Below are 56,476 nucleotides of genomic sequence, written 5' to 3'. Positions count from 1 at the left end.
ATGCCAAATCCGACTTCCTTCACGACAACAGGCACACCAACAGATTCAACGATAGCTGCAATCCGCTCAAGCGCCCCCCTGAAATCGCGATCCCCTTCAGGCATGACAATCTCTTGGATGACATTCAGGTGAATCTGGAGCATATTTGCCTCGAGCATGCTGACTGCTTCTTGAGCTTGCTTCATTGTCGCTTCACTGCCTAAATTCGCAAATACAATACCATCTGGATTGACTTCACGAACGACTTCATATGTTCGTCTTTCTTCTTTATCTTTCAGTGCAGCCATTTGTGACCCTACTGCTACCGGGATATTGGTCTCCTTCGCTGCGATCGATAAAGAGCGGTTGATCTCATAGGTAGATTCTCCGCCCCCGCCAGTCATTGCATTGATAAAAATTGGCGAACCGAAAGTCAGTCCGCCAATTGTCGTATGTGTATCAATTTGTGATGTTGCAAGATCTGGTAAACTGGCGTGAACGAAGGAAACATCTTCTAAACCTGTTGCTGCATGCTGGCCAGTGGACAACGCATGCTCAATATGCTGTTTCTTTCTTTCTGCTCGCGTCAATTTTGATCACCAAATTATTTTAGTTTATTGAGTTTATCGCCGATCAGGTCACCAAGCTGGAATCCGCTTGTGTTTTCTTCTTTCGCCTGATATTGACGATAATCCTCTTCGATTTGTTTTTCAGGATTTTCTTCTAAATCACGAATGCTTAGTGAGATGCGCTCTTCGTCTTCATTCACATCAAGCACTTTCACTTTGACAGTCTGCCCTTCTTCAAGGACTTCTTGCGGCGTGCCGATATGTTTATGAGAGATTTGGGAAATATGCACAAGCCCTTCTACACCTGGCAGAATTTCAACAAATGCACCAAAGCTCACAAGACGTTGAACAGTTCCTTCAAGCACATCACCTTGTTTTACCTTTTCACCAATTTGGCTCCAAGGTCCTGGTAATGTTTCTTTAATAGATAGTGAGATACGCTCGTTATCACGATCAACAGCAAGTACTTTGACCTGGACTTCCTGTCCTTCTTCTACTACGTCAGATGGCTTTTCAACATGCGCATGGGATAGTTGAGAAATGTGAACTAATCCATCAATGCCGCCAATGTCAACAAATGCACCAAAATCAGTAAGCCTCTGCACTTTACCATCAATCACACTGCCTACTTCAAGCTTTTGCAGGAAGTCTTGCTTTTTGTCTAACTGCTCTTGCTCAACGACTGCACGGTGCGAGAGAATCACGCGATTTTTTTCGCGGTCAAGTTCTACCACGACAAGTGAGAGTGTTTTCCCTTTGTAATCTGTGAAGTCTTCTACATAGTGTGCTTCTACTAAAGATGCAGGAATAAATCCGCGCACACCAATGTCAACGACAAGACCACCTTTTACAACGTCTTTTACTTCAGCTTCAAATACTTCTTTTGTTTCAAACTTTTTCTCTAGGTCTTCCCAAGCGCGGTCTGCATCAACAGCACGTTTAGATAAAATCAAAGCATCGTCTTCGACCTTTGTTACTTTAAGCTCTAACTCGTCGCCATCTTTCACGACATCTGATGCTTTTTCAACGTGAAGACTTGATAATTCACTGATTGGGATGATACCAGGTTGTTTCACATTGACGATATCTACATTGACATGCTTGTCCTCAACTTTAGAAACAATCCCTTTCACTACATCTCCAACCTCTGGTACCTGAACATCGATTTGATTCATTTCCTCTGTCATTTCGATAACCTCCTTGGTCCAAACCTACACAGCTTAGTTAAAACGACTGGGCGAATATGTGTCTTAAGCATGATGAATGCCAGCCGAATATGTATTATAGAAACATTCAAATCAATATAATTGCTTGAATGATCAATAAAAATAGTATTAGTATAAACTTCTAATAAAAGACCTTGTTTGTCAAGAGATAAACCTCTAACTTATTAAAGTTTTCTAAAATTTCTTACTGTTTCTCTACGCGGTCTGCTGCATCTAAAATTTTCCCTGCCACCTCTTGAATAGAAAGGGAAGTGGTGTCAATTTCAATGGCGTCATCTGCTTTCTTCAAAGGTGAAACTTCGCGCTCAGAATCAAGCTTATCGCGTCTTGCAATCTCTTCGATCAGCTGATCGTAATTGACATCGTAGCCTTTTTTCTGATTCTCTTCAAAGCGGCGCTTTGCTCTTTCTTCTACTGATGCAAGTAAGAAAATTTTCACTTCGGCATCTGGAAGTACGTGAGTGCCTATGTCTCTTCCGTCCATAACGACGCCGCCTCTTTTGCCAAGCTCTTGCTGCCTGCGGACCATTTCTTCCCGAACAGCTCTGTGCTTTGCAACAACCGATACTTGGTTGCTTACGCGGTCTGTGCGAATATCCTCTGTGACATCCGTATTGTTTAGATGGACTTTTTGACCCTCGCCTGTTGTTACAAGTTCAATGACTGTTTTTTTCAGTAATGAATCAAGTGCCTGTTCATCTTCAAGGTCTATACCTTGATTAAGTGCCGCAAGTGTAATCGCGCGGTACATGGCACCTGTATCAATATAAATATATGATTTTTTGGCTGCGACAATTTTTGCCACAGTGCTTTTGCCTGCTGCTGCAGGACCATCAATTGCAATAGATAATTTCTTTTTCATAATACCTCTCCTTGATTGAATCTCCCTTATGAATTGTAACACGATCACCGCTCAAACGGGGGAATTTTCTATCAATCCTTCTGCTTAAACGTCTCAATCCATTCTTCAATGCTCATGTTATTCACACCCTCATACTGCACGACTTTTGACAAAAAAAGTTCTCCTTTCGTCAAATGAAGTGTGATCTGAACAGTTAGCAATAAAACAAGCTGAATGAGCACCACTTTCAATAACCATCTTTCCATTGTCTTCATACAAAAAGCCTCCACGCTAGATTCTTTCCTCTCTAGTATGGAAGCTTTTTACACCCTTTATTCTTATGCTTTTTTCACACGTGTTAAAAGCTGCTGCTGGAAGCAGTATTTCATAATGTGCTGCTGCTGGTCATTTGTGATCTCTGAAAACTCCATGATCGCTCTTGTTTTGCCAGACTGTTCATCTTGATATACTCGATTCATCTCTGCAACCGCTTTAATTTTCACGGGCTCTTTTAAGGGAAGTTCAAACTCTGTGCCCACTTCTCCATAATCTTTCAATGACAAGCCCTCAGGAACAGCAATCGCCACGCCGCCAGCACTTATATTCACAATAAACGTGTCAAAGGGCTCATCATCCGTTTGCATGATGGTGGCTTTGATCATCGTATCCACTCTCAAATATTCTCTTCGCTGAAGCCGGACCATTTCTTCTTTTGGCGGAATGGAAATAACAATCATCGGAATATCTTCTTTTCTTTTTCCAATGACTTCGCTTTTACATTTGTATGGAATTTGATTTTCGTCAAAAAAGAAGACGGTGATTTCTGTTTGCTGGTTTAAGTAGATGGTGCGGCCCGTTTCTTTATCAGCTGGATAATTAATGCAAATATCATCGTTATTATTTTCCAAAACCTTCGATTTTGCCGTTTTCACTTCTTTGTTCTCATTGACATATTCAATTGTGATTGCATCCCCTATTTGTAACATTCCTCATCACTCTTTTCATCTGTGAAATCGTATCCTCTCTTATATTAAACCATGTCTAAAACAAAAGGAAAAGACTTATTAGCCTTTTCCTCGTTTCCTTTTCTATAGGTCTTTATATATAGGTTCTGCGTTTTTTAGTTTATCTACTCGTTCTTCTTTTCCAGTATCTGCATTAATGAACATGCGGTACGTATCGTTTTTTATCGTTCCGAGGAACTCATAGCACAGAACTTCCTCTGACATATCATTTTGTACAATCGCTAAATGAGTATCTTCGATCTTCACATGCTGATTCAATGTTTTCTGCGCTTCTTTTTGAGAGATTTTCGGTGCTTTGATGTCTCGAGTTTTATGATTCGTTAAGTAGTCCTTCGCTGAAAACCCAACAACCTCGCCATCGTCCAATGCGACTTTCATGCGTATACTATCTGGATAAAGCAGAACATTTTTTTGAAGAGGCACATAGGTAAATACACCGATATTATCAAATTGTGCACTTTCATCTAAATGGAACGATTCCGTGTCAAATCCTTGTTTCTTTAAGAAGCTAAGGGCTTTTTCTGATGCTTCATTTAAACTGATTTTTTGTTTTTTCACGTCTCGATTCTGAAGAAGATAGACTGGGTGTCCTCCTTTTTCAGTTAAGTCTAAGTAAAAGTTTGCATGGCTGTCTGGATCAGACATCGATAAGCTATACACGTCACGATTGGTTTTGCTGCCGCTTTTTCTCACTTTAAAATGTTGATTATGGTCAGGTGTGAATTGCTGTGCAATGCGGATCGCTTCTTTTTTTGAAATCTTATCGCCTTTTAAATGATTGTAGCCTTGTGTTTCTTTTTCTGTCGACACATTTGTAGGCCCAAGATCGACATCTGCAAACGCATCTGCATTTCTCTCCACTGTTTTCAGCCCGTCAATGATGGTGTTGTCGTTCTTTCGATCGCCGTCAGCCAGCGCCATTTCCACATCCATCCATTTTAAGTTTTTATTAAGGACGAGGTGCTGCACTTGTCTAAGTTCGTTTTGGATATCTGATGCCTGATTATATAGGGCTGTAATGGTTTTGTGTGTATCTTTATTTAATGGTTCGTCTGATAAAGTTTTGACTGATGATTTGTAGCTAAAGTCTCCGACATTTGCCAGAAATTCTTCCGTTTTATTAAAAGGCATCAATGTGAGCGGGAGCTGGCTGACATTGTTATGCGCTTCTGATGACATTCTCCATACATCTGCAAGTGCTGGTGAGATGGATGATTGGCTGTTCATCGCAAGAGTTGCGCCCAGTTTGTCATGCAGCTGATCCACCTGATACGTTAAATCGTGGAAGGCTCTTTGGTAGTTGTTCTCAGCATGAAGCAGCACGGCGTCTTTTTCTTGATGTTCTTTATAGCCCCAGTAACCTGTTGAGATGACAGCAATTCCTAAAATAGCAATCAATATTCCTCTGATCATTTATTTACACCTCTTTTTATTCGCAGAATATATGTTTCCCGATTCGTTTAATTTGTGGTCTTCCCCAAATCCATGGACTTGTTGCTGTATCAGGATTAAAGTAATAAATGGCGCTCTCAGATGGGTCCCAGCCATTGATTGCATCAAACACAGCTTTTTTTGCCGTTTCATCTGGCGTCATATAAAATTGCCCATCTGCAACAGCGGTAAACGCCAGCGGTTCAAAAATGACCCCTGCGATCGTATTTGGAAAGGTCGGATTGTTCAAACGGTTTAAGATAACGGCAGCGATGGCCACCTGTCCTTCATACGGCTCACCTCTGGCTTCACTGTAAACAGCTTGCGACAAGAGCTGAATGTCATTACTAGAAAAACCACCAGGCATGTTGGCTGCTGTTTGTTTCGGTGTTTGATTTCCCTGCTGGCTGCCTGACTGATTGCCAGACTTCCCAGATGATCCACTTTGACTTTTTTGATTTTCTTTTGTACCTTGGGCTGTCTTTTTTTGCGAGCTTCTTTGCGGAGCCTTTGTTTGCTGATCAAGAGGCTTCCCGCCATAATGAGTAAACTGGTTCCCTTGCTGCAGCTGCTTTTGAACAAACTCTTTGTAGTATTTCGTCTTTTGAACTAATAAGCTTTTTGTTTTCTCACCTACAAGTCCATCGACCTTCTTTACACCAAATTGGCTTTGAAAGTTGCGAACGGCCCAGTATGTCCCCCAGCCATAGACGCCATCGATTTTGCCATTGTAAAAACCATTGTATTGGAGACGTGCTTGCAGCTCGACTACATCTTCTCCTGTTGCCCCGCGCTGGATGACTTGGCTGGTGAAGGCTTCACTTTTACTGTCTGTCAAAAGTGAAGACGCAAGAAGAACGATTGAGAAGATAAGAACGATTTGTTTCATGAAACGAGCTTTATCCATATTTGATCCTCCTGTACTTTTGATGTTTGAATATATGTTTCTTCCGATCCCTATTTTTATACATTCAACACAGGAGAGAATTGGATGGAAAAGACAAAAAAACGCCCTATATATAAAAAGGACGTTTTCCAAATTAAATTTGCACCATTTTTACCGCACGGGCTTTTTTTGCTTTCCTTAAACCAAACCACCATAAAAAAATCATGAACGGCACCATGATATATCCCCAGTTTTTCATCCCTAATAGAATGAAATCATACAGGCCGTGAAACAGCACAGGGAGCGTTAAAGAAAGGAGCAGCCATTTGCGCTGCTCTTTTTTATCAGAGAAGCGCGCTTTTCCGATATAAAATCCCATCACAACACCAAATAATGCGTGACTTGATACAGGTAATAAAGCACGGGTAAACGCATATTCGACCCCGTGACCGACTAAGTAAAGTATATTTTCAAGTGTTGCAAAACCAAGTGAGACACTTGTTCCATACACAATCCCGTCATAGTGTTCGTCAAACTGGGCATGTGCATAAACGCTGACCATTAAAATAAACCATTTTAATGATTCCTCTAAAAAACCCGACGTCACAAATGAAATCAAGATAGGGTTTGTTGCGATTTTTTCCTCTTGAAGGACATATTGAATAAACATGGTTGGAAACACAAGTATGACACCTAGCATAAAAGATCTGATGACCATGTGAACCGGCTCATTGTCGTACTGATCTTTCAGATAAAAATAACTTAAAAGTGCGATGCCGGGAGCTAAACCTGCTGAGATGATTGCGATCATAACCAGACCTCTTTCCCTACATTATCCTTCATTATCGTACCATGATTTACCCTTTTTTTATATGACTCGGGCCCATTTTTCTAAAAATAAATTTCTATATAATCCCAATTTATATAAAAAGAACCGAACCCCTTTGAAGGATCCAGTTCTTTTTTTATCTGTTGATTCTTTTATTGATTTCTTCTGCAATGAGTCCGCCATGAAATCTTCCATTCTCGATGAAAATTTCATTGGCATTATTTCCAGCAGCAATGACTCCTGCAATGAAAATACCTTCAACATTCGTTTCCATCGTCTGTTCATCAAATGCTGGACGGCCTGATTCTTGATCTATCGTGACACCCATTTTTTCTAAGAAAGAATGGTCTGGATGATAGCCAGTCATAGCAAATACATAGTCACTTTTCACTCGATCCGTTTGATCTTGCTGGTTTGTAAAGATTACATCTTCCTCTGTGATTTCTTTCACCTGCGCGCCAAACTCCATTCGAATCGTTCCATTACGAACCAGCGCTTCAAACTCTGGTAAAATCCAAGGTTTGATGCTGGATGAATATTCAGTTCCTCTATAAAGTACAGTGACTCTGCTTCCGCATTTCACAAGTTCTAGCGCAGCATCCACACTGGAGTTCTTCCCGCCGATCACCGTCACATCTTTATCAAAATATGGGTGCCCTTCTTTAAAATAGTGATACACGTGGGGAAGGTCTTCTCCTTTGACGTTCATATAATTTGGATGATCATAATAGCCAGTCGCAATGACGACGTAATCACATGAATAATCGTCTTTTGATGTATTCACCGTAAAACGGCCATCTTGTTTCTTCACGGCGTTTACTTTTTCAAAAGCATGCACACGCAGGTTTTTTCGTCTGACGACCTCTCGGTAATAGGAAAGTGCCTGAATACGAACGGGCTTACGATTTTCAGTAATAAAAGCGACATCACCGATTTCAAGCTTTTCACTTGTACTAAAAAAGGTTTGATGTGTTGGGTAATGATAAATACTGTTCACGACATTCCCCTTTTCAATCACAAGTGCATCAATCCCAATTTGCTTGAATGCGATGGCAGCTGATAGCCCGCATGGGCCGCCTCCTATTATAATCGCTTTTTCTTGTTTCATTTGTTCCACTCCTGTCATTTCACTGCAATAACAATTGCTGGCTGTTGATTCTTTGTTCCATTCCATAAAAAAATCTCCTATTTAAGGATAGGAGATTTTAAGGCGTGATGCAAATCAGCCGCTTAAATCCAGCCTCTGAATCGAGAAGCTTCAGCCATTTTACGTACACCGACCATATATGCAGCAAGACGCATATCGATCCGGCGGTTTTGCGCCATTTCATAAATATTATTAAATGATTTCACCATCATATCTTCTAAACGAGTTTCAACTTCTTCTTCAGTCCAATAGAACCCTTGGTTATTCTGAACCCATTCGAAGTAAGAAACAGTTACACCACCCGCACTCGCAAGTACGTCTGGAACAAGCAGTACACCACGATCTGAAAGAATTTTGGTTCCTTCCAGTGTCGTTGGGCCATTTGCTGCTTCTACGACAATTTTTGCTTTAATGTTTGCCGCGTTATCTTCTGTGATTTGGTTTTCAATGGCTGCAGGTACTAGGATATCACAATCCAGCTCAAGCAGCTCTTGGTTTGTAATTGTATCGTTAAATAATTTAGTGACGGTTCCAAAGCTGTCACGTCGGTCAAGCAAGTAGTCAATATCTAGACCATCTTCATCGTATAATCCGCCGTACGCATCTGAAATCCCTACGATTTTCGCTCCAGCATCATACATGAATTTAGCTAAGTAGCTTCCTGCATTTCCGAATCCCTGTACGACAACACGAGCTCCGTTAATGTCAATTCCTTTTTTCTTCGCCGCTTCTTTGATGCAGATCGTCACACCTTTTGCTGTTGCAGTATCACGTCCGTGTGATCCTCCAAGAACAATTGGTTTTCCTGTAATAAATCCTGGCGAGTTAAACTCATCAATTCTAGAATATTCATCCATCATCCATGCCATAATTTGAGAGTTCGTAAACACGTCTGGTGCCGGAACATCTTTTGTTGGTCCAACAATTTGACTGATGGCGCGAACATAGCCGCGGCTTAGTTTTTCAAGCTCTCTGAATGACATTTCTCTTGGATCACAGATAATACCGCCTTTTCCTCCGCCATAAGGAAGATCCACAATTCCACATTTTAAACTCATCCAAATTGAAAGCGCTTTTACTTCTTTTTCCGTAACGTTCGGGTGGAAACGAATTCCGCCTTTTGTTGGACCGACAGCATCATTGTGCTGTGCGCGGTAACCAGTGAAAATTTTCACAGATCCATCATCCATACGTACTGGAATTTTGACCGTTAATAGACGAATTGGCTCCTTCAGCAATTCATACACTTCCTGCGGATACCCTAATTTGTCTAGCGCTTTATGTATGACGGTTTGAGTTGACTTTAAAACATCTAGCTTATCTTCTGCGTTATGAGCGGCGTTTTGATCGGCTGCCATTAAAATAAACCCCCTAGAAATCTTTCATGATCTACTGCTCCCTTTCAAGCAATAGTATACACCTTCGTACTGGTAAAGCAAAGGTAAAAAGCGTTTTTTATCAAAATAAAATATCAGCGTTTATAAATATAAAAAAGGATATAAAAAAATACTGTTGTTTCATCACAACAGTATTAAATATAATAGAAAAAAGTGATTAAAAATACATTTGAATCGTTTTCACAGCATCTTCTTGCATGATCACTTTTCCATACTCTTTTAGCCGGTGAATGGTGAGTGTCGTAGGTGAACCAAACTCTGCTAAAATTGAAATGACTGTATCAGCAGATAGATCTCCAACATCATCCAGGCTGAGATAATATTGACCTTCATAATGGTAAACTGTACCCCCTAAAAGTCCAATACGACTTAAACTATGGGACAGTTGAATCACATCTTCAAACGAGGCAAATTGATAGAGCACATGCTTGCTCTCGTCGAGCTTGACTTGCATCTCAATGTAATCTTCATCAAACTCATCATCAGCATCTTCCTGCTGACTCTTTGTGACAATGACGACCATCCCCTGCGCCTGAAGAGAAAATACTTCAACAGCAATCGGTCCATTCGCTTCAAAACCGAGCTCCTGATTCGCTTCGTTCATCATGTCTTTAAACAGCTGATGGACTTTGAACGAATCTTTCCAAAGGTCTTCTTTCGTAAGACCTCGGTCTGTCAGGTCATCTAGTGTGAGAAAAATTTTGATTTTATTATAATTCAGACGCTCCAGTCGCATAACGTTCCCTCCTGCCTCTTCTAAACACACATCATACTGTAGTATATGAGATGATGAGTCATAGGTTCTTAATTTTGTATTCAGTTTACACTGTGTCAAGACGGAAGACAAGCATGAAGCTATGCTTACGGTGACTTTTATGGAAAATATTGAGGGTGCCGCAAGTTAACGCGTTTTTAGAGGCATTAAATAGATCAGATGGGTTTCTGGTTCTGCTCCGAGACGCATGGGAATTTTTGTTGTTCCGTAGCCATTACTAATGAGAAAGAACGCACCTTTGACCTGGCCTGTTCTTCCTTTTTCATACGGTCCAAATTTCCCAATTCGGATCTGTCCCCCATGCGTATGACCGCTCAGGACAAGATCGATTCCCTCTTCTTCACTCATCAAATGATGTACATCTGGATTGTGTGATAAGAGAATATTGACATCTTCTTTCACAAACTCTGGCCGTATCGCTTCATAATCTGCTTTTTCAAGCCGAATATCATCAATTCCTCCAATTTTAATTCGCTGGCCTTCGAAATTCCATACAGCCGTTTCATTTTGCAAAGTCGTGACATCGTATGCATGAAGAAGCTCTTTCAACCTTTGCTGATGCAGCTCATGATCATTATTTCCCCAAACAAAATAAACCGACGCAATTTTTGATAAACGTTTCACATTTTCTTCAATCCTTGCGTAGGGCACACCTTTTTCTGCTAAATCTCCGCCAATCATAATCACATCTGGCTCTTCTTGACTGATTTCTGCTAATAAAGTGTCACTTATGAGACGTCTGTGTGTATCAGAAATAAAGAAAATGACAGCAGGCCGGTCTGATTGAAGTGCTTCTATTGTAAAGTAATGCTTTTTGATGTTGTTTTGTTTTGCCGTTTTCACCATTTTTGCCGTTACACACACACCTGTTGTAACAGCCGCAATGGCGGCAGTAAATCCGATGGCATATTTCATCACAAATGGCTCCCTTACATATCTTTCTTTCATAAGACGCTTGAATGAAAAAAGACGTTTCAACTGTTAAACGTCTTTTTTTCTCATTTATTTACTTTCATAATAGAGATTAATGTCATATTGCTTCTGCATATAGTGAAAAACCGCCTCGCGCTCTTTCCACTGATTTGATTGCGGCCATAAGTCTGTACTCTTTTGTATAATTTCACATCGAAGCCGATGATATTCATCTTCGGCCTTTTCTTCTTTTTTCTTATAGTAATAAGAGGCATAAAAAGCAAAGACCTCAGCCATGATCCAAAACAGAAATACTTCATGACCAAGCAGTGTGGCAATCATGGCTTCCGGCTGAAGTGAGCCGCCTCCCGCATTTGCCGTGATCACAAAATAAAACAAAAGAATGGCCAGCGATAGAAGGGCTGTCCATTGCCATCTTTTACACTGCTTGGCAAAGCCCTCATATTTGTACTTTCTTTTAATTAATGTTTCCATCATTTTCTGTGTGGGCTGATCCATATAGCGGCTGATTGCGTGCAATGTCATCACATACACCCTGTCCCTTTTTTCTACATATGTATGTGCGTGCTTCTTCATTCATGTCAGGTGATTACAGGTGATTAGTTTTCTAGTGGAATATTCAACACTTGACCGCTATACACGCTGTTGCCTTTCAAGTGATTATAGGCTCTAATTTTCTCTTCACCCGAACGGTTTTTGTAATACTTCATGGAGATTCGGTACAGGTTTTCCTCTGGGCCAACCGTGTGCTGCACGACACGAACTGGTTTTTCTTCCTGCTTCTTTTTCTCTTCCGCTTCTTTTCGTTTTTTCTCTTCTTGTTGCTTTTGCAGGGCTAGCTGCTGCTGTTCACGTTTTTTGGCAGCTTCGGCTCTCGCGCGTTCTTTTTCTTTCGCTGCTTGTTCACGCTTTTCTTTCTCTTTAGCAGCTTTTTCTTTTTTCTTCTGTTCAGCTTTTTCTTTCGATCGCTGTTTTTCTTCATCTTTCTTTTGCTTCTCATCATCAGACGCATCCGCTTTATCAGCGCTTGAGTCATTTTTCGTTTCGGCAAGTGCTGACGGGACTGGGTCTGTGTCAGCACTTGATGTAGAATCAATATTATATACATCTTGATTATTATTATGGTTAATTTCCTTTGACGTGTAGTAGATCAAAAGGAAGAACACCGTGACGACGATAATAGGAAAGATAATAGCCAATGTTGTAAATAATGGATTGCGCACCTTTTTCGTGCGCTGTTTTTTATATTCATGGAAATCTTCTCGTGTAGGAAAGTGAGAGTCATCTGAAGGCTGTACTTCTTCTTCAAAAATTTCCTCTACATCATCGTCATGGATGTTTGTCAGCTGCTCCTTCTTTCTCTTCATTCTCGACATTTCTTCCATGTTCATCCCTCCCCCTATATTTCAAACGAATTTGACAAGCAAAGACTAAGTCAATGACAAAATGGGTCATGACAGGAACAAATAAATTCCCCGTCCACTCGTATAAAAGTCCTAAAAAAATACTAATGGAAACCACAAGGATAAACAAGAGTATTTTTGATAAGTAGCGAAAGTGAAGGAGTGCAAACACGATACTAGCAATCTCCAATCCAAATTGCTGCTGGACGATCCCTCGGAATAGAATTTCCTCTGAAAAGGCGATGAGCAGTGTTAACCAAACAATATGCGGGATGCTGCGGTTTTTGAACATTTTTTCATTTAATCCGCCATCATCATACATATGAGCAGGAAAAACCTTCATGACAATCGCATCCACAATGATTACAAGCACAGCGCCGCCAATTCCATAAGTCAGTATCCGCGCATCTTGGATCTCCCACAGGGATGTGAAATCTGTCCAATGATCGAACATAAATATACCTAGTAAAAAAGAAATAACCAGCATCAGCAGCTGCGTAAAATACAGCTGTTCTACGACTTGGCGATCGGTTAATTTTTCAATGATTCGGTGATGTTGTTCGATCAATGGTGCGCCTCTTTTGTCAGATGAAACATACGATCCAGCACGGTCTTCCAGTGTTTCATTTCATTCAGCTCCAATGATTGTTCTTTTTTTTCATAATCAGACAGGTCAAGTCCGCAAGAAGAGCAGCAATTGCCAGAGGATTCCGTCTCCGTTTGATCAAGCTGTTCGTAAAAGTATGATAACAGAGATTGTCTAAAGCAGCTATGACCTGTGATCCGCTCCTTAAATTGCCACACTTTTCTCAGTTTTTCTGTTTGTCTGTCCTGCAATTTCTCTTTCAGTTTCATCAGGAGCACACGAGGCTCGTCAGACTGATACATCCTGTAATAATGGATCAACATTCTTGCCCGTGTCTCCTGAAGCCCTGATTCCATCAATTGTTCACGTAATTTTTTTTCATCATTTGTCTGCATTTGTGTTAATCTGGCTAAGAAAAAATCAATTTCTGGATCATCAAAGCCCTCGGCTTGTATTAAATGCTGTTGAATGTCCGCATCCTCTTCTGTATATAAAAGAATGCTCACACTGTTTTTCCCGTCCCGTCCTGCTCTTCCAATTTCCTGCATAAATGCTTCAATTGACTGCGGCGGGCTCATATGAATAACAAATCGTATATCTGCTTTATCAATTCCCATTCCAAAAGCACTTGTACAACAAATGAGATCAAGCTGTCCGCTGATAAATTGCTGCTGAATAAGCATGCGATCTCCTGCATCCATTCCGCCATGGTAATACTCTACACGCTGGTGGGTTTTTTGTTTCATAAAAAGCGCCATATCTTCTGTCATTTGCCGAGTCGGGCAATAAATCAGACCGGGGCCTTGCAGGAATTCCACAAGCTCAATGGCCCGTTTCTCTTTTGCTTCTTTCGTTTCGTGCGCTTCTTTAACTAAAGCAATGTTTGGCCGGTTGACAGAATGAATATGAAAGTCTGGATGCTGCAACCTTAACGTTTGCACGGTATCTTTTAGCGTTTGTTTTGTTGCTGTTGCCGTCAGTGCTAAAGCGACAGGATGACCTAACGCTTCTCTCCATTCCCCCAGCTTTGAATATTCCGGACGGAAATCATGCCCCCATTCCGATATACAATGGGCTTCATCGACGACGAACAGACCAATATGCATCGATTTGAGCTGTTCTAGCAGCACCTCTGACATTAATGCCTCAGGCGCGACAAATAGAAACTTATATGATGGCAAATGCCGAATGATATGCCGTCTCTCCTGAAAAGACAATGTGCTGTTCAGCGCCGCCACTCGTTTTTCTCCGCGCATTTTCATTCGTTCGACTTGGTCCTCCATAAGCGATAACAGCGGCGAAATAATGAGAACCAATCCATCTGTCATATAGCCGGGAATTTGATAGCAGATGGATTTCCCGCCGCCAGTAGGCAGCATGGCAACCGTATCTTTTTGATTCAGTACACTTTGAATAATGTCCTCTTGACCTGTTTTAAATGAGTCGTAACCAAAATATCGCATGAGCGTCTGATGAAGCTTATCCATTTGCTTTCACCATCCTTGTCAGAGCCAATCGTATTTGAAAATAAGTAAATGAATGTTCGAGTTTTTCTTTAATCAGCTTCATTTTATTTGTTTGAAGCTCCCTGGCTACTGTATGAATGGCCTGCTGCGCTTCTACGCTCACATACGGCTCTATTGAGAAGTTCGGTTCATGTATGGAAAGTTCGACAATATGGTCTTCGATCGTTGCTTTTTTTAATGAACGAATGTGAGCAATCTGATCAATATCAAAGCCTTTTTGCACAAGTTCAAGCGTTTTGTGAGTAGAGGTTGTTAATACGCGTTTGAATTCAAGATCACCTACGAGCTTTTGCATGAGCTGCGTCTCACCTTTTTGGGCAGCATGAATAAAATAATGGAGGACATTCCAAAAAAGCAGGTACACATACCACACATCTTCTTTTAGCCACTCTGCCATTTGCTGATACGTACGCCCGATTCTTTCATTTGACGTCAATGAATAAACAAAAATCAGCGCCTCTTGATCACTTATACGGCTAAGGAGCGTTTCTAGTTCATGATGCAGCTCTTCTGAAAGCTTATTCTTCTCATGATGCTGTTTTAAGAAGGATTTCGTCCAGCTTTGTACAGATACATCTCTTTGTATTGGGACATATTGATACGATCCAGCCATATGGTGAGAAAGCACTTGTACAAGTAAAGAGAGCCTCATCCATAGCACCTTTGCTTTATCATGATATTTCGCACCATGAAAATAAACGGGCATCGGTTTTTCTAAAAAATACTGGTTTAGCATACGCTGTCCTGCAACTGTAACAGTGAATGTCTCCCCTGTTTTTTTGATGTAGTGCTCTTCGTCAAGTTTTATAGTAGAGCGATTCAGCTGATCCCTCGTAAACCCCGGGTAACAACCGAAGTACTTTGAAAGCTGAAACAAACTGGCATCCTGTATGGTTTGTGATGATTTTTTTCCTTTAAAAAGATGGTAGACAGCACTTATGGAGCGTTCGCCGTTCAATTTATATACGCTGTCCATTAACATGACATCCAAATAATGAAGAGTCATTCGCCAAAGCACCTGTCTTCCTGACAAAATTCGAATATTTTCTCCCTTTATTTTAACAGATTTCATAGAAGAAGAAATGTTTAAACTCAATTTGTGGGGGAAAGTTATGAACAAACCCTTATGTGATAAGCATTCTCAATCACTTTACAGTTGAAATGTGAAATTAAAATCATTACAATAAGGTTTGAGGAAATTGTTTTTTATCGGTGAAACTAAAAAGGTTAGACCATTTGTTCCATCGAACAATCTGGGAGGTATTTTTTTAACATGGCAAAATATACAATTGTAGACAAAGACACATGTATTGCTTGCGGCGCATGCGGTGCAGCTGCTCCAGACATTTATGATTATGATGATGAAGGCATTGCATTTGTTACGCTTGATGACAACCAAGGAACTGTAGAGGTTCCAGAAGTACTTGAAGAAGATATGCTTGATGCATTTGAAGGATGTCCAACGGATTCAATCAAAGTTGCGGACGAATCTTTCGAGGGCGACCCACTTAAGCATGAATAGTATAAAAGCCCCTTATGCAGGGGCTTTTTTTATATTAACTATTTTGAAGTCGGCGTTTATTTTCAAACCATGGACGCATTTTCACAAAAATGAGGCTAAACACGATGGTAATGATGATGCCTTTAATAAGATTAAAAGGCAATATCCCTGCTGTTATCGTCGCCTTGAGCATATTATCCGAAAGTTGAGGTGCATTTAAAAACCATGTGTAAGCCGGCAGAAACAGGAAGTAATTTAAAATACTCATCATCACAGTCATAAGCACTGTGCCCAAGAACATAGACCATACAATTCCCTTTGCCGATTTGATTTTTTTGAAAATGAAGGCCACTGGTAAAATGAACAATACGCCTGCTGTAAAGTTCGCTACTTGATCAACAGGAACACCAGACATACTACCATGAATGAGATAATGCAGTACATTTTTTAACGCCTCAACAGCAATACCTGCACCCGGCCCATAAATTAAAATCGCAATAATCGCTGGAATATCGCTGAAATCAATTTTCAAATATCCTGGAAGCCCAGGGAACGGGAAGTTTAATAACATTAAAACAAATGAAATACTGCTAAGCATACTGATTACGACTAAACGCTTTACTTTACTTTGATTCAATATTCTCTCTCCTTTTCGATCAAATCTTTCGAAAAGAGGATTGTTCCATTTTAGCCACAAAAAAACCGCCCTTGAAAACAGGAGCGGGGAAATTGGGCTAGACAAATAAACGTGTAAACATCAATGTTTTCAACGTTTATGAACCTCCATCTTCTCCCATCCAGACTATACTGTCGGCTTCGGAATCACACCGAATCCTGCCAAAAAGGCTCGCGGGCTTAGAGACTATGCTCATCACCGCCGGTAGGGAATTACACCCTGCCCCGAAGATTGATCATTATTCAATTCGACATCATTATATATGATATATGAGCATTTGTACAGATAAAAATCCTGAGCAAATTCATCAGTTTTAAGAAATCGTAAAAAACACAAAAATTCTAATGACAAATGCGCAAAAATTGGTTATCTTTTGTTTAAAGGTGTTCATTCTTTATAAAGACACAAAGAAATGTTCGTGTTTTCTTTTTCACTTTACTGCTTTAATTTGATTGACACAGTGAAAAGGAATATGGTAAATTATCAGATATTTATGACGTTTATTTTAGGAGGAAATCTTACGATGTTTCGAGTATTAGTCTCAGATAAGATGAGCAATGATGGTCTTCTACCACTTTTAGAATCAGATTTTGTTGAAATTGTCCAAAAAAATGTAGCAGAAGCTGAAGATGAATTACACACGTTTGATGCCTTACTTGTCAGAAGTGCCACGAAAGTAACGAAAGAGCTTTATGAAAAAATGACTTCATTAAAAATTGTCGGCCGTGCCGGTGTGGGAGTAGACAATATTGACATTGATGAAGCGACCAAGCATGGCGTCATTGTGATCAATGCACCAAACGGTAATACGATCTCGACAGCTGAGCATACGTTCGCTATGATTTCATCACTCATGCGTCATATTCCGCAAGCCAATATTTCTGTCAAATCAAAAGAATGGAACAGAGGTGCATATGTTGGTGCTGAGCTTTACGGAAAATCTCTTGGGATTGTCGGCTTAGGCAGAATCGGAAGTGAAATCGCCCAGCGTGCAAGAGCATTTGGCATGACAGTCAACGTGTTTGACCCATTTCTCACAAAAGAACGTGCAGAAAAAATTGGCGTCAATGCGAAATCACTGGATGAAGTACTCGAAGTATCAGATATTATTACTGTACATACGCCATTAACAAAAGAAACAAGAGGACTTCTCAATAAAGAAACGATTGCAAAAACGAAAAAAGGTGTTCGCCTAGTAAACTGTGCACGCGGCGGCATTATTGACGAAGCTGACCTTCTTGAGGCACTTGAAAGCGGCCATGTCGCAGGAGCTGCACTCGATGTATTCGAGGTAGAACCTCCAACTGATAATCCGCTTGTGGATCATCCACACGTCATTGCAACTCCGCATCTTGGTGCCTCTACAAAAGAAGCACAATTAAATGTAGCAGCGCAAGTATCTGAAGAAGTCCTTCAATTTGCGAAAGGCCTTCCTGTCATGTCATCTATTAATCTACCAGCGATGACAAAAGACGAATTCAAAAAGATTCAGCCTTATCATCAATTTGCAGGAAAACTTGGACGTCTTGTCTCTCAATCCATGAGAGAACCTGTAAAAGAAGTAGGCATTTCTTATGAAGGCTCTATTTCAAAACTCGAAACATCCTTTATCACAAAAAGTCTCCTCTCAGGCTTTTTAAAAGAGCGCGTTGATTCAACTGTGAATGAAGTAAATGCTGGAATGGTCGCAAAGGAACGCGGCATTAGTTTTAGTGAGAAAATTTCCTCCAGCGAATCTGGTTACGAAAACAGTATTTCCATTGAAGTCAAAGGTGATCTTTCAACCTTTACTCTAAAAGCGACTTACATCCCGCATCTAGGGGAACGCGTTGTTTCTATTAATGGATTTAATATTGATTTTTATCCAGATGGACACCTAGTCTATATCCAGCATACAGATGCACCTGGTGTGATTGGAAAGGTTGGACAGATTTTAGGCGACCATGATGTCAACATCGCAACAATGCAGGTAGGACGTAAAGAAAAAGGCGGCGAAGCCATTATGATGCTTTCTTTCGATAAGCATCTAGAGGATGAAATTGTGAAAAAATTAACGGAAGTACAGGATATTCTTTCTGTCCGCCTGATTGACCTTTAAAAAACAGTGATAAACCTCATGCAAAAGCATGAGGTTTATTTTGTTGAAACCATTAAACGGTCTCCTGTTCGAATGAGGTGAGTGGTCAGCTCATTGATCTTTTTCAATTGTTCCACAGTCATTTCATGCGCCTTTGCTATCGACCAAAGGGTATCCCCTTTTTTAATGACATATGTATTTTTTTCATGTCCATTTACATGAAGAGCTGGCTCTTTGAAACGTTCCACTGCAATCATTTTGAGCGGATCTATCGCATCCTTTTTGCTGACTGACCAATTTCCACGATGTACCTCAAAATGCAAATGAGTACCTCTAGAAGCTCCTGTGTTGCCAATGATGCCAATCGGCTGCCCTGATTGTACATGGTCACCCTTTTTCACAAAACGCTCGTGTAAATGAGCATAGACGGTTTCGTATCCGTTTGGATGCTGAATAAACACGACTTCTCCATATGTAGCCGATACATACGAACGCGCGACCACACCTTCACTTGCAGCAAAAATGGATTCTCCTTCTGGTGCAGCTATATCTAATCCCTTATGCGAGCCGCCCCTTGTCCCAAACAAGTCAGTGACTTCTCCTTTCACTGGTTCCACCCATTCGTTTGTCTGCTGCGCATGGGCAAATGGTGCTAAGATGAAGAACAAAAAACAGCTTGCACCTATGAAACAATACCTTTTCATCAGTGACTCCCCTTCTTTGAGGTTCTTTTCATGACAGCTTAGTATACAGCAAGAAGGGCATTTTCTATACATTAAAAAAGAACGCAATGACTTACTTGCGTCCTTTAACGATCTTTGATGACAACTGGATTCGGCAGAGCCGGTACCTCTATTGGCTCGTTTAATTCATATGGTCCTACTTGATCTGTTCCTGCATATTGAATGGTGATATCTGTAAAACCAAAATCTTTCGCTGTGAGCAGCAGACCTTCAATGAGTAGAATATGATCAATTGAGTCCGATAATTTCGCTGATGCTCCAAACGTGATGGTCACATGCTTACCTTTTGATGTCACTTCTTTAATGGATTCTTCTTTAATTAATGGTTCGAGCCCAGAATCACTCGTCCGTTTCATGGCCTCTACCGCATCTTCATAAGAAGAATAATGGGTTTTTGAGGGTACCAAAAAAGTCCCGCTCTTATTTTTTAACACGTAATAAGCTTTCTTCGTTTGTTTATCAATTGATATCGTGCCAAAGCTGCTAGTCCCTAATTGAAGATGAGAACCTTCGACTGACCTGATCTCCACTTGTTTATACCTGCTCCATTTGAGCGTTTCTTTTACCATATCTTTAAATCGATTGGCTTCCTTTATCGTATCAAGGGATAAATCATTTTTTAACTGAAAAACAAGTGTATTCCCTTTTTCCCGAAGGTCCACCATCTCAAGATAAGATTGAAGCGGCTTTGTCATTTCAGGCAGCTGCACCTGTTCATATGTGTTCATCATTTCCTGCAAATGGTCATGTTCATTTTCTTTTTCAATACTAATGGGAATCACTTGAGATGTTGATTCATCTATGTATGCAACCGTCATATACTTTTGCTTGTCTTCATGAGAAACAACGTGCGCGGTACCATTTTCCTGTTTCACCGGCTCTAATGTGGCATTCGCCTGTCCTTTGTCAGCACTTGAGTCCATTTTCATCTGTTGATGCTGTTCTTGAGCAGCCGGCTGAAATAAATGAGGAGAAATTAAAAACGCCATAAATAAAACCACAACGGTTGCCACCGCTGGACCGATCCATCTGACACTTTTCTTTTTCTTCCCGCTTGCCATCAGCATCTGCTGGTATATCTGCTTAGATGAACGGTTGTCCTCCACTTTTGGAAGCTGACTTAGTAACACCTTGATTCGTTCTTCGCTCCAATCGGACCTGTTCGTTTTCATTCACTAGCTCCTCCTTCAAAAGCTCCATATGTTTTCGGAGCACTTTCAGGCCTCGGTGCTGCGTTGTTTTGACTTTGCTTTCCGAGAACTTTAGCGCCTTTGCCGTCTCCATGATTGAGTAGCCCTGGATAAACCTTAAAATGATGACAGCTCTTTGATCAATCGTACAGTGATCAAGTGCGGCATAAATTTCTTTCGTATTTTCATCCTGTACAGCTAGTTCGTCTGGGAGCAAGTCTGGGTCTTTTACATCCTGCTTATCCCAATCAAACGTGCCGAGTACCCGTTGTCTAATGGTTTGCTGCTTGCGAAACCAGTCAATCGCCACATGCCTTGCAATTGAAAACAGCCATGTTTTCTCGCTGCTTCTTCCTTCAAAAGTTTTATATGAGTGAAGTACCCGAATGTAAACCTCCTGCACGAGATCCTCTGCCTGATTTTTATCTTTAACCATATAAAATAAAAACTGGTACAAATCTTGATGGTACGAATCATATATTTTTTGAAAGGTTTCATGCATAGGAAACCCCTCCGTTCACTTATTTTTGTCGAGTGACTCTTATAAAACGTTACATTACAACTTTATGACAAATATATTACAAGTTCGACAGTTTGGAAAGGGCTTTTTGTTTAACTTCTCCTTAAAAATTTCAAAATAGAAAAAACACTTCTTTTTCTTTCGAAAAGAAGTGTTTCTCATGTAACAAGATTCTTCGTCAAGATTAGACGAGTTCCTGCTTTTTTCTCGGAATATAGAAGGTGAAGTGTGTACCTGCACCAGTTTTGCTGTGAGCATGTATAGAGCCTTGATGCGCTTCGACGATGTTCTTCACAATCGCAAGGCCAAGCCCAGTACCAGAACGTCCTCTTGTTCTTGCTTTATCAGCTTTATAGAAGCGTTCGAAAATAAAGGGCAGATCCTCTTCTGGAATTCCGCTTCCCGAATCTTTCACATCCATTTTCAGCCCGTTTTCCACCGATTGAACCGAAAAGTGAACCTCTCCGCCCTCTGGTGTATGACGAATGGCATTATCAATGAGATTCGTAAACACTTGCTCAATCTTATCTGGATCGAATACAAAGTTTGGTTCATCCACTTGAATGTCATACGTAAGGTCGATTTGTTTTTCTTTCGCAATCCCGAGAAACTTGCGGTAGATCTTCTCAGTCAGCTCTTCCGTATCTGTTGATTCAAGATTCAATGTAATATGACCTGCTTCCATTCTCGCTAGATCTAGAAGATCATTTACAAGTCGTCCCATTCGAAGTGATTCATCGTAGATAATTTGCGCAATCTCTTTCTTTTCCTCTTCTGATCCTGCAATATCATCTACAATCGCCTCACTGTACCCTTGCAGCATGGCAATTGGTGTACGAAGTTCATGACTGACATTGGCAATGAAGTCTTTTCTCAGCTTATCAAGTCTTCGTTCCTCCGTCATATCACGAAGGACTGCAACTGCTCCTCTGACATCCTGCTGATTATAAAGCGGAGACATGAGAAGAACCCACGTACGCCCTTGCAGCGTAACTTCGATCATTTGCTCCTTTTCTGTACCGACAGCTGTATGAAATAGCTCGCGCGCTTCTGGCGGCAGTTCATCTCCATCTTTGATCTTCATATTTTGCTCATAATACCATGCCTGCAAAAATCGTTCTGCAGGAGGATTTGTCATCAAGATCGTTCCATCAATATTGATGGTGATGACGCCATCGGCCATACTGCTTAAAATATTAGACAAATGTTCTTTTTCTTGATTTAAAGCTGTGATATGGAATTTAAGCTGCTTCCCCATTTGATTAAAAGCGATCGCCAGTTCTCCAATCTCATCTTGCGTTAAAATAGGAATCTTTGTATCAAATTTCCCCTTCGCCAAATCTTGTGCACCCTCTCTCATCTTTCTGAGAGGATAGGTGACACGTGTTGACAAGAAGAAAGCGAATATAGTGGTCAGTACAATCGCAATTCCGGCTGCTAAAAAGATGTATCGCGTCGTATGTTTCGTTGTTTGTTCTACAGCGAGGAGTGACTGAGAAAGAAAGACCATGCCTTTTTTTCCGTTCACCTCATATGGAACACCGACTACAATTCGTTCATCTTTTTGATTGCCTGCATCAGGTTCTGCACGTTTACTGATTTTTTTACGATCTTTCAGTGCTTGGTTTAAATCGCTGTCCGCTTCAATTTGTTGCTTTGTAATCGCAGGAAGCTTCCCGCCTTTTTCAGACGAATACCACTCTAGCCCGTCCTCTTGTATGATCGCAATACTCGTCAATTTGTCAGCGAGTTCTGATGTTATCGATCTTGCAAGAGATTGATCCTCATGGCTTTCTAAAATGACCGCTACTTTATTTGCCATTTGTGTTAAATCAGATTTTGCTTCTTCTACATGATAATTCTCAATGAACTCTAAAAGAAGCACAGTTAAAATAGATAAAACGATCAGGACGAGGAAAAGAATGGTTAACCATAGCTTTCCTACAACACTTTTCCACAGTTTCATTCAGCGCCGACCTCAAATTTGTACCCGACTCCCCATACAGTTACGATTTTTTTCGCTGCTTCTGGCGACACTTTATTCAGTTTTTCACGAAGTCGTTTGACATGGGTATCGACTGTTCGTAAGTCTCCAAAGAATTCATATTGCCATACTTCTTTTAACAGCTTTTCTCTGTCATAAACCTTATCCGGTGTTTTTGCAAGGAAATATAAAAGCTCATATTCCTTCGGCGTGAGGCTGACTTCTTTGCCATCAGCCGTCACTCTATGTGCATCATGGTCAATAGAAAGATGAGAAAACACAAGAACGTCCTTTGTTGTTGTCCCAGTATTCAGATAAGACGTTTGAGACGATCTTCTGAGCAATGCCTTCACACGTAAAACAACTTCACGTGGGCTGAAAGGTTTGACGATATAGTCATCCGTTCCTGCCTCAAATCCTTGAACGCGGTTGGCTTCTTCTCCTTTTGCCGTCAGCATAATGATTGGAGTCGCTTTTTTGTCTCGAATTTGATTACACACTTCAATTCCATCTGTACCAGGCATCATTAAATCGAGCAAAATGAGGTCATAATCGGTTTGAAGCCCTTTTTGAATCGCCTCATCTCCATTTTCTGCTTCATCGATTTCATAATTTTCACGTTCTAAATACATTTTTAAAAGGCGGCGAATTCTTGCCTCATCATCTACGACTAATATTTTCGTTTGAGTTGTGTGTTCCATTAGACAGTCCTCCTGCTTTCTCCGTTGTTACATTCATTTTAACAAAAAGCCGAATTGAATCATAAAAGTTGGCCTTTTCCTTGTGATTATGCGTAGGAATGAAGCCCCGCAATGACAAGATTGACAAAGATGAGATTAAACATAATAATGGCGAAGCCGATCACAGCAAGCCAAGCGGACTTTTCACCATGCCAGCCTCGCGACAAGCGAAGATGAAGATAGGCTGCATAAAAGAGAAACGTAATCAATGCCCATACTTCCTTCGGATCCCAGCCCCAAAACCTAGTCCATGCAATTTGTGCCCAGATCATGGCAAAAATCAGCCCGCCTAATGCAAATACAGGGAAACCAATCGAAACAGCCCTATACCCAATTTCATCGACTAAATCTAGGTTCACCTGTTTCACTAGCGGTTGAAGCAATGCGCTCAGTCGTTTGCGAATGATCAATCGAATGAGTCCGTATATAATCAACCCTACGCTAAATGACCATAACACTGTATTGACCTTTCTGCCTGAAAAAACAGGTGGCAGCTCAACAAACGGCTCCAAACGATCTTCCGTCACAAGCTCCCCTTTATGAGGGCCGACAAGAGCTGGCAGCTCATAGACCATCACACTTTTTTCTTTATTTTTATCGATCCAATTAAATGTCGCTTCATACCCTGTCATTCTAAAAATAGACGTGACAGCGATAAATGCAAGTGTCACCACAATCATAAACATGACAAGCTCTAAACCAAACGTCTTCTTCCCTGGCATTGTTTGATCCACATGCTTTAATAGAAAGATGACGCCTGCCACAAAGCTGATGGCTAGAATGGCTTGACCAAGTGCTGCTGTTGTCACGTGAATATAAAGCCAATTACTTTGAAGTGAAGGAATCAGCGGTGAAATATCTGATGGGAACATACTTGCATAGGCAATAATCAATAAAGCGATTGGAAGTGTGAATAAACCAAGTACAGACACTTGATACACAAAATATAAAATGATGAATGCAAGCACCAGCATCATGCCAAAAGCGGTAGTGAACTCAAACAAATTACTGACTGGTGCATGACCAGATGCAATCCATCTTGAAATAAAATAGCCCAACTGGCTCAAAAAACCGATGATAGTAAGCGTAATGCCAATGAGTGCCGCCTTATTCCTTCGCGGTCCATCTTCTTTCTTTTTTCCCTTAATGGCACCACCAAAAAAAGGAACTGCTGCTAAATAAAATAGAAAAGCTGCAAATAACAGATTTTCACTGACTGCCGCCATCTAATCCTTCCCCCTTGCTTTTGCTGATACTTGTTGTATCAGGCAGCTCTTTTTGATCAACTGGCTGTTTGATGCCACTGCCGCTCAGTAACACGTTAAGATCGGACTTTAAGCCGAACCAGTTTTTGTTTGTATGTCCTGCCACCAATACTTTTCCATCCTTTGCCGACAGCCAGATTCTTCTATGCTGCCAATACATCCCCTGCACGACACCAATCATGAAAATGATTCCGCCTACAATGAGCACCCCTAGTGTTAAATCTTTTCTAACAGTTAAGCCTGTGACGTTTTTCGTTTCAACCCGATCAAACTTCATTTTATATAGATTGTTATCAGAGCCCTCTACTGTCTCTTGAATGGCGACAAAGCTTTTTTCACCTTTAGGTTTTTCAGGAGAAATCATTTCAAACACGAAAGCAGGATTATTCGGATTCCTTGTTTTCGTACTCGGCGTTCCATCATCGTCAAAATAAAAATCAGGCAGATAGCTCATCACTTTGACTTTGTAACCGCTACCAAGATCATATTCCGACTTAGGCTCCAGCAGATTAATCTTCACTGTACCGAAAGATTTTTCTGTATCTTTACGAATCAGCTGAAAGACCATTTGATCGAGTTCATTTTGTTTAAAATCCACTTGATATAATGAGAAATTGTCAAACTTAAGCGGTTCATTCACTTTGATATCGTGTTCTGTTACCTGCTTCAGCTTGGGCTTTTCACCAAATACAACTTCTCCTTCACGTTTGTATAAGATGGCATCCGTTTTATAGCTTTTCACCACTTGACCGTCGCCAGCTTTTTCAATGGCATTCTCAAACACTTCTTTTTCATTTCCAGTTTCATAACGATCAATTGAAAACGCGTTATTTTTCAAGAAGTATTGACCATCCGTACCTGGAATCGGTGCAGTTTCACCTTCTCTGACCCACAGCGTTTCATCCACGTACATGCCCGGGACGAACCGGAGCATCGATCCAATGAGAAAGATGATTAATCCAATGTGATTGACGTAAGGTCCCCAGCGTGAAAAACGTCCTTTTTCGGCTAAAATATGCCCATTTTCTTCTCGCACGCGGTAACGCTTTTGTTTCATTGCTCTTATGATGCCTTCATATGTATGCTCATCTAATGTTTTGTCTGTCTCACTAAACAGACGCTGTCTTCTCATAAAGCCTTCTTTTTTGATAACCCCTTGGTTTTTGAGTGCTCGATAAAGAGGAATAACGCGATCGAGACTACAAATAACAAGGGAGATTCCGATTGATGCGATAAGAGCTAAAAACCACCAAGAATTATAAAGATCATGGAATCCAAGTGTATAATACAGCTTGCCAAAGGATCCATATTGCTCTTCATAATACGTGGAAGCAGACGCTCCTGGCGGAATAAATCGCTCCTGCGGGAAAATCGTTCCAAGCGAAGATGCAAGCAGTGTAATGACAATCAGCCACACACCTACTTTAACGGAAGAAAAAAAGTTCCATACTTTATCAACAATCGTTTTGTTGTATGTTTGCGAGCGTCTTGCACTGCCGTCATATCTCATATCAAGCAGCTTTGAAGAGTTCTTCTCTTTAGCCGCAATGGGATTCCCGCATGACTCACATAGAACAGTACCGATTGGATTAATATGTCCACACTCGCACTTTACCTCTTTCATTCTATGACCCCTTTGGTTTAATCAAATTCATATATTCATAGACATTACGTTCTGTCATCGTTCCCTTTATGACTTTGATTACCTTGCCTTCAGGATTAATTAAAAATGTGGTTGGCAGCGGCGTAATATCATATGCCTCTGTCACTTGACGATCTTTGTCCATGGCAACAGGAAAATTCACGCCATAGGATTCCATAAAATTTTTCACGGCAATCTTGGACTCCGCAACATTGACTGCGACAATTTCCACACCGCGATCCTTGAACACTTCATATTGATTCGCCATATAAGGAAATTCTTGTTTACACGGACCACACCATGTACCCCAAAAATTAAGAAAGACACCTTTGCCTTTTAAGTCCTTTAATTCAATCCGATCCCCATCCACAGATTGAAGGACAAAGTTTGGCGCAATAGATCCTTCTTTGACTCGATCCTGTTTGGCAAATACTGAGTTATACATTGTATAACATAGTGCAGCAAGCATCACGAGGAGAATGCCCGTCCGTATGAAAAACCGTCTTTTTTTCATCTGAAGTACCCCTTCCCCATAGACATTCAGGTAAATTATAGCATTCTCCTTCTTTTGATGCTTCTTCATTTTTTGAAGTTTATGTGAAAATTAAAAAGCGCTTTTCCCATGATCGGCAATTGCTCTCAGGCGCTTTACTTCATGTGGAGACAATTCTCTGCGGTCTCCTGGTCTCATACCTTCAATATGAAGGAACGAATATTGCTCCCTCTTTAGCTTTAAGACATCATGGCCGATCGCTTCAAACATGCGGCGTACTTGTCTATTTCTGCCTTCATGAATGGTTAATTGGACAATACAAGTTTGCTTTCGTTTATCAATAGAAAGCATTTTCGCACGAGCAGGTGCTGTTTTTTTATGATCTAACATGATCCCTTTTTCTAGCTTTCTAAGCAGTTCCTTTGATGGTATGCCTTTTAGCTTCGCTGCATACGTTTTATCAATTTCGTATTTCGGATGCATGAGCTTATGGGCAAATTCCCCATCATTTGTAATCAAAATCAAACCGCTCGTATCATAATCTAACCGGCCGATTGGATAAAGGCGCTGCGGGACATCATCAAAGAAGTCTGTGACGACCTTACGTCCTTTATCATCCTCGGCAGCAGAAATGACGCCACGCGGTTTATAAAGCATAAAGTAAACCGGTTCTTCTCTTTCAAGCTTTAAGCCATTGACTTCAATTTTATCTGATGAGCCCACCTTCACTCCGAGCTCTGTCACTGTTTGACCATTAACGGTAACTCGTCCTTCTTTAATTAATTCTTCAGCCTTTCGTCTTGAAGCGACGCCGGCATGTGCAATTACTTTCTGTAAACGTTCCATTTGTCTTTCACCTCATGTACTATCTTACTTGCTTGACCTAAAACAAACAAGCATTCGTGGAAAAATAAGCGTTTCGTCTATCTAATTTCAGCTAAAAAGCGATTTTCCATCCATGAAATACAAAAAAGCGCCTGATTAGGCGCCGCTAAATAACAAACTGACGATAATCACAGATGCAATGACACCAATGAGATCTGCTAACAAACCTACTTTTAGCGCATCTCCCATTTTTTTAATACCGACTGCTCCAAAATAAACCGTCAAAATGTAAAGGGTGGTGTCTGTTGACCCTTGCATGACAGCCGCGAGCTGGCCAATAAAAGAATCTGGGCCATACGTCGCTATCAAATCTGATGTCATTCCAAGTGCAGCCGTTCCAGATATCGGGCGAATAAACGCAAGCGGAACGACTTCTGCTGGGAAACCAATCGCTGTAAAGACTGGTTTTAAAAGTCCCATAACAAAATCAAGCGCACCTGACGCACGGAATATCGTAATAGCTACAAGCATGCCGACTAAATAGGGAATGATGGAAAAGGCAATTTGAATGCCCTCTTTTCCTCCCTCCACAAATGTTTCATAGGTTGGTACCTTTTTAATAGTTCCAGCAATCAAAATCCCTGCGATAATCAGTGGAATCAAAGCAAGTGACAGCCAGTTAATAAATGCCACAAGATCACCCCCGCCTGCTTCTGCGATAGTGGAAATAACGATCGATGAGAATTGCACCGATTCCTGAAATGAGTGTTGCTAAAATGGTTGGTCCTACAATGTCTGTTGGCTGATCTGCCCCATAGGTCATTCTTATAGCAATGACGGTTGTTGGCACAAGTGTGATAGAGGATGTGTTGACCGCTAGAAATGTAATCATAGAACGGCTTGCCTCATTTTTTCCGCCGTTTAATGCTTTCATCTGCTCCATCGCCTTAATCCCAAGCGGTGTAGCGGCATTCCCAAGACCAAAGAAATTTGCCATGAGATTGGACAAAATATAACCCATTGCAGGATGATGAGGCGGAATATCCGGGAATAGCTTTGAAATAAAGGGCCGGCACAATTTACTAAAGAAATTTAACAGCCCTGCCTCTTCAGCAATCTTCATGAGCCCGAGCCAAAAAACGAGGACACTAATCAGACCAATTGAAATAGTAACCGCTTCTTTTGAGCCCTTAAATACAGCCTCGTTCACTTCCTGCATCGTTCCATTAAACATCGCATAGACAAGACCGATGACAGTGAGAAATACCCAAATTAGATTGACCATGAAGATCCGCCTATAGAGGTCTGAAAGACAGACTTAAACATTTCTTGAAAGCTTTTTTGAGGCATGCGGTTTCGTTTATTTTCATAAAAAATCGGTAATTGCTCGATCACCTGTCCATCTAATAAAATCGTCATTTTTCCTACAACATCTGGGATGGCTTCGGCGTTTTTTTTCCATTTCTTTTTAGGGGTGAGCATTTCTGTTTCAATTTTGACAAGTTTTTTCTCATCTTCATTTAAAAAATAGTCCACATCACGCTTGATAAACGCTTTTTTTTCGTAAAAGCTCCCTTTTAACGAAGCAAGTCTTCCTTTTTCAGCAAGCACATACGTTTTGTAGTGATCAAATGCATATTCAAACATAGAGATATGATCCTTCCAGTCGTCCGGCGCATTAATGGTCACAGCGATCAGCTCAGCATCCCCTTTTGCAGCGGTGGAGACGAGTGTACGTTTTGCAAGTTTTGTATATCCTGTTTTCCCTCCAGTGGAATATTCGTATAAACCGGTGAGCAGCTTGTTTTTATTTTTCCAATAGCCTTCCATTGTTTTCGCTTTATAGAAAGTCGTACCAGCAATTTTTTGATATTGTTTATGCTTCATCGCGTATTTTGTTAGGATCGCCATGTCATAGGCCGATGAATAATGATTTTTATGATCATCGAGCCCGTGCGGATTTTGAAAATTCGTATTCTCCATTCCTAGTTCAGCCGCCTTTTGATTCATCATAAAAATAAAGCCTTCTAAGCTGCCGCCAACATGCTCTGCAATGGCAACAGCTGCATCATTTCCAGAACGCAGCATGAGCCCGTATGTCAAATCTTCTAAGCTCACCTTCTGCCCTTCCTTTAAATAAATGGATGAGCCCTCCGCTTGAATCGCACGTTTTGATACTTTGACGGTATCTTTCATTTTTCCTGATTCAATGGCTAATACAGCCGTCATGATTTTTGTAATACTGGCGATTCTTCTTTTTTCGTGCTCGTCCTTTCCAAATAGGACTCTGCCTGACTGTCCATCTATTAAAATGGCACTTCTTGCACTCACTGATAACGAAATGTCTGCTTTGGCATGTGAGAAAAAAGGCAGTAAGAGTGTAAATAGAAGAAGGACTGCTGTTCCAATTTTTAAATAGGGCATGTTCATTCACGTCCTTGTCCGTTTTGTACAAGTGTATGCTCAGCTGAAAAAGTTATGATGCCTCGTCCATAAAAAAAAGCGCCTCTACATGTAGAGGCGCTTCTTCGACTTACTTATACCATTTTCACTTGCTGATGAGAAGTCGTATATTCCAGCTCTTCTCTCATCGCTAAAAAGTCTTTTTCTAATGAAGAAAATAATTGTTTCATATCAGCGGATACTTCATGGTGAAAAACAATGCTGCTTTTTCCTGTATAGGCTGAACGGCTGTCTTCATACCATGTATCCTTTTTCGGCGTGAAAAATTCTTCAATACATTGATGATAAATACGGTGAAGCATCTGCTGTGCGGCTTGCTGCGGAAATGTCTGCTGCTGCCCCATTTTCCTGCAAACTGCTGCTGCATCCTCGCTGTACACTGCAAGCTTCCGTAATGTACTCAATATGTCACAATAATAGGCTTCCGCTTCGGGGTTTAATCGTTTCAAGCTTGATAAGGTGGCTTCGTTCAAAAAACCATTCATTTCAATTGCAACCTTTGATAAAAAGACGCCTGCTTGATCAACTTGAGCCTTTACATTCATATGTGCCATTTGTTTCGTGTTTACCTTCCCCTCATGGCTTTGTCACCATTTTATCTGTCATCAAAAGATTTTAGACCTAAAATCTTTTTTATATTTTATCATACATTTTTCCTTCTTTTGAACTATTTTATATCTTCAAATGTTTGATTGAAGTTTTCAAAAAATAGATCAGCCTCTTCTTGTACTCCATCGGCTTCCACATTCTCTGGAAGCGGAGGTAATTCATCTAAGGCTTTTAAGCCAAATTGCTCTAAAAAGGTAGGGGTTGTCCCATAGAGAATCGCTCGTCCCGGACCATCGGCACGTCCTACTTCACAGAGCAGCGCTTTGGCTACTAAGCTATGAAGCACACGCTCTGATTTGACTCCTCTGATTTCCTCTACCTCACTGCGTGTAATCGGCTGTTTATAAGAAACAATGGCAAGCACCTCCAGCGCTGCCTGCGACAAACCTTTGGATGGTGTCTCGACTAATTTTTTTAAATACATGCTGTATTCTTTTTTCGTCAGCAGCATATATGAATCTGCATATTCAATGAGCTCAATCCCTCGTTCTTGTTTTTGATACTCTTCCTTTACGGAAGACATAATGTCGAGTAATACCGACTCATCTACTTCAAGAACAGACATGAGCTGTTTTCTTGTTAAGCCTTCGTCACCTGCTGCATACAGCAGCGCTTCTAAGATGGCTTTCCAATTCACGATATCAAGCGTCATGAATCGTTTCACTCCCTATGATATAAATGTCTTCAAAGTTCCCTTCCTGCTCTAGCATGATTTGATGACTTTTCATTAATTCGAGAACAGCAAGAAACGTCACGACAAGGTGTTCCTTTTGATCATGTTGAAATAGAGTCATGAAATTGGTCCGCTTTTTTGTTTTTCTTAAATGGTTCATAATCTCATTCATTTTGTCTTCAATCGGGATTTCTTGTCTTGTAATCTTTGATGGTGCTGGTTTCGTTATTTTCTTCCGGTTTAATACCTTTTGGAACGCACCTAACATATCATACACCGTTACGTGTAAATTTGTGTCCTTCGCTTCTGATTCTTTTGCAAATTCGCTTAAATCACTCGGTGGTTTTGTAAAGGCATTTTGCCTTTCTTCTTCGCGTTCCTTTAGTTCTTGTGCTGCATTTTTATACTTGCGGTATTCAATCAATTTGCCAATCAGCTCTTCTCGAGGATCCTCTTCCTCTTCAAGCAGGTCTTCATCAAACAGCTCTTCCTCTTGTTTCGGAAGAAGCATTCTGCTTTTAATACTGAGGAGGGTTGCAGCCATGACCAAATATTCACTCGCAACATCGAGCTCAAGCTCCCTCATCGTGTGGACATATAATAAATACTGCTCCGTAATTTTAGCGACGGGAATATCATAAATATCAATTTCCAACCGGTTAATTAAATGTAAAAGCAAGTCCAAAGGACCCTCGAACGAATCTATTTTCACCTGATATTCCAGCATCTTTTTCTCACCATTTCTACTGTCTTCTAAGTACCGTTTCACCGGCTAACCTTTAGTATAAGACAGGATAAAGCTCTCGTCCAATATAATTTCGGCCATGATGCCTTAGGCAAATCAAGAAAAACAGTGGATCCGCCCATACCAATAAGGGCATTTATACATAGAATACCATTGTAATCAGAACTGATGAAAAAGGAGGCCGTATCATTATGGGAGATGGCTATAACTTTGGCGGAGGATTCGCGCTTATTGTCGTGCTTTTCATCTTGCTGATCATCGTTGGCGCGGCTTGGGTTTATTAAAGAAACAGAGCGTCCTTTTCACTAAAGGGACGCTCTTTCTTCTTTTCTTTTCAATATGTTAGACTGAAAGTGGAAAAGGAGATGACCGCTGTGTATCCTGAAGCGTACGTGGCTTTTTTACACGAATTTCATACGACAAGAGATTATTTTGAGTGTCATGAAATTCTAGAGGAATATTGGAAGGAAGATCCCCCTGAGCAGCGCAAAGCATATTGGGTCGGGCTCATTCAGCTCGCTGTTGCCTTGTATCATCAAAGACGGGGAAATGGAAAAGGAGCAAAACGGCTCATTTCTAACAGTCTTCATTTGTTAGAAGCAAACCGTTCAGTATTATCGGATCTCGGTCTGGATGATGAGGCATTTCTGATGCTTCTGAGAACGCTGAAAAAGAAAATGGATGAAGATATGCCCTATGAAAGTGTGATGCTGCCGATCAAAGATGAAGCACTTCTTTCTTTATGCCAAGAAATGGCCCAAAAAGAAGGACTGCTCTTTGGACAGGAAAGCAACTTATCCCATACATTTTTGATCGAAAAACATAGACTCCGTGACCGGACAGATGTATTGCTGGAGCGAAAAAAGCAGATTGAACGTAAAAAAAGCAGAGGACTATAGCCTCTGCTTTTACATGTGTGATATTTAATTTGATTCGCTGTGACACTTATGAAAGAAGCCTTGCGTTAATTCATTTGGAATGAGTGTTTTGGTTTTAAATATGTCTTCCACGGCTAAAACCATTTCCTTGCCGATTCCTTGATCACGATGGGATGGATTCACACTAATATGTTCGATTTGTACTTGGTCGTCTGTTTTCAACACACCAATAGCACCTACAATATCCTCGCCATCTTTCCATAGGAACAGCTGCCGATCTTCATCCATTTCATATGACTTCATCGTCTGCTGAAGCTGTTTGACGTCTTTCTCACCCGGCATAAAGGACAGGAGTCCCATGGCAATTTTTTCAAAAGACCTCTTGTAACGAATTAACATATATACCCCTCAATATTCAAATTATCCTAATTTCCAGCAAATGTCTTATGATTCATTTGCTCATCACACATTATAAACATTTTTATACCGTTTTTAAACTCTTTTTCACTAAATTAAGAGAACGTTCGATTAAGATTCGCCATTTCAATAGCAGCTGCAGCCGATTCGCTGCCTTTATTTCCAGCTTTTGTACCAGCTCTTTCAATGGCTTGTTCAATCGATTCTGTTGTCAGTACACCAAAGATAATCGGTACCCCTGTTGACATTGCACTTTGAGCAATTCCTTTAGCAGCTTCATTACACACGTAATCATAGTGAGTCGTTGCGCCTCTGATCACGGTTCCAAGTGTGATGACTGCATCATATTTTTTGGTTTCAGCTAATTTTTTTGCCATGTACGGGATTTCAAAAGCGCCTGGTACCCACACAACATCGATATCATCACCATTTGCTCCGTGTCTGAGTAATGTGTCTTCTGCTCCATCTAACAGTTTACTTGTAATAAAATCATTGAATCTCGCTACAACGATTGCAAATTTTAGTCCTTCTGCTACTACATGACCTTGTATTGTATTCATATGTTGATCATCCTTTTTTGTGATTTTTATTTTGTTTTGATAGTCGCTGCTTGATTATTGTTTAAATATGTCTGTAATGCTTCTATTGTCAGCATCTTTAAATCATGCTGTTTTTGAATCTCCTTTAGTTCAGGAACGCGAGCCATTGATCCATCTGCATTCATAATTTCACATATGACACCCGCTGGCTCTGAGCCTGCCAGTTTAGCAAGATCAACCGCCGCCTCTGTATGACCTGGTCTTTCTAGTACGCCACCTTCTTTTGCAATAAGCGGAAAAACATGGCCTGGACGGGCAAATTCGTCTGGTTTTGCGTCTTTATTTAACATGGCCAGCATGGTCGTGGAGCGCTCAAAAGCACTGATACCAGTCGTCGTTGTCACATGGTCGATGCTTACTGTAAATGCTGTATGGTGTGCATCTGTATTATGTTCAACCATTGGATGCAGATTCAGGTGTTTGGCGATCGACTCATCGACTGGCGTACAAATGAGGCCTCTTCCATGTAAAGCCATGAAGTTAATCACTTCAGGTGTGGCATGCTCAGCAAGTGCCACAAAATCTCCTTCATTTTCTCTGTCTTCATCATCCACTACGATAATGATTTCTCCTTGTTTAAGGGCATTTACTGCCTCATCAACAGAATGATACATACAATCGCCTCCTAGAATCCGTGCTCTTTTAGAAATGATGGGGTCAATCGAGATGGCTGTTTATCGCCTTGCTCTTTTGTTAAAAAACGATAAATGTATTTACCGATCATGTCACACTCTATATTCACGATATCCCCCATAGATTTAGTCGGGAAAATAGTTCCTTCAAGCGTATGAGGAATAATAGAGACTGTGACATATGAATCTCGCAAATCGAAAATGGTCAAGCTAACACCATCTATTGCGATCGAACCCTTTTGGGTGAGCATATCTGTGAGGGTCTTGTCCATCTTTAAATCATAGTAAATGGCATTACTCTTCTTTTCTATTCGGGTAATGACAGCCGTTCCATCAACATGGCCAGAGACAAAATGGCCGCCAAATCGTCCATTTGAGGACATGGCTCGCTCTAAATTCACTGGACTGCCTTTTGTCAGCTGATCCAGTGATGTCGATTTGACCGTCTCTGGCATCACATCTGCGGTGAACTGTCCTTTTGTGAAGCTTGTGACTGTCAGACATACTCCATTAATGGCGATACTGTCTCCGAGGTGAACATCTTCCAGCACACGGCTGCATGTAATGACTATTTCCATGGCATCTGCTGACTTTTTACTTAATGACTGAACGGTGCCAACTTCTTCAATAATCCCCGTAAACATGTGATCCTCCCTTTCTTTTCATTTGTATTTCTCACTTTTTAAAAAAGCGATGTTAGGGACATGTGATCGATTGAGCACCTTCGTCGCTTTTTATGGTCCATACAAGGTAGATGAGGGATCACCTAATAAACACTGCATGTGTGTATTAACAACAAAAACATACAGAAAGCCCCGGAAAAAATTCCGGGGCTGTGGTTTTTTGCATCAGAAATAAGACTATGATCAACAAATATTTTTCGTTCATAGCTTTCTTTTATCCTTCTCCCATCCAGACTTTCACTGTCGGCTTCAGCTTTTCACTGAATCAACCGTTAATAAATTAACGGGTCACGGGCTGTAAAGCATTTGCTTTATTACCGTCGGTCGGGATTTTCACCCTGCCCCGAAGGATACAATCGATATTCAGCTGTCCTTAGGAGCTATTATAACGATACTTGTTTTCAAATGCAACAATCATGATTCTTCACAAAAAAAAGCCTCCTTACAGGAAAGGAGACATGTTAATTAACGACTTTTACTACTTTTATCAGACCATCTATTCTTTTTTCATTACTAAAGTAGGCTTTAATACGATCGCCTTTTTTCAGATCGGCCACATCATCTTCAAATTTCTTTCCATTAAAAATGATTTTGGTGCCATTCTTTGCTTGACCGTAATATTCATCTCCATCAATTTTCGTAATAGTATATTCATAGATGGTGTAATCTTTATCATTATTTGTTAAGCTCTCGCCAATGGCTGTTGGCACATCTTCAATTTTCATGCCATTCATGTATAAATAACCTGCGCCTAAACAAAGCAGTAAAACAAATAAGATCGCAATTTTTAATTTAATTTTCCCCATATTTAGAACCTCCATCATCTGCACTTCGCCTATTTGTATGTTTTATTCCTTCTTTTATTGAAATAAAACCAAAAAAGCTGATTTTCATTAATGGTTACTTATATAACGATTCAGATGGCCCTTTGGTTCCACCTCTTAATCATTACATATGATACGAATGTGCGTTCTTTATTAAGGGGGTCTTTTTCTTATTTATCAGTTCGTAACACAACATACTGCAAGCTTTTCGTTTATATTCTTTTTTCGAGTGCGAATAAGTCTTCCTCTAACAATTGTGACCGCTGAACAGCGATACTGCGGCTGTCGCGAACCCCTTGATTATAATAGTAGCTTCCAAGGTTTTTTGTGATAAATTCTAGTATATTAATGGCTGCCAATTCACCAATCTCTTCTTCTCGTTCTTCGGCAAAGTAACGCTGAATGGCCATCATCATTTGATTTTTTTCTTCTTTAGTGAGTGGTTTCAAAGTCTCCCCTTCTTTCTATTTTCTTCATTTGCAGCTGGTTGTGCTAGCATTTCATAAATACGAATGTTTGTTCTCTTATCATATCATAAAAAAAGATTCTGTGCATGACTGCCCTAAAAGAAAAAGCGTATTTTGATGTAATGGATCAAAATACGCTTCACTATTTTGTATGATTTTTTCACAGAAACTGTCATAGCGTGTTGTCCATTTTATTTTAAAATGGATAGGATCGTCGCTATAGAATGATCTACAAATGAACGCTCTGGACGTGACTTCATTAGGACGGTAAGCCCGATGAAAGAAACGACCAGTGTCTGTGCTAAGGCTTTAGCATTCAAGCCGCTTTCGAGCTCACCTGAGCGAATACCTTGCACTATCTTTTCTTCAAAAATAACCGAAAGATACATTTGATGTTCTCTTGTCAGAATTTCAAATTTCTCTTCGTGTGGAGCAAGCTCCACTATTGTATTAATGCAAAAACAGCCTTTACTTGGGCCATCTCCATATTCCTCTTCCACTACATCTGTAAATAATAGATGAAATGCTTCCTTTACAGATCGATTGTTTTGAAGTTTTGTTCGAATACGAGCTGCATGCTGCTTTGTATATGTGCGTAATGCAGCCTCAAATAATTCCTCTTTATCTCCAAAAGCTGAGTATAAACTTGGCCGCTGTATTCCCATTTTTGCAGTCAAATCGCTTAACGTTGTAGCTCTATACCCCTTTTCCCAAAAAAGCATCATTGCATCATTCAACGCTTTTTCCTCATCAAACTCACGCTGTCGAACCATCATCAATTCCTCTTTTCAACAATAAAATCCTTTCACGATAACAATTGTCTATTTCTTTATTTATCAGGATATCATTTTCTTTTTATTACTAATCAGTACATTATGATTGTATTTTTTTCAGGTGAAATTGTCAAACTGTCTTTCTGCTTTCAAGATTAACATAGAATAAACTCTTGACTTTAAAACATTTTGCTGGTTATCCTTAACAGGAATCATTTTGTACCGATTAGTACATTATTCTTTTCAGTATAAAAAGAGGGGATGCAATGAATGGTTAAAGATAAAATGACTCACTATATGGCACTACTTTTTGCAGCAGCCTGCGGGATGGCTGTTGCAAACATATACTTCGCACAACCGTTACTAGATTCACTGGCAGCCGAGTTTGGTATCACATATTCATCCATCGGTATTGTCATTACGATTACTCAGCTTTGTTATGCGGCGGGGCTGCTACTGATCGTACCACTTGGTGATCTGTTGAATCGACGCCGGCTCATCATTGGTCAGATGCTTTTATCTGTGCTTGCCCTCATTCTAGTCGGCTTCGCTCCTGTCGTCACCGTCCTATTTATTGGATTAGCAGTGGTCGGACTGCTCGCTGTAGTCACTCAGGTACTCGTTGCGTTTGCAGCAAGTTGGGCTGCTCCAGAAGAGCGCGGCCGTATCGTCGGCTTGGTGCAAAGTGGAATCGTCATCGGTATTCTTCTCGCCCGAACCTTTGCTGGTGTATTAACCGATTTAGCTGGCTGGAGGTCTGTATATCTTGTTTCTGCCGTCATCATGCTTATCCTAACTGGCGTATTGTTCCGAGTGCTCCCGCGTGATGACAGCAAAGGAGAGTCATTATCCTATGCTCATCTGCTTCGTTCAATGTTTGTATTGTTCGTACAAGAACGAATCCTGCGCATCCGTGGGATTCTAGCTCTTCTGATTTTTATCGTCTTTGGTACGTTATGGACTTCACTCGTGCTGCCTCTCAGTACTGCGCCATACTCTCTTTCACATACTGCTATTGGCGCATTTGGTCTTGCTGGAGCAGCCGGAGCATTAGGCGCTGCTCGGGCTGGCAGCCTTGCTGATCGAGGTTTTGGACAGTTCACAAGCGGTATAGCCCTTGTCCTATTATTCATTTCATGGTTTTTCATCAGTTTGACTGAACATTCACTTATTGCTTTAGTCATTGGCATTATCATTCTTGACCTATCTGTGCAGGCAGTACACGTAACGAATCAGACTATGATTTTCACAGTGCGGCCTGAGGCGAGAAGCCGGCTTACTGCAGCTTACATGATTTTTTACTCCATCGGCAGTGCGACCGGTTCAATTGTTTCAACCAGCATATACGCAGCCTATGGCTGGAGCGGAGTATGTCTTTTTGGTGCTTCTGTCAGCGCTTTAGCCATTTTGTATTGGATCATCACCTATCGCTTAACGAAACAAATCACATTAGTCTCAGAAACAAAATAAAAAACACCGCGATTAAGCGGTGTTTTGGATTACGCATCTACAACTTCAACTTTTTCCATGCCTTGGCCTTGCTCCATATCAAGTACAGCCTCGATACCAGATGTTACCTTGCCAAAAACAGTGTGAACGCCGTTTAAGTGCGGCTGCGGGTCATGTACGATAAAGAATTGGCTGCCGCCTGTGTCTTTACCAGCATGTGCCATTGATAATGAACCTCTTTCGTGCTGATGTGGATTTCCTTCTGTTTCACATTTAATTGTGTAACCAGGACCACCCGTTCCATTACCGTTTGGGTCGCCGCCTTGGCTGACGAAACCTGGAATCACGCGGTGGAATTTCAATCCATCGTAGAAGCCTTCATTCGCTAATTTTTCAAAGTTTGCTACTGTACCTGGAGCAGCCTCTGGGTAAAGTTCAAACTCAATTTTCTTTCCATTCGTTAATTGTATGTATCCTTTTTTCGCCATTTTTCACATTCTCCTTTCAGGTTAAACAACGCTCATTATAGCACATTTTCGGTAATGTTAAACATCCCCTGCTCTTCGATTGTCATTTACCTCTTAACTGATGATTGATAAAATAGGGTTGCTTGATTCTTTTTTCCTAATAAAATGATATGTGACGAAATGACATGTCTTCATTTATTGGAAAAGGAAAACATCTTAAAAAGAAAATTGAAACGTCGAGTCAATTTGTTACGTCTATATGATGGAGTGCATTTCTTTACGTGTACTCAAAAGCTGAGTTTCTCTTGAAAGAGGAACGCTTTCGACTTGAAGGAGGTCAACATGTTTAAAAAAATGATGCTTGGTATGATGGCAGCGCTCCTTTTCCTAATTGGTGCGCCAAAAGTCAGCTTAGCGGATGCAGCTGTCGGCGATGTCATCGTCACACTCGGGCAAGACTTAACACCGGCTGATCGACAAAAGGTGCTTGAGGAGTTGAATCCACCTGAAAATGCGACAAAAATTGAAGTAACCAATAAAGAAGAGCACGAATATTTAGGAAAGTATATCCCTCGTTCTTCTATCGGGACGAGAGCATTATCATCTTCATCTATCACCATTGAAAAATCAGGTACTGGTCTGACTGTGGATACACACAACATCAAGACCATTACAGATGAGATGTATTTAAATGCTTTAATGACAGCAGGTGTCAAGGATGCCAAGGTTGTCGTGACTGCTCCATTTGAAGTATCTGGTACAGCCGCACTGACGGGTTTACTAAAAGCGTATGAGGTGTCAAGTGACAAAGCCATTCCAGAAGATGTGAAGCAGGTGGCAAACGAAGAGCTTGTGACAACTTCAAAACTGGGTGACTCTATCGGGAAAGACAACGCTTCTGCTCTTATTGCAAAAATCAAAGATGACATTGCAAAAAACGGTGTCCCTAAAACCACAAAAGAAGTAGAAGAAAAAGTCGATCAGGCGGCTTCTGATTTGAACTTAAATCTGACGCAGGATCAAAAAGATCAGCTTGTCTCGCTATTTGATAAAATGAAAAACATCAATATCGATTGGAATCAAGTAGGGTCTCAAATTGATAAAGCAAAAGACAAGATTACAAAATTCATAGAATCGGATGAAGGAAAAAACCTCCTTCAAAAGATTTGGGATTTCTTTGTCTCCATTTGGAACGCGATCGTCTCTGTATTCACTGGAGGAAAATAATTCATGAAAAAAAGCCGCCTGTACACCAGGCGGCTTTTTTAAGTAGATGATTTCACTTTTGATTGATACGGTAAATCAAGTTTGACAATGTCCTCATATGTTTCACGCTCAACCACAAGCTGCGCTTCTCCGTCTTCTACAAACACAACAGCTGGGCGCGGGATGCGGTTATAGTTGTTTGACATACTATAACCGTAAGCTCCGGTACAAAAGACAGCTAATAAATCCCCTTGTGATAATTCTGGCAGATCAATATCCCAAATAAGCATATCTCCGCTTTCACAGCATTTACCAGCAATTGAAACCGTTTGATCATGCGTTTGGCTCATTTTATTGGCACTTGCCGCTTCATATTTCGCTTGATATAAAGCTGGACGAATGTTATCACTCATTCCGCCGTCTATCGCAACATAATCACGGATGCCAGGTACATGTTTTGTTGATCCGATCGTATAAAGAGTCGTCCCTGCATCACCTACAAGAGAACGGCCTGGTTCTATCCAAATTTCCGGCATTTCGAACTCATAGCGGGCCACATTCTCTTTCACAGCTTGGATAATTTTCTCGACATATTCTGTCGCAGGAAGTGGTTCATCCTCTTCTGTATAACGAATCCCAAAGCCGCCGCCTAAGTTTAACACTGTTGAAATAAAACCAAATGATTCTCTCCATTCATCCAGTTTCAAAAAGATTTTATCTGCTGCAAGGACAAAACCAGCCGTATCAAAAATTTGTGAACCGATATGACAATGAACACCTAAAAGCTCGATCACTTCTGAACCAAGCACTTGTTTCACCGCTTCATCTGCTTGTCCATTGTGAAGATCAAAGCCAAATTTTGAATCCTCTTGACCTGTCGTAATGTAATCATGCGTATGCGCTTCGACACCAGGCGTGATGCGGAGCAATACTTTCACTTTTTTTGACAGCTCTTGACCAAGCTGTTCAATGAGCTTCATTTCATAGAAATTATCTACAACAATACAGCCGATCCCATGCTCTAAAGCCATTTTTAATTCTTCTCTGCTTTTATTATTGCCATGGAAATGAATTTTTTCTACTGGGAATCCAGCGCAAATGGCTGTGTGAAGCTCACCGCCTGATACAACATCAAGAGATAATCCTTCTTCTTTAGCAAGCTGAAACATGGCGATGGAAGAAAATGCTTTACTCGCGTATGCTACCTGCGCTGTTAATTCTTCTTCTATAAATGCTTTTTGAAAGCTTTTTGCGCGCTCCCGTATTAAAGCCACATCATATACATAAAGTGGTGTCCCATACGTTTCAGCTAAAGAAACGGCATCAACACCACCAATTTCTAAATGACCGAGTTCATTTTGTCTGCAAGTGCCGTGTAAATACAATGTCATTCCCTCTTTCTCCGCTTCGGCTGAAAAAAGGCAGCTGCGTGAGCTGCCTTTTGCCTTGTCTCAAAGTTAAAAATACAATATCACAATCTTCAGCCACTTTCAATGAGCCTTAAGAATTTGGCGGAATTTTTGATCTGTTTTGAGGGTGAACAATGCTTGGCCTTACTTTTGAGCCAGGAACAGACGTCCGAATCAGCACTTGCCACAAAGCTTTTCCATTAAAAGGAATGAACGGCCACATATAAGGCGTCTGCAATGAACGGATGGAAGTTAAATAAATGAGTAACAACGTAAAACCAATGATGAGTCCATTCAGCTTGAAGATCGCCACTAGCGCTAGGATGATGAGCCTTACAATCTTATTGGCGACACTCAGCTCATAGCTTGGCGTTGTAAAGGTACCGATCGCCGCCAGTGAAACGTATAAGATGACCTCTGGTGTAAACAAACCGACATCAATAGCGATTTGTCCAATTAAAACAGCCGCGATCAGTCCCATGGCGGTCGACAATGCGGTTGGCGTATGAATTGCTGCCATCCTTAAAAATTCCACCCCGAAATCAGCAAGGAACACTTGGAGAATCACAGGGATATGAGAAGGTTTGTTAAACCCAATATAGCTTAAATTGTCAGGCAGAAGATTTGGTTCAAGGATAAAAAGAAACCAAATCGGCAAAAGAAAGGTAGAACATAAAATACCTAAAAAGCGTACCCATCTTAGGAATGTACCAACGGCAGGTGCCTGGCGATATTCTTCTGCATGCTGAACGTGGTGAAAAATAGTGGTTGGTGTAATGATGACACTAGGGGATGTATCCGTAATGATGATGACATGCCCTTCTAATATGTGGTTAGCGGCTACATCTGGACGCTCGGTGTAACGCACTAGCGGAAAGGGATTATATCCTTGCTTAATCATAAATTCTTCAATCGTTTTATCAGACATCGTCAGCCCATCGACTTTGATTCCTGATACTTCTTTTTCTATAATATCTACAAGATCGGGGTCTGCAATATCTTCAATATAGCAAACACAAACATCGGCTTTGGAACGTTCGCCTACTTTGAGCATTTTGTATCGCAGCTTTTCATCCCGCACTCTTCTTCGAATAAGCGCTGTATTTACAATAATGTTTTCAACAAAGCCGTCCCTTGCTCCCCTGACAACCTTTTCTGTATCCGGCTCCTCAGGCATTCTGCCAGGATAGCTTCTCACATCAATGATAAATGCGTAGTTTTCACCTTCTACAACGACTGCTACAAGCCCAGACAATACTTGATCCACTGCTTCATCCAGCGTTTTTACTTTGGAGACCTGCTGATTGACAAGGCGGTTCTCGACTACATGTGCAAGATCATCTGATTCTGGTTCGTTATCATTGATTTCGATTAGTTCTTTTAATAAGTAAATGACATACTGCGTATCACACAATCCGTTTACATAGTAAAGCTGGATTTCCTGATCGTGTATATAAATTTTCCGAACACCAAGGTCAAAGCTGAGACCCATTCCGACATTTTCTTTGAAGTAATCTTCATTTTTCTTCGGGTCTCGATACACATTTACCTTGTCTTTCTTCATGGAAACCACTCCTTTCTAATATTAATTCCACTGCTTTCATCGTGATTGGAGATCCTTTGCTCAGATCATCTTTTCGTCCCATCTTGCCAATATCTCCAATCCCGACAACTAGCGGAAGGTTGAGGGAGTCAAGGCAATACACTGTATCCCCGCTCATTTTATGGGGCTCCATTTCGGGAAGACCGTGTTTGTCGACACCGTATTCTGTCAGTTCACCTTCCCGGTCAATAGAGACATGGACCTTTGTCCATTCGGCTTGGTGCGTCTTGGATGCAACTGCAATCGCTCCAATGACTTCGATTTCAGGATGGCGTGCTACATGTTTCATCGCCGTCTCCCCTGTTCCTTCACCTGTCAGACCAGAATCATCAAACATCACAAAGACTGGATCATACGGCGTTTTTAAAATCATCTGAACAAGTTCAGGTCCTGTCCGTTTGCTTGGATTTCCTTTTGAGCTGGAAATACATCGTCCGCCGACGTTTTTAGCGGCAAGCTCAATGGTTTTGGCAGCATATATATCTCCGTCTGTCACTAAAATGACTTTCCGTCTTTGCCCCATATTCGGTTATCCTTTCGGTTTAAAGATAAGTGCGATAATAAATGAGAATAAAATCGCAGCTGATATTCCAGCAGAGGTTAATTCAAAAATACCGATACCGATGCCGATGAATCCATGTACATCTGCCTGGTGCATTGCCCCATGAAGCAAGCTATGACCAAAGCTGACGATTGGTACGGTTGCGCCTGCACCTGCAAATTCAATAAACTTATCATAAATACCGAATCCGTCTAAAATGGTACCTGCCACAACAAAAGTAGTCATGACATGTGCAGGCGTGAGTTTAAGTACGTCTAGCAAAAGCTGGCCAATGACGCAAATTAGTCCGCCTGCAACAAAAGCGATTAGATAATCCATTAGCTCTCTCCTCCTGCACGCTCAAATACGACACCGTGCGCAATGGTTGGAATGGTCTCTTTTTGCTGAACCATCGTTGGGCTGAGTAACGCCCCGGTTGCCACGACCAGTACTCTTTGCAAATTCCCTGCTTTCATTTCTTGAAAAATATGACTAAATGTCACAACAGCTGAACAAGCACAGCCGCTGCCTCCAGCGAATACGTTTTGGTCGGGTGTATAAATGATTAAACCGCAATCATCGTGCTTTCGCCCAAGCTGGATACCTTCTTCTTTCAGGAGATCCTTTAAGATCGGTGAACCAATACCTGATAAATCTCCAGTTAAAATCAAATCGTAATCATCTACTGTTCTTCCTAAGTCTTCTAAATGCTGCTTGATAGTGTCTGCCGCTGCCGGTGCCATGGCCGATCCCATATCAAATGGATCTGTAATGCCAAGATCCATGACCCTGCCTACCGTTGCGCTTGTAATTTGAATTTGAGAGGGCTCTTGGCTGATAATAACGGCTCCGCTCCCAGTTACGGTGCTTGTTGCTGTATCTGGCTTTTGTCCGCCGTATTCTGTCGGATTTCGAAATTGGCGTTCTGCGGTCGCATTGTGACTGCTTGTTGCTGCGATGGCTCTATTTGCAAAGCCGCCATCAATGAGTGCTGACGCAATGGCGACCGATTCCATTGCGGTCGAGCATGCTCCAAACAAGCAGAGAAACGGGATCTTCAGCTCTCTTGCCACATAGTTTGCTGTGACGTTCTGGTTGAGTAAATCTCCAGCCAGCAACAGATCAATATCGCTTTTTTGCAAATTTGCTTTTGATAAAGCGGTTGATATCGCATCATCCATGAGCTTTCTTTCAGCCATTTCCCAATTCTTTTGATCACAGTGCATTTCATCGTATGTTTTATCAATTAAATGTCCAATCGGACCTTCTTTTTCCTTAGGTCCTGCAGCGGTTCCTTCTGCATTGACATAAAGCTTGTGCTCAAATACCCAAGATTGTTTACCTGTTAGTTTCACCTTTCATTCCTCCTAAGAAAACACCTTTTCCAAGATGTATCGAATGATCCCTACGATATATGCCGAGACGACACCGAACACAATGACGTTCCCAGCCAGTTTAAACATATTTGTGGCAACACCTAAAACAAGCCCTTCACTTTTATGCTCAAGGGCAGCACTTGTCATACTGTTAGCAAAACCTGTTACCGGTACGGCCGATCCCGCTCCAGCAAACTGGCCGATTCTATCGTAAATACCGATACCCGTTAATAGAGAAGAAATTAAAATGAGGGTTGCCACTGTCGGGTTCCCTGCTGTCTTTTCATTAAAATCAAAAAAGTGGATATAGAAATTTTGCAGCCCCTCACCTATCAGACAGATCAAGCCTCCTACTAAAAACGCCTTGATACAGTTCACGACATATGGTGGTTTGGGCTGATACGTTTTCACCTTAGATGGATAGTTCTCTTTTAAACTCGACACGTGTTGTTCCCTCCAATTTCTTAAATATAAATAAGCCAATGAAATAGTGAACCAAATACCTTTCCTAAGACGATGGCCATGAGCAGCAAAACAATTTTCCCGTCCATTCCAATTCTTTTCGTTAATATAGGAAGTACATTTAATACTTCAGTGAGTGCAGCTGCAAGCATGCCGACAAAGATGCCTGATAAAAGACCGACCGGCAGCGCCAGCCATTTGGTTAAATGCAGATGTATTTGACTTAAGGTGGCCCAGCCGCCAACAACCGCCCCGCTAATGACAGCCGCCTCGTACCCTTGTATGAAGCGCTGCGTTTTGGTTAATTGCATTAAGCGGGGAATGATGCCAAGCACTGTAAGAAATGCCACAAATCCTGCTCCGACTGTTAAACCGCCGCCTAGTCCAACGAGTACGACAAAAAGCCACTTACCGATCATGGATATCCTTCAATGTTTCTTTATTTTCATTGAGTGCGACATAATGATCGAGATCGAGCTGATATTTAAACATTTCCACTTCGAGCGGACTTGGTTCTTCATTTAAACGCTTTTTAAATACATGATTGAAAAACAAAATCATGCCAAAACCGAGCCCAAAGCTATATGGAATTTGTAATAAATACGGATGCTCAACCGTTTTCCCTGTGATCATTTCATATAGGCGGATATGAACGAGCCGCATACTGACATCCTCGTGGAAATTCATAATGGCAAGCGCCGCTCCGACAAATAATAGGAGCCATACAAACACAAATAAAACGGGCGAAAGCTGGCGTTTGCCTGTATCAATTTCAACAATGGCCTCAGAGCCGCCAACGGTTTGAATATCGATATCTGGCCACGTTTTTTTGATCGTTTTGACAACATGCATAATATCAAGAACGACGATGTGACGATCCTTTTTGCTGACATGATACACAGGCATTTTGCTAAGCTTATGCACAGCAAACTCATCACCAGTGATTTGAGCGATATCCTCTAAATAAATGAGCTGATCAATACCGGTCTTGATTCGATGGCGCAGCCGAATAAAGATTTGTCCGTCCATCCAAGTCACTTCCTATACGAGGGGTTAAAAATAGTATGTGGTGAAAAATGGTTCTCATACTGATAGAACTGGATTTACCGGTAATTACCACACAAAAAAAGCCAGCCGAATTGGCTAGCTGTCTTTTTGATCCATTTGCATTTGGATTTGTTTTAAAATTTTCTTTTCAAGTCGTGAGACTTGCACCTGTGAAATGCCAAGTCTTTCTGCAACCTCAGATTGTGTCTGATCTTTATAATACCTTAAATACACAATGAGTTTTTCCCTTTCTTCTAATTCCTTGATCGCTTCTTTCAATGCGATTTTGTCAAACCAGCTTTCTTCAGAATGATCGGCAATTTGATCAAGCAATGTTATCGGATCCCCATCATTTTCATACACCGTTTCATGAATGGATGATGGGGAGCGGACCGCTTCTTGGGCGAGGACGACATCCTCTGGTGTGATATCAAGGTATTCGGCAATTTCTTGAACGGTCGGCATTCTTCCATGAGACTTAGACAATTCATCCCTTGCCCGCCGAATTTTATTTCCGAGTTCCTTTAATGACCGGCTGACTTTGACCGTTCCATCATCCCGAATAAATCGCTGGATTTCACCAATGATCATTGGGACGGCGTACGTTGAAAACTTTACATCGTATGTCAAATCAAATTTATCAACAGATTTCAACAGCCCAATACAGCCAATCTGAAATAGATCATCTGGTTCATATCCCCTATTTAAAAAGCGCTGAACAACGGACCAAACAAGACGCATGTTTTTTTCTACGAGGAGGTCTCTTGCTTGCTGATCACCGTCTTGGCTTTTTTTGATGAGCTCTTTGACTTCATCATTTGACAGCTGGGCTTTTTTAGCTTGCTTTTTTACCTCCACATCCATATGAGCAGCTCCTTTAATTACAAAGCGCTTTGCTTTTTGATAGATGCTTTGTTAAACGGATGGTCGTGCCCATTTCTGGAGATGAGTCCACCATGACATCATCCATAAAATTCTCCATGATGGTAAAGCCCATTCCAGAGCGCTCTAAGTCTGGTTTTGTTGTAAAAAGCGGCTGTCTTGCTTCCTCAAGATCGGTAATACCCATGCCTTCGTCACGGATGGTGAGGTAAACGACATGGTCATCTAATGTGACATGGATATGCACCTTGCCATCTGGATTCCCATCATAGCCATGGATGATCGAGTTTGTCACTGCCTCTGATACGACGGTCTTGATTTCTGTTAATTCATCTAAAGTCGGATCAAGCTGAGCGATAAACGCCGCGACTGTCACCCTCGCAAACGATTCATTTTGGCTTAATGCCGAAAAAGTCAGATTCATTTCATTTCTCATGACGCCACCCCCAATGTTTGCAAAGCCGTTTGCTCTGAAGGCTCCATACGAATGATTTTAAACAAACCAGACATATCAAATAACCGATTCACTGCTGGCGAGATGGCACAGACGACCATTTCTCCGCCAAGCTGCTTAATTTCTTTATATCTTCCCAAAATCACTCCGAGTCCAGAGCTGTCCATAAACGATAAATCAGCCAGATTCAGCACAATGTGGCGAATGTCCTCTGTTTCCAAATAATTCGTCACCTTTTGTCTCAATGTTTCTGCGGAGTGATGATCGAGCTCTCCTGTTAACCGAATGCAAAGTACGCTCTCTTTTACTTGAAAATCAATACCAAGGCTCATCTTTTTATTCCTCCTTGCTCTAATTTCGGATAAAGAGTGTTTCTCTTTTATATGAAGTAAATCCTTCACCATGACAAAACTAGTGACCATTCGTCACATTTAGATGTTCTTTTCTTTTTTCTCATAGCAAAAAGACTGCCCATTACAGCAGTCTTCTCCTTTTATTTCCATTTCACAAAATCAGCCATCGCTCGTTTGAAGAAAGTCCAAATGCCTGCCTTTTCCATTCCTTCTTTTGCTTCTACAGGGCTTTCATGTAGCACTTTTCCGTCTTTTTTCAAGACAATCGTACCAAGTTCCGTTCCTTTTGAAAATGGAGCCTTGACATCATGAGACAATTTGATTTCTTTTTTGATCTGATCCACATTTTCGCCTTTTTTCGTTAGAAGGGAGATCGGTTCAGAAGTAACGAGCTGAATATTTTTCTTTTTCCCTTTGCTTACTTTGACCTCCGCCACATCTTGCCCTCGTTTGTAAAGCGGATGAGTCGTATATTGACTAAATGCGTAGTCCAGCATTTTGACTACCTGAGCGTTTCTGTCTTTCGGGGTGCTTGCGCCGAAGACAACCGCAATGACGCGCATGTTACCTTTTTTAGCAGATGCAGTTAAACAGTATTTCGCTTCACCTGTAAAACCTGTTTTCACCCCATCAACACCTGGATAAAATTTAATCAGACGGTTTGTGTTTACAAGCCAGAATTTTTTATCTGTGTTTTGCCGTAGATAGTCTTCGTAGACACCTGTGAATTTGGTGATTTGTTCATATTTCAACAGCTCTTTTGCCATTATTGCCATATCGTGAGCTGTGCTGTAATGGTCTTTTTCAGGAAGTCCTGTTGGGTTTTGAAAGACTGTTGAGTTGAGACCAAGCTCTTTCGCCCTTTTGTTCATCTGCTCTACGAACTGTTCTTCAGATCCTGCAATATGCTCTGCCATGGCAACTGAAGCATCATTTCCTGACGCAATCGCAATGCCTTTCAGCATTTCTTTCACGGTCATTTCTTCTCCTGGTTCAAGGAAGATTTGTGACCCTCCCATGGACGCTGCATAGTCGCTCGTTCTGACCTTGTCTTTCATTTTCAGTTTACCTTGATCAATAGCTTCCATGATGAGAAGCATCGTCATGATTTTGGTCATACTTGCGGGTGCAAGCTTTTCATCGCTGTTTTTATTGTAAAGCACTTTTCCCGTGTCACGTTCTATTAAGATCGCTGATTTGGCTTCGTGTGCCAATTCTGATGTTTGTTTTTCTCCTGGTTTTTCAATCTTTTCTTTTGCTGTCGCTGATGGTGAAACCATTGAGATAAGGATCATTAAAATAAACAATGCACATATATGACGTTTCAAGTGGCAGACCTCCATAATCGTAATCCTTTCTATTTTTTCCTCATACAGGTTGTTTTATTCAGGATTGCAAATAAAAAAAGCCTTCTGCTTGGGTAGCAGAAGGCTTTTGGACACATGCTATGAGAGTTGTTTGACAATGTCTTTTACTAAATCAAGAAAACTTGCTTTCACTTTTTCCGTTACTTCGATCACTTCATCATGAGACAGCGGCTGATCCAAAATACCAGATGCCGCATTGGAAATGCATGAAATGCCAAGTACTTTGATTCCTGCATGACGCGCAACAATGACTTCTGGAACAGTCGACATTCCTACCGCATCTGCTCCAAGTGTTCTTAGGAAACGAACTTCAGCAGGTGTTTCATATGAAGGGCCTGTCATCCCTGCATAAACCCCTTGCTGTACAGAGATACCTATACGCTGGGCTGTTTCTGCTGCAAGTGCCAGCAATTCTTTATCGTACGGTGCAGACATATCAGGGAAACGAACGCCTTGACTGTCATTTGGGCCAATTAATGGATTTGTTCCCATCATATTGATATGATCTGTGATCAGCATGAGATCTCCTGGACGGAATGACGTATTCACTCCGCCAGCTGCATTTGTGACAATGCATGTTTCAATACCAATTTCTTTCATCACACGGACAGGAAACGTCACTTGCTTCATATCATATCCTTCATAGAAATGAAAACGTCCTTGCATCGCGCAAACGACAGTGCCTTTCAGCGTTCCGATCACGAGCTGCCCTGCATGTCCCTCTACTGTTGAAACAGGGAATCCGGGAATATCTTCATATTTAATTTTGATTGGATTTTCAATCTCATCTGCTAAAATGCCAAGCCCTGATCCTAAAATCAATCCAACTGTTGGTACATATGTCGATGCTTGTTTAATGTATGCCGCCGCTTCTGAAAACTGTGCTCCCACGAGATTTCCCCCTATTTGAGTTTAGATAAAAAGCTTGTTCCGTATTTTGGCATCGCTATCTTGAAATTATCGGCAACGGTTGCCCCAAGATCGGCAAACGTTTTTGCTGTTGGCAGTTCATTTGCTTCCTGATGCTTTTTGCTGTAAGCAATGAGCGGAACGTATTCTCTTGTATGATCTGTTCCGTGATGAACCGGGTCATTTCCATGATCTGCTGTGATCACAAGAAGATCATCCTCTTTCAACAGGTCAAACACTTCAGGAAGACGTGCGTCAAATTCCTCTAATGCTTTTCCATAACCCTCTGGATCTCTTCTATGCCCATAAAGAGCGTCAAAATCAACAAGGTTTAAAAAGCTGAGTCCTGTAAAGTCTGTTTTTAGTGTATCGACCAGCTTGTCCATTCCATCCATGTTCGATTTCGTTCTAAGAGATGATGTGATCCCCTCGCCGTCATAAATATCAGAGATTTTTCCAATCGCAATGACATCGAGCCCATCATCTTTCAGTTCATTCATGACTGTACGGTCAAATGGTTTTAGCGCATAGTCATGACGGTTTGGCGTTCTAACAAAAGCACCGGGCTCTCCGACAAACGGACGAGCGATAATCCGTCCAACCATATATTTTTCATCTAATGTGAGTTCACGGGCAATTTCACAAATACGGTAAAGCTCATCTAATGGCACAACTTCTTCGTGCGCAGCAATTTGCAGCACAGAATCTGCAGATGTATAAACGATTAAATCACCTGTTTTCATGTGCTCTTCGCCAAGCTCATCTAAAATTTCCGTACCAGACGCAGGTTTATTTCCAATAATACCTCGGCCTGTTTTTTCTTTTAGTTCATTTAATAGTTCATCTGGGAATCCGTCTGGAAAGACTTTGAACGGTGTGTCTATGTAAAGACCCATAATTTCCCAGTGTCCCGTCATTGTGTCTTTACCATTTGATGCTTCTTGCATTTTTCCATAATACGCAAGCGGTTTTTCATCCGCTGGAATTCCTTTGATTTCTTTAATATGACTCAGCCCAAGCTTCGCCATATTCGGCATATGAAGCCCGTTCATTTTTTCAGCAATATGTCCAAGTGTATCTGCACCTACATCATTAAAATCAGCAGCATCTGGTGCTTCCCCAATCCCTACTGAATCCATTACGACGAGGAAAATGCGTTTATACTGATAATCAGGCATTAAAAAGCGCCTCCTTCAATATTCTTGTCTTTTGACCTTACAAACAGTAAGAGGTCAGACATCTCAAGTATAAACCGTTTACAAGCCAGTTGACAACCATAAACGGTGTAAAGATGAAAAAGCATGACACCCGTTCACCGTGTCATGCTTTACTTATGCCCTTGGATGGAATTTGTGATACACATCTTTCAGTCTTGTTTTCGTCACATGTGTATAAATTTGTGTTGTTGAGATATCGGCATGTCCGAGCATCTCCTGTACAGCTCTTAAGTCCGCACCGTTTTCAAGCAGGTGTGTAGCAAATGAATGTCTGAGCGTATGAGGCGTCAGTTCCTTTTGAATCCCTGCTTCAATGGCTCGTTTTTTTAAGTTCTTCCAGAAGCCCTGCCGCGACATTTTTTTCCCGTGATGATTGAGAAATAGGGCATCTGACGGCTGTTTTTTTAACAGCTTGCTTCTTCCCTTTTCGATATATTCTTCAATTGCGCTTGCAGCAGCTTCACCGATTGGCACAATTCGTTCTTTTCTTCCTTTTCCAAAACAGCGGATAAAGCCCATTGTGAGGTGCACATCGGCAAGGGTCAGATCCAGCATTTCACTGACGCGAATACCTGTTGCATATAAGAGCTCAAGCATTGCTTTATCTCGGTAGTCAAAAGGAGTGTGCTGATTTGGTGTATCAAGCAGCTTTTCGACCTCCCCTAATGATAAAACTTTCGGTAATGTCCGCTCTGTTTTTTGCGTTTCAATGTTCCATGACGGGTCATCCGTTGTCACTTTTTCCCGAAGCAGAAATTGATGAAAGGAACGGATCGATGATAGATGCCGTACAGACGTTTTACTCGATTTCCCTTCCTCTTTTAGCTGCTTTAAATAATGAATGATATGCAGGCGCGTGACATCGCTAATATCCGTCAGCTGTTCATGTGTCATTAAAAAAGACAAGTAGTTCTGCAAATCTCTTTTATAAGAAACAATGGTATTTTCAGAGAGTCCTCTCTCTACGGTCATAAAATGAATAAAGTCGGATAATTGATCGTTCAATGATTTCTACTCCCCGTTTTGATAAAAATAAATCAATCGATCTTGCCAATTGTCTTGATTCGGCTGATCCATTTCCATCACTTTAATTGCTGCACCCTCTGGTTTATCATAACGATGGTAGCTTTCATATTCTGAATTTATCCATATCATAGCATAATAGAACAGGACGGTAAAACCTGTGAACAAGATAAATACTTTGATCACTTCGCCTGTTGTTTTGAGCCATTTTCGCATGATCTTCAAGTCCTTTCTCACCTTCTCATTACTTCAGCATATGCCAGGTAGGACAAGGAATATACAGCGAAAATGCAAAAAACCTCTTCATCTTAAATGAAAAGGTTCCAATTCGGATTATTTGCCGGATTCATCATCATGACACCGGTGGCAAATACCATGGAATGTCAATCTATGATCCTTAATTTTAAATTTCCAGTCACGTTCAATAATCTCTTCGACATCTTCTAATAAATCATCTTCTATCTCATCGACTGTTCCGCATTCCATGCAGACAAGATGGTGATGGAAGTGAGCGGCTCCTTCTTTGCGAAGATCATATCGCGAAACGCCGTCTCCAAAGTTAATTTTATCAACAACTTTCAGTTCAGTGAGCAATTCTAACGTCCGATAAACAGTAGCAAGACCAATTTCAGGAGACTTCTCTTTTACGAGGAGGTATACATCTTCTGCACTTAAATGGTCTTCTTCATTCTCAAGCAGTACTCTTACTGTGGCTTCACGCTGTGGCGTGAGCTTGTAGCTGGAAGAATGAAGCTGTTTCTTAATTCGATCAATCCTATTTTCCATTGACTTTCCCTCCTACGCCACATTACTTGATCATTATATCAAATGATGTGCTGAGAGCCAACTATAATCATTTTAAATTGATAAATAAATTGATTATTAATTAATAACAATTATAAAAGAACACCTGCCAGCTTTTTCATCAGCATGAATGATATGTACGATTCAAAAAAAGATGAAAGTGCAGCAAGCGCTAAAATCATCAGCAGAACCGATGCATACCGGCCAAACCACTGGACGGGTGCTTGACTGATGGTTTTTTTCATGAAGAGCTGTCCAATGAGACGGATGGAAAATGCAATCGCACAGGTGCCAATCACTAAATAGGCTGGAATGAGCAAAATGTTTTGCGGAAGCACCGATACAAACGAGAGAAAAAATCCACTCAGCCCCATTTGATTCACGAGAAAACCAACAGTAAATCCAACAACAATTCCTTTTAAAAAGATCATAAGAAAGATAAGAGGCAGACCAACGATGGATATTCCCAGTATCCACATAAGGCCTAAATATTTCATATGATGCAGGAAGCTTTGTAAAAACATTTCTTTTGATTCTGCTGCTTTCTCATTCGTCAGCTGACCAAAAAATTGATTTAAATAATAGAATAAATCCTCTTTCTGGCTGAATGTCATGCTATTGACAATGATGGCCCCGAAGATCACACCCATTAAAAAGAGTACAGAGACAAATAAATAAATCGAGAGATGATCTTTTACGTGCTGAAGAAGATGCTCCTTCCAAGACTTTTTCCGCATGTGTCTTCCTCCCAAATAGTAAGGTTACTAGATTCTATGAGAGAGATTACGAAACATGACAGTTTTATTGAAAGAAAAAAGAGAAAGCAGCCTGCTCACTGCTTTCTCTTTTTCATTTATCGTGCGGCTTTCTGTACGTTCACAAGCCCGGCACCGTAATAAAAAGGTTCTCCAAGTTTTGTCGCCGTTTTTGACAGTCTCTCACGCACTTCATCGTTTGACAGATTCGGATGTTTTGATAGAATGACAGCCGCAGCGCCCGTTACATGCGGTGATGCCATTGACGTTCCGCTCATGTAGCCATATTCGTTATGAGGAAGGGTGCTCAGCGTTGAAACGCCTGGTGCTGAGATTTCCAGTTCTTCGCCAACAGAGGAATCAAAAGCTCTTTGTTTTTTTTGGTCAACAGAGGCAACAGCCATCACGGAGCTGTATTTAGCCGGATAGTCAATCGTATTGAGAGAGCCATAACTTCCTTCATTCCCTGCAGAAGCCACAATGAGAATCCCTTTATCATACGCTCGATCTACCGCTTCTTTCAGCGCCTCAGATTCACTTGCTCCCCCCATACTGATATTGATGACATCCATGTCATTCTCAATGGCCCATTCAATCCCTTTTATGATCCAGCTATAGTAACCGTCACCATTTTCATCTGCCACCTTGACAGCATAGATAGAGGCTTTTGGCGCAACACCAACGACACCTACCTTATTATCTAAAGCGGCAATTGTCCCTGCCACATGCGTCCCATGTTTATGCGGATCTACAAGCGGATCTGACTCTGCCGGTACAAAGCTCACCCCGCCGGTGACATGTAAATCCTCATGTTTGCCGTCGATACCGCTGTCAAGAACTGCTACTTTGACATTCTGTCCAGCGTATCCTTGTTTATGTACCTTTTGTGCTTTGATGCTTTTGATGCCATATGGAACAGTTTGACTGCTTGTTTTTGCTTTTTGGTCTTCCTCAATGAAGGTCACTTCTTTTGCTTCATTCAGTTTCTTTTTTGATGTCTCATTCAACGACACTTTCATCATATCTATTTGCTCTATGGATTCTTTCACATGCCCGCCAGCTTCTTCTACAAGCTGTTTTTGTATTTTGTCTTGAACGGAAGAAGAAAAGCCGATCATGTACTCTTTTTTTACTTGCTCCTTTGCAGAAATATCTGACGTGCCAAACATGACCGATGCCA

65 protein-coding genes, 1 pseudogene and 2 riboswitches (2 of these 68 cut by a window edge) are annotated in these 56,476 nt (G+C 41.1%); of the genes and pseudogenes, 6 read left to right on the top strand and 60 right to left on the bottom strand.

All coding sequences use genetic code 11. From position 1 onward, the window contains the following. The 17 genes from fni to V6Z54_RS15725 all read right to left on the bottom strand — a co-directional run. Positions 1-569: the 5' portion of a type 2 isopentenyl-diphosphate Delta-isomerase gene (gene fni, locus V6Z54_RS15805; RefSeq protein ID WP_269103340.1), read on the bottom strand. Its footprint begins 487 nt before the window's first position; 569 of the gene's 1,056 nt are visible here — the first part of the coding sequence; its start codon is at positions 567-569; the stop codon falls past the left edge of the window. Between the two features lie 14 nt (positions 570-583). After that, on the bottom strand, positions 584-1,735 hold the full coding sequence (gene rpsA, locus V6Z54_RS15800) for a 30S ribosomal protein S1 (protein ID WP_041085926.1): 1,152 nt from the start codon (positions 1,733-1,735) through the stop codon (positions 584-586). A gap of 223 nt (positions 1,736-1,958) precedes the next feature. Continuing rightward, the gene (gene cmk / locus V6Z54_RS15795; RefSeq protein WP_338527480.1) at positions 1,959-2,636 is read right to left on the bottom strand and encodes a (d)CMP kinase; all 678 of its coding nucleotides are present in this window, start codon (positions 2,634-2,636) and stop codon (positions 1,959-1,961) included. A gap of 71 nt (positions 2,637-2,707) precedes the next feature. After that, complete coding sequence (locus tag V6Z54_RS15790) at positions 2,708-2,890, bottom strand: DUF5359 family protein (protein ID WP_024422820.1); 183 nt, start codon at positions 2,888-2,890, stop codon at positions 2,708-2,710. A 63-nt stretch (positions 2,891-2,953) separates the two neighbouring features. Further along, positions 2,954-3,601 (bottom strand): flagellar brake domain-containing protein, encoded by a 648-nt coding sequence (locus V6Z54_RS15785; protein WP_269103339.1) that lies wholly within the window; start codon positions 3,599-3,601, stop codon positions 2,954-2,956. A 102-nt stretch (positions 3,602-3,703) separates the two neighbouring features. Then, on the bottom strand, positions 3,704-5,053 hold the full coding sequence (gene ypeB / locus V6Z54_RS15780) for a germination protein YpeB (protein WP_305960272.1): 1,350 nt from the start codon (positions 5,051-5,053) through the stop codon (positions 3,704-3,706). Between the two features lie 16 nt (positions 5,054-5,069). Then, positions 5,070-5,978, bottom strand: coding sequence for a spore cortex-lytic enzyme (sleB, locus tag V6Z54_RS15775; protein ID WP_269103337.1), 909 nt, complete (start codon positions 5,976-5,978; stop codon positions 5,070-5,072). Positions 5,979-6,111: 133 nt separating this feature from the next. Beyond that, positions 6,112-6,768 carry a glutamic-type intramembrane protease PrsW gene (gene prsW / locus V6Z54_RS15770; protein WP_041085934.1) on the bottom strand — a complete coding sequence of 219 codons (657 nt, stop codon included), beginning with the start codon at positions 6,766-6,768 and terminating at the stop codon, positions 6,112-6,114. Between the two features lie 154 nt (positions 6,769-6,922). Continuing rightward, entirely contained in the window at positions 6,923-7,894 is a 972-nt protein-coding gene (locus tag V6Z54_RS15765) for a YpdA family putative bacillithiol disulfide reductase (protein ID WP_041086836.1), read from the bottom strand. A 122-nt stretch (positions 7,895-8,016) separates the two neighbouring features. Next, positions 8,017-9,291 (bottom strand): Glu/Leu/Phe/Val dehydrogenase, encoded by a 1,275-nt coding sequence (locus V6Z54_RS15760; protein ID WP_007500982.1) that lies wholly within the window; start codon positions 9,289-9,291, stop codon positions 8,017-8,019. Between the two features lie 196 nt (positions 9,292-9,487). After that, positions 9,488-10,066 (bottom strand): genetic competence negative regulator, encoded by a 579-nt coding sequence (locus tag V6Z54_RS15755; protein WP_269103334.1) that lies wholly within the window; start codon positions 10,064-10,066, stop codon positions 9,488-9,490. 165 nt (positions 10,067-10,231) lie between these two features. Beyond that, the gene (locus V6Z54_RS15750) at positions 10,232-11,020 is read right to left on the bottom strand and encodes a metallophosphoesterase (RefSeq protein ID WP_269103332.1); all 789 of its coding nucleotides are present in this window, start codon (positions 11,018-11,020) and stop codon (positions 10,232-10,234) included. 87 nt (positions 11,021-11,107) lie between these two features. Continuing rightward, the gene (locus tag V6Z54_RS15745) at positions 11,108-11,563 is read right to left on the bottom strand and encodes a DUF2663 family protein (RefSeq protein ID WP_041085941.1); all 456 of its coding nucleotides are present in this window, start codon (positions 11,561-11,563) and stop codon (positions 11,108-11,110) included. Positions 11,564-11,637: 74 nt separating this feature from the next. Continuing rightward, positions 11,638-12,423: a LysM peptidoglycan-binding domain-containing protein gene (locus V6Z54_RS15740; protein WP_041085943.1), complete on the bottom strand. Its 786-nt coding sequence runs from the start codon at positions 12,421-12,423 to the stop codon at positions 11,638-11,640. After that, positions 12,368-13,009 carry a CPBP family intramembrane glutamic endopeptidase gene (locus V6Z54_RS15735; protein WP_041085946.1) on the bottom strand — a complete coding sequence of 214 codons (642 nt, stop codon included), beginning with the start codon at positions 13,007-13,009 and terminating at the stop codon, positions 12,368-12,370. Before V6Z54_RS15735 ends, V6Z54_RS15740 begins: the two co-directional genes overlap by 56 nt. Beyond that, positions 13,006-14,514, bottom strand: a complete 1,509-nt coding sequence (locus V6Z54_RS15730; protein WP_338527479.1) for an ATP-dependent DNA helicase RecQ — start codon at positions 14,512-14,514, stop codon at positions 13,006-13,008. Before V6Z54_RS15730 ends, V6Z54_RS15735 begins: the two co-directional genes overlap by 4 nt. Beyond that, positions 14,507-15,559, bottom strand: coding sequence for a helix-turn-helix domain-containing protein (locus V6Z54_RS15725; RefSeq protein ID WP_041085952.1), 1,053 nt, complete (start codon positions 15,557-15,559; stop codon positions 14,507-14,509). The genes V6Z54_RS15730 and V6Z54_RS15725 overlap by 8 nt, the downstream gene beginning before the upstream one ends. A 267-nt stretch (positions 15,560-15,826) precedes the next feature. Here V6Z54_RS15725 and V6Z54_RS15720 point away from each other — a divergent pair, with 267 nt between their 5' ends. After that, positions 15,827-16,075 (top strand): ferredoxin, encoded by a 249-nt coding sequence (locus V6Z54_RS15720; protein WP_003215700.1) that lies wholly within the window; start codon positions 15,827-15,829, stop codon positions 16,073-16,075. A 34-nt stretch (positions 16,076-16,109) separates the two neighbouring features. Here V6Z54_RS15720 and V6Z54_RS15715 read toward each other — a convergent pair whose 3' ends face one another. Beyond that, positions 16,110-16,691 carry an ECF transporter S component gene (locus tag V6Z54_RS15715; RefSeq protein ID WP_024428075.1) on the bottom strand — a complete coding sequence of 194 codons (582 nt, stop codon included), beginning with the start codon at positions 16,689-16,691 and terminating at the stop codon, positions 16,110-16,112. A 144-nt stretch (positions 16,692-16,835) separates the two neighbouring features. Next, a riboswitch (FMN riboswitch) is annotated at positions 16,836-16,966 on the bottom strand. 287 nt (positions 16,967-17,253) lie between these two features. Between V6Z54_RS15715 and serA the strand changes: the two genes are divergently transcribed. Continuing rightward, the gene (serA, locus tag V6Z54_RS15710; protein ID WP_024422834.1) at positions 17,254-18,828 is read left to right on the top strand and encodes a phosphoglycerate dehydrogenase; all 1,575 of its coding nucleotides are present in this window, start codon (positions 17,254-17,256) and stop codon (positions 18,826-18,828) included. Positions 18,829-18,863: 35 nt separating this feature from the next. Here the strand turns inward: serA and V6Z54_RS15705 are convergent, their stop codons facing one another. The 15 genes from V6Z54_RS15705 to V6Z54_RS15635 all read right to left on the bottom strand — a co-directional run bounded on the left by V6Z54_RS15705 (position 18,864) and on the right by V6Z54_RS15635 (position 32,681). Further along, positions 18,864-19,511, bottom strand: coding sequence for a peptidoglycan DD-metalloendopeptidase family protein (locus V6Z54_RS15705; RefSeq protein ID WP_338527478.1), 648 nt, complete (start codon positions 19,509-19,511; stop codon positions 18,864-18,866). A 104-nt stretch (positions 19,512-19,615) separates the two neighbouring features. Further along, positions 19,616-20,722 carry a sigma X negative regulator gene (locus V6Z54_RS15700; protein ID WP_073979662.1) on the bottom strand — a complete coding sequence of 369 codons (1,107 nt, stop codon included), beginning with the start codon at positions 20,720-20,722 and terminating at the stop codon, positions 19,616-19,618. Beyond that, positions 20,634-21,242 (bottom strand): RNA polymerase sigma factor SigX, encoded by a 609-nt coding sequence (gene sigX, locus V6Z54_RS15695; RefSeq protein ID WP_039179611.1) that lies wholly within the window; start codon positions 21,240-21,242, stop codon positions 20,634-20,636. The genes V6Z54_RS15700 and sigX overlap by 89 nt, the downstream gene beginning before the upstream one ends. A gap of 202 nt (positions 21,243-21,444) precedes the next feature. Continuing rightward, complete coding sequence (locus tag V6Z54_RS15690; protein ID WP_075611577.1) at positions 21,445-23,226, bottom strand: ATP-binding protein; 1,782 nt, start codon at positions 23,224-23,226, stop codon at positions 21,445-21,447. Then, positions 23,223-23,945: a response regulator transcription factor gene (locus V6Z54_RS15685; RefSeq protein WP_003215596.1), complete on the bottom strand. Its 723-nt coding sequence runs from the start codon at positions 23,943-23,945 to the stop codon at positions 23,223-23,225. The genes V6Z54_RS15690 and V6Z54_RS15685 overlap by 4 nt, the downstream gene beginning before the upstream one ends. 86 nt (positions 23,946-24,031) lie before the next feature. Next, positions 24,032-25,210: a c-type cytochrome biogenesis protein CcsB gene (gene ccsB, locus V6Z54_RS15680; protein WP_338527477.1), complete on the bottom strand. Its 1,179-nt coding sequence runs from the start codon at positions 25,208-25,210 to the stop codon at positions 24,032-24,034. Next, a complete protein-coding gene (locus V6Z54_RS15675) occupies positions 25,194-26,873 on the bottom strand; it encodes a cytochrome c biogenesis protein ResB (protein ID WP_041085964.1) in 1,680 nt (559 codons plus the stop codon). Before V6Z54_RS15675 ends, ccsB begins: the two co-directional genes overlap by 17 nt. Position 26,874: 1 nt before the next feature. Then, positions 26,875-27,405 (bottom strand): thiol-disulfide oxidoreductase ResA, encoded by a 531-nt coding sequence (locus tag V6Z54_RS15670; RefSeq protein ID WP_041085967.1) that lies wholly within the window; start codon positions 27,403-27,405, stop codon positions 26,875-26,877. A 90-nt stretch (positions 27,406-27,495) separates the two neighbouring features. Continuing rightward, a complete protein-coding gene (gene rluB / locus V6Z54_RS15665; protein ID WP_024422842.1) occupies positions 27,496-28,230 on the bottom strand; it encodes a 23S rRNA pseudouridine(2605) synthase RluB in 735 nt (244 codons plus the stop codon). A gap of 135 nt (positions 28,231-28,365) precedes the next feature. Continuing rightward, positions 28,366-28,902: a spore maturation protein gene (locus V6Z54_RS15660; protein WP_041085969.1), complete on the bottom strand. Its 537-nt coding sequence runs from the start codon at positions 28,900-28,902 to the stop codon at positions 28,366-28,368. Between the two features lie 4 nt (positions 28,903-28,906). Next, positions 28,907-29,494, bottom strand: coding sequence for a nucleoside recognition domain-containing protein (locus tag V6Z54_RS15655; RefSeq protein ID WP_041085971.1), 588 nt, complete (start codon positions 29,492-29,494; stop codon positions 28,907-28,909). Next, positions 29,482-30,633 carry a D-alanyl-D-alanine carboxypeptidase family protein gene (locus V6Z54_RS15650; protein ID WP_338527476.1) on the bottom strand — a complete coding sequence of 384 codons (1,152 nt, stop codon included), beginning with the start codon at positions 30,631-30,633 and terminating at the stop codon, positions 29,482-29,484. The genes V6Z54_RS15655 and V6Z54_RS15650 overlap by 13 nt, the downstream gene beginning before the upstream one ends. A gap of 113 nt (positions 30,634-30,746) precedes the next feature. Next, on the bottom strand, positions 30,747-31,226 hold the full coding sequence (locus V6Z54_RS15645; protein ID WP_041085975.1) for a YpuI family protein: 480 nt from the start codon (positions 31,224-31,226) through the stop codon (positions 30,747-30,749). Positions 31,227-31,339: 113 nt separating this feature from the next. After that, a complete protein-coding gene (scpB, locus tag V6Z54_RS15640) occupies positions 31,340-31,933 on the bottom strand; it encodes an SMC-Scp complex subunit ScpB (protein WP_024422847.1) in 594 nt (197 codons plus the stop codon). Then, positions 31,923-32,681, bottom strand: a complete 759-nt coding sequence (locus V6Z54_RS15635) for a segregation/condensation protein A (protein WP_024422848.1) — start codon at positions 32,679-32,681, stop codon at positions 31,923-31,925. The genes scpB and V6Z54_RS15635 overlap by 11 nt, the downstream gene beginning before the upstream one ends. A gap of 209 nt (positions 32,682-32,890) precedes the next feature. On the opposite strand from V6Z54_RS15635, the gene V6Z54_RS15630 reads away from it, so the two are divergent. Together V6Z54_RS15630 and V6Z54_RS15625 are read left to right on the top strand one after the other, a co-directional pair. Continuing rightward, positions 32,891-32,983 (top strand): YjcZ family sporulation protein, encoded by a 93-nt coding sequence (locus tag V6Z54_RS15630; protein ID WP_012010430.1) that lies wholly within the window; start codon positions 32,891-32,893, stop codon positions 32,981-32,983. A gap of 90 nt (positions 32,984-33,073) precedes the next feature. Then, entirely contained in the window at positions 33,074-33,598 is a 525-nt protein-coding gene (locus V6Z54_RS15625) for a DUF309 domain-containing protein (RefSeq protein ID WP_075611582.1), read from the top strand. 24 nt (positions 33,599-33,622) lie between these two features. Here the strand turns inward: V6Z54_RS15625 and V6Z54_RS15620 are convergent, their stop codons facing one another. From V6Z54_RS15620 to V6Z54_RS15590, 7 genes and pseudogenes are all read right to left on the bottom strand, one after another. Further along, positions 33,623-33,976, bottom strand: coding sequence for a GNAT family N-acetyltransferase (locus tag V6Z54_RS15620; protein WP_039179637.1), 354 nt, complete (start codon positions 33,974-33,976; stop codon positions 33,623-33,625). A gap of 113 nt (positions 33,977-34,089) precedes the next feature. Further along, complete coding sequence (gene ribE / locus V6Z54_RS15615; RefSeq protein ID WP_029706184.1) at positions 34,090-34,554, bottom strand: 6,7-dimethyl-8-ribityllumazine synthase; 465 nt, start codon at positions 34,552-34,554, stop codon at positions 34,090-34,092. 74 nt (positions 34,555-34,628) lie between these two features. Next, positions 34,629-35,207 (bottom strand): annotated as a pseudogene (gene ribB / locus V6Z54_RS15610) (3,4-dihydroxy-2-butanone-4-phosphate synthase); the annotation flags it as partial. Between the two features lie 11 nt (positions 35,208-35,218). Next, the gene (ribE, locus tag V6Z54_RS15605) at positions 35,219-35,869 is read right to left on the bottom strand and encodes a riboflavin synthase (protein ID WP_073979656.1); all 651 of its coding nucleotides are present in this window, start codon (positions 35,867-35,869) and stop codon (positions 35,219-35,221) included. A gap of 252 nt (positions 35,870-36,121) precedes the next feature. Further along, positions 36,122-36,263: riboswitch (FMN riboswitch) on the bottom strand. 106 nt (positions 36,264-36,369) lie between these two features. Continuing rightward, positions 36,370-36,714, bottom strand: a complete 345-nt coding sequence (locus V6Z54_RS15600) for a hypothetical protein (RefSeq protein ID WP_008344451.1) — start codon at positions 36,712-36,714, stop codon at positions 36,370-36,372. Between the two features lie 230 nt (positions 36,715-36,944). Continuing rightward, on the bottom strand, positions 36,945-37,181 hold the full coding sequence (locus V6Z54_RS15595; protein WP_039179646.1) for a DUF2164 domain-containing protein: 237 nt from the start codon (positions 37,179-37,181) through the stop codon (positions 36,945-36,947). Between the two features lie 209 nt (positions 37,182-37,390). After that, positions 37,391-37,972 carry a TetR/AcrR family transcriptional regulator gene (locus V6Z54_RS15590; protein ID WP_041085984.1) on the bottom strand — a complete coding sequence of 194 codons (582 nt, stop codon included), beginning with the start codon at positions 37,970-37,972 and terminating at the stop codon, positions 37,391-37,393. A 270-nt stretch (positions 37,973-38,242) separates the two neighbouring features. Here V6Z54_RS15590 and V6Z54_RS15585 point away from each other — a divergent pair, with 270 nt between their 5' ends. Further along, positions 38,243-39,442 carry an MFS transporter gene (locus tag V6Z54_RS15585; RefSeq protein WP_338527475.1) on the top strand — a complete coding sequence of 400 codons (1,200 nt, stop codon included), beginning with the start codon at positions 38,243-38,245 and terminating at the stop codon, positions 39,440-39,442. Between the two features lie 29 nt (positions 39,443-39,471). Here V6Z54_RS15585 and V6Z54_RS15580 read toward each other — a convergent pair whose 3' ends face one another. Continuing rightward, positions 39,472-39,909 carry a peptidylprolyl isomerase gene (locus V6Z54_RS15580; RefSeq protein WP_008359679.1) on the bottom strand — a complete coding sequence of 146 codons (438 nt, stop codon included), beginning with the start codon at positions 39,907-39,909 and terminating at the stop codon, positions 39,472-39,474. 321 nt (positions 39,910-40,230) lie between these two features. Between V6Z54_RS15580 and V6Z54_RS15575 the strand changes: the two genes are divergently transcribed. After that, a complete protein-coding gene (locus tag V6Z54_RS15575; protein WP_041085988.1) occupies positions 40,231-41,115 on the top strand; it encodes a DUF1002 domain-containing protein in 885 nt (294 codons plus the stop codon). A 38-nt stretch (positions 41,116-41,153) separates the two neighbouring features. On the opposite strand, the gene lysA is transcribed toward V6Z54_RS15575, so the two are convergent. The 19 genes from lysA to V6Z54_RS15480 all read right to left on the bottom strand — a co-directional run. After that, positions 41,154-42,479, bottom strand: coding sequence for a diaminopimelate decarboxylase (gene lysA / locus V6Z54_RS15570; protein ID WP_041085989.1), 1,326 nt, complete (start codon positions 42,477-42,479; stop codon positions 41,154-41,156). A gap of 115 nt (positions 42,480-42,594) precedes the next feature. Then, a complete protein-coding gene (locus V6Z54_RS15565) occupies positions 42,595-44,076 on the bottom strand; it encodes a spore germination protein (RefSeq protein WP_117616616.1) in 1,482 nt (493 codons plus the stop codon). Next, a complete protein-coding gene (locus V6Z54_RS15560; protein WP_041085994.1) occupies positions 44,021-44,629 on the bottom strand; it encodes a stage V sporulation protein AE in 609 nt (202 codons plus the stop codon). The genes V6Z54_RS15565 and V6Z54_RS15560 overlap by 56 nt, the downstream gene beginning before the upstream one ends. Positions 44,630-44,635: 6 nt before the next feature. Then, positions 44,636-44,986: a stage V sporulation protein AE gene (spoVAE, locus tag V6Z54_RS15555; protein ID WP_007501045.1), complete on the bottom strand. Its 351-nt coding sequence runs from the start codon at positions 44,984-44,986 to the stop codon at positions 44,636-44,638. After that, positions 44,986-46,002, bottom strand: a complete 1,017-nt coding sequence (spoVAD, locus tag V6Z54_RS15550; protein WP_041085997.1) for a stage V sporulation protein AD — start codon at positions 46,000-46,002, stop codon at positions 44,986-44,988. The genes spoVAE and spoVAD overlap by 1 nt, the downstream gene beginning before the upstream one ends. A 12-nt stretch (positions 46,003-46,014) precedes the next feature. Next, on the bottom strand, positions 46,015-46,467 hold the full coding sequence (gene spoVAC / locus V6Z54_RS15545) for a stage V sporulation protein AC (RefSeq protein ID WP_041085999.1): 453 nt from the start codon (positions 46,465-46,467) through the stop codon (positions 46,015-46,017). A 20-nt stretch (positions 46,468-46,487) separates the two neighbouring features. Continuing rightward, positions 46,488-46,904, bottom strand: a complete 417-nt coding sequence (locus tag V6Z54_RS15540) for a stage V sporulation protein AB (protein ID WP_034280358.1) — start codon at positions 46,902-46,904, stop codon at positions 46,488-46,490. Next, entirely contained in the window at positions 46,894-47,514 is a 621-nt protein-coding gene (locus V6Z54_RS15535; protein WP_041086001.1) for a stage V sporulation protein AA, read from the bottom strand. The genes V6Z54_RS15540 and V6Z54_RS15535 overlap by 11 nt, the downstream gene beginning before the upstream one ends. 114 nt (positions 47,515-47,628) lie before the next feature. Further along, entirely contained in the window at positions 47,629-48,396 is a 768-nt protein-coding gene (gene sigF, locus V6Z54_RS15530; protein WP_338527474.1) for an RNA polymerase sporulation sigma factor SigF, read from the bottom strand. A 13-nt stretch (positions 48,397-48,409) separates the two neighbouring features. Next, complete coding sequence (gene spoIIAB / locus V6Z54_RS15525) at positions 48,410-48,850, bottom strand: anti-sigma F factor (RefSeq protein ID WP_024422865.1); 441 nt, start codon at positions 48,848-48,850, stop codon at positions 48,410-48,412. Further along, the gene (gene spoIIAA / locus V6Z54_RS15520; protein ID WP_024422866.1) at positions 48,847-49,200 is read right to left on the bottom strand and encodes an anti-sigma F factor antagonist; all 354 of its coding nucleotides are present in this window, start codon (positions 49,198-49,200) and stop codon (positions 48,847-48,849) included. The genes spoIIAB and spoIIAA overlap by 4 nt, the downstream gene beginning before the upstream one ends. Positions 49,201-49,361: 161 nt before the next feature. Next, complete coding sequence (locus tag V6Z54_RS15515; RefSeq protein WP_041086005.1) at positions 49,362-50,549, bottom strand: D-alanyl-D-alanine carboxypeptidase family protein; 1,188 nt, start codon at positions 50,547-50,549, stop codon at positions 49,362-49,364. 117 nt (positions 50,550-50,666) lie between these two features. Continuing rightward, complete coding sequence (locus V6Z54_RS15510) at positions 50,667-51,479, bottom strand: purine-nucleoside phosphorylase (RefSeq protein ID WP_338527473.1); 813 nt, start codon at positions 51,477-51,479, stop codon at positions 50,667-50,669. 11 nt (positions 51,480-51,490) lie between these two features. Continuing rightward, entirely contained in the window at positions 51,491-52,675 is a 1,185-nt protein-coding gene (gene deoB, locus V6Z54_RS15505; protein WP_058837987.1) for a phosphopentomutase, read from the bottom strand. Between the two features lie 153 nt (positions 52,676-52,828). Then, positions 52,829-53,719, bottom strand: coding sequence for a site-specific tyrosine recombinase XerD (xerD, locus tag V6Z54_RS15500; protein ID WP_039179686.1), 891 nt, complete (start codon positions 53,717-53,719; stop codon positions 52,829-52,831). Positions 53,720-53,725: 6 nt separating this feature from the next. After that, the gene (locus V6Z54_RS15495; RefSeq protein ID WP_024428058.1) at positions 53,726-53,953 is read right to left on the bottom strand and encodes a YqzK family protein; all 228 of its coding nucleotides are present in this window, start codon (positions 53,951-53,953) and stop codon (positions 53,726-53,728) included. Positions 53,954-54,070: 117 nt separating this feature from the next. Next, entirely contained in the window at positions 54,071-54,523 is a 453-nt protein-coding gene (gene fur / locus V6Z54_RS15490) for a ferric iron uptake transcriptional regulator (protein WP_003215577.1), read from the bottom strand. A 110-nt stretch (positions 54,524-54,633) separates the two neighbouring features. Continuing rightward, positions 54,634-55,278, bottom strand: a complete 645-nt coding sequence (gene spoIIM / locus V6Z54_RS15485) for a stage II sporulation protein M (protein ID WP_024422873.1) — start codon at positions 55,276-55,278, stop codon at positions 54,634-54,636. A 116-nt stretch (positions 55,279-55,394) separates the two neighbouring features. Beyond that, positions 55,395-56,476, bottom strand: the 3' portion of a protein-coding gene (locus V6Z54_RS15480; RefSeq protein WP_338527472.1) for a S8 family peptidase. 49 nt of this gene lie beyond the right edge of the window; 1,082 of the gene's 1,131 nt are visible here — the last part of the coding sequence; its start codon lies beyond the right edge, outside the window; the stop codon is at positions 55,395-55,397.

The organism is Bacillus sp. MAG717A, from assembly GCF_036884855.1.
Taxonomy (GTDB): domain Bacteria; phylum Bacillota; class Bacilli; order Bacillales; family Bacillaceae; genus Bacillus; species Bacillus safensis.
The sequence above is the reverse complement of the archived record's forward strand: the minus strand, read 5'-3'. Positions and strand labels throughout refer to the sequence as shown.

What these genes read in the sequence shown, in the direction of transcription:
- rpsA (WP_041085926.1), bottom strand. Translation starts at nt 1,735, where the DNA reads ATGACAGAGGAAATGAATCAAATCGATGTTCAGGTACCAGAGGTTGGA.
- cmk (WP_338527480.1), bottom strand. Translation starts at nt 2,636, where the DNA reads ATGAAAAAGAAATTATCTATTGCAATTGATGGTCCTGCAGCAGCAGGC.
- V6Z54_RS15790 (WP_024422820.1), bottom strand. Translation starts at nt 2,890, where the DNA reads ATGAAGACAATGGAAAGATGGTTATTGAAAGTGGTGCTCATTCAGCTT.
- V6Z54_RS15785 (WP_269103339.1), bottom strand. Translation starts at nt 3,601, where the DNA reads ATGTTACAAATAGGGGATGCAATCACAATTGAATATGTCAATGAGAAC.
- ypeB (WP_305960272.1), bottom strand. Translation starts at nt 5,053, where the DNA reads ATGATCAGAGGAATATTGATTGCTATTTTAGGAATTGCTGTCATCTCA.
- sleB (WP_269103337.1), bottom strand. Translation starts at nt 5,978, where the DNA reads ATGGATAAAGCTCGTTTCATGAAACAAATCGTTCTTATCTTCTCAATC.
- prsW (WP_041085934.1), bottom strand. Translation starts at nt 6,768, where the DNA reads ATGATCGCAATCATCTCAGCAGGTTTAGCTCCCGGCATCGCACTTTTA.
- V6Z54_RS15765 (WP_041086836.1), bottom strand. Translation starts at nt 7,894, where the DNA reads ATGAAACAAGAAAAAGCGATTATAATAGGAGGCGGCCCATGCGGGCTA.
- V6Z54_RS15760 (WP_007500982.1), bottom strand. Translation starts at nt 9,291, where the DNA reads ATGGCAGCCGATCAAAACGCCGCTCATAACGCAGAAGATAAGCTAGAT.
- V6Z54_RS15755 (WP_269103334.1), bottom strand. Translation starts at nt 10,066, where the DNA reads ATGCGACTGGAGCGTCTGAATTATAATAAAATCAAAATTTTTCTCACA.
- V6Z54_RS15750 (WP_269103332.1), bottom strand. Translation starts at nt 11,020, where the DNA reads ATGAAATATGCCATCGGATTTACTGCCGCCATTGCGGCTGTTACAACA.
- V6Z54_RS15745 (WP_041085941.1), bottom strand. Translation starts at nt 11,563, where the DNA reads ATGACATTGCACGCAATCAGCCGCTATATGGATCAGCCCACACAGAAA.
- V6Z54_RS15740 (WP_041085943.1), bottom strand. Translation starts at nt 12,423, where the DNA reads ATGGAAGAAATGTCGAGAATGAAGAGAAAGAAGGAGCAGCTGACAAAC.
- V6Z54_RS15730 (WP_338527479.1), bottom strand. Translation starts at nt 14,514, where the DNA reads ATGGATAAGCTTCATCAGACGCTCATGCGATATTTTGGTTACGACTCA.
- V6Z54_RS15725 (WP_041085952.1), bottom strand. Translation starts at nt 15,559, where the DNA reads ATGACTCTTCATTATTTGGATGTCATGTTAATGGACAGCGTATATAAA.
- V6Z54_RS15720 (WP_003215700.1), top strand. Translation starts at nt 15,827, where the DNA reads ATGGCAAAATATACAATTGTAGACAAAGACACATGTATTGCTTGCGGC.
- serA (WP_024422834.1), top strand. Translation starts at nt 17,254, where the DNA reads ATGTTTCGAGTATTAGTCTCAGATAAGATGAGCAATGATGGTCTTCTA.
- V6Z54_RS15705 (WP_338527478.1), bottom strand. Translation starts at nt 19,511, where the DNA reads ATGAAAAGGTATTGTTTCATAGGTGCAAGCTGTTTTTTGTTCTTCATC.
- V6Z54_RS15700 (WP_073979662.1), bottom strand. Translation starts at nt 20,722, where the DNA reads ATGAAAACGAACAGGTCCGATTGGAGCGAAGAACGAATCAAGGTGTTA.
- sigX (WP_039179611.1), bottom strand. Translation starts at nt 21,242, where the DNA reads ATGCATGAAACCTTTCAAAAAATATATGATTCGTACCATCAAGATTTG.
- V6Z54_RS15690 (WP_075611577.1), bottom strand. Translation starts at nt 23,226, where the DNA reads ATGAAACTGTGGAAAAGTGTTGTAGGAAAGCTATGGTTAACCATTCTT.
- V6Z54_RS15685 (WP_003215596.1), bottom strand. Translation starts at nt 23,945, where the DNA reads ATGGAACACACAACTCAAACGAAAATATTAGTCGTAGATGATGAGGCA.
- ccsB (WP_338527477.1), bottom strand. Translation starts at nt 25,210, where the DNA reads ATGGCGGCAGTCAGTGAAAATCTGTTATTTGCAGCTTTTCTATTTTAT.
- V6Z54_RS15675 (WP_041085964.1), bottom strand. Translation starts at nt 26,873, where the DNA reads ATGAAAGAGGTAAAGTGCGAGTGTGGACATATTAATCCAATCGGTACT.
- V6Z54_RS15670 (WP_041085967.1), bottom strand. Translation starts at nt 27,405, where the DNA reads ATGAAAAAAAGACGGTTTTTCATACGGACGGGCATTCTCCTCGTGATG.
- rluB (WP_024422842.1), bottom strand. Translation starts at nt 28,230, where the DNA reads ATGGAACGTTTACAGAAAGTAATTGCACATGCCGGCGTCGCTTCAAGA.
- V6Z54_RS15655 (WP_041085971.1), bottom strand. Translation starts at nt 29,494, where the DNA reads ATGGTCAATCTAATTTGGGTATTTCTCACTGTCATCGGTCTTGTCTAT.
- V6Z54_RS15650 (WP_338527476.1), bottom strand. Translation starts at nt 30,633, where the DNA reads ATGCCCTATTTAAAAATTGGAACAGCAGTCCTTCTTCTATTTACACTC.
- V6Z54_RS15645 (WP_041085975.1), bottom strand. Translation starts at nt 31,226, where the DNA reads ATGGCACATATGAATGTAAAGGCTCAAGTTGATCAAGCAGGCGTCTTT.
- scpB (WP_024422847.1), bottom strand. Translation starts at nt 31,933, where the DNA reads ATGACGCTTGATATCGTGAATTGGAAAGCCATCTTAGAAGCGCTGCTG.
- V6Z54_RS15635 (WP_024422848.1), bottom strand. Translation starts at nt 32,681, where the DNA reads ATGCTGGAATATCAGGTGAAAATAGATTCGTTCGAGGGTCCTTTGGAC.
- V6Z54_RS15630 (WP_012010430.1), top strand. Translation starts at nt 32,891, where the DNA reads ATGGGAGATGGCTATAACTTTGGCGGAGGATTCGCGCTTATTGTCGTG.
- V6Z54_RS15620 (WP_039179637.1), bottom strand. Translation starts at nt 33,976, where the DNA reads ATGTTAATTCGTTACAAGAGGTCTTTTGAAAAAATTGCCATGGGACTC.
- ribE (WP_029706184.1), bottom strand. Translation starts at nt 34,554, where the DNA reads ATGAATACAATACAAGGTCATGTAGTAGCAGAAGGACTAAAATTTGCA.
- ribE (WP_073979656.1), bottom strand. Translation starts at nt 35,869, where the DNA reads ATGTTTACGGGGATTATTGAAGAAGTTGGCACCGTTCAGTCATTAAGT.
- V6Z54_RS15600 (WP_008344451.1), bottom strand. Translation starts at nt 36,714, where the DNA reads ATGGGGAAAATTAAATTAAAAATTGCGATCTTATTTGTTTTACTGCTT.
- V6Z54_RS15590 (WP_041085984.1), bottom strand. Translation starts at nt 37,972, where the DNA reads ATGGTTCGACAGCGTGAGTTTGATGAGGAAAAAGCGTTGAATGATGCA.
- V6Z54_RS15585 (WP_338527475.1), top strand. Translation starts at nt 38,243, where the DNA reads ATGGTTAAAGATAAAATGACTCACTATATGGCACTACTTTTTGCAGCA.
- V6Z54_RS15580 (WP_008359679.1), bottom strand. Translation starts at nt 39,909, where the DNA reads ATGGCGAAAAAAGGATACATACAATTAACGAATGGAAAGAAAATTGAG.
- V6Z54_RS15575 (WP_041085988.1), top strand. Translation starts at nt 40,231, where the DNA reads ATGTTTAAAAAAATGATGCTTGGTATGATGGCAGCGCTCCTTTTCCTA.
- V6Z54_RS15560 (WP_041085994.1), bottom strand. Translation starts at nt 44,629, where the DNA reads ATGGGGCAAAGACGGAAAGTCATTTTAGTGACAGACGGAGATATATAT.
- spoVAE (WP_007501045.1), bottom strand. Translation starts at nt 44,986, where the DNA reads ATGGATTATCTAATCGCTTTTGTTGCAGGCGGACTAATTTGCGTCATT.
- V6Z54_RS15540 (WP_034280358.1), bottom strand. Translation starts at nt 46,904, where the DNA reads ATGATCGGTAAGTGGCTTTTTGTCGTACTCGTTGGACTAGGCGGCGGT.
- V6Z54_RS15535 (WP_041086001.1), bottom strand. Translation starts at nt 47,514, where the DNA reads ATGGACGGACAAATCTTTATTCGGCTGCGCCATCGAATCAAGACCGGT.
- sigF (WP_338527474.1), bottom strand. Translation starts at nt 48,396, where the DNA reads ATGGATGTGGAGGTAAAAAAGCAAGCTAAAAAAGCCCAGCTGTCAAAT.
- spoIIAB (WP_024422865.1), bottom strand. Translation starts at nt 48,850, where the DNA reads ATGAGAAATGAAATGAATCTGACTTTTTCGGCATTAAGCCAAAATGAA.
- spoIIAA (WP_024422866.1), bottom strand. Translation starts at nt 49,200, where the DNA reads ATGAGCCTTGGTATTGATTTTCAAGTAAAAGAGAGCGTACTTTGCATT.
- deoB (WP_058837987.1), bottom strand. Translation starts at nt 52,675, where the DNA reads ATGCCTGATTATCAGTATAAACGCATTTTCCTCGTCGTAATGGATTCA.
- V6Z54_RS15495 (WP_024428058.1), bottom strand. Translation starts at nt 53,953, where the DNA reads ATGCGAAAATGGCTCAAAACAACAGGCGAAGTGATCAAAGTATTTATC.
- fur (WP_003215577.1), bottom strand. Translation starts at nt 54,523, where the DNA reads ATGGAAAATAGGATTGATCGAATTAAGAAACAGCTTCATTCTTCCAGC.
- spoIIM (WP_024422873.1), bottom strand. Translation starts at nt 55,278, where the DNA reads ATGCGGAAAAAGTCTTGGAAGGAGCATCTTCTTCAGCACGTAAAAGAT.